Below are 54,018 nucleotides of genomic sequence, written 5' to 3' on the forward strand. Positions count from 1 at the left end.
TTACAGAACACCCTTGACAAAACGAACCATTTGGGTTAGTCGCTCCACCATCCTCTCGCCCGATCAGCCTGGGGATGCAGGACCGGCCCGGAGCAGAGCTCGCTCCGCATCCGGGCCGTGACAGGTCGGCGCGAAGTCATCCGGTTTCAGAAGCGGATGTACAACGCTTCTCGCCGGCATGTGCTGGACGAACCCGCCGGCAGGCGGAGGCGACGTGCGGTTTTGAAGGAAAGACAGGGCCGATCCACTGCGGGAAGTCAGAGTCCCACATCCCAGGTAGCCCCGACCGGACAAACCATGCTTCGTTTCCAATCGCCGGGGCCATCCCCTGCAAGGATGGCAGCAGCCAATCGCAGGACCGCATCCCCTGGCCTGGTGACAGCAGGCTAAGCATGTCGGTTCGGTCGGCCCCAGCCATGCCCGCACGACTATCTTTACGTTACCCAACGTCCGGGTGCCCTTTTGGCAGGACGCGCCGACCTTCACCTGTCCTGATTCTACGCCACGAATCCGCCCCCACTCCGTCGCCCCAGCGAAGGCTGGGGCCTATTTCTGCCGTGGCAAACGGCACCGTGGAGACGAGAGACATAGGCCCCAGCCTTCGCTGGGGCGACGGAGAAGAGGGAAGTGCTCCTCTCCCCGCTTCGCCCCCCCGTGACGTCCCCCCGAAACGGCGATAGGCTCCGCACCAACAGATACGGAGCAATCAAAATGGCGGATTGGATGCGGCGCAAGCCGATGGGGCGGCTGGCGGCGCAGGCGGAGGGGGGCGGGCTCGTCAAGAGCCTGTCCTGGCCGCATCTCGTGGCACTTGGCGTCGGCGCGATCGTCGGCACCGGCATCCTGACCCTGATCGGCGTCGGCGTCGATCGCGCGGGGCCGGCGGTGCTGCTGTCCTTCGCGATCGCCGGCGCGATCTGCGCGTGCGCGGCGCTGGCTTACGCAGAATTGTCGACGATGATGCCCGCGGCGGGCAGCGCCTACACCTACAATTATGTCGTGCTGGGGGAGATTTTCGCCTGGGTGGTCGGGTGGAGCCTGATCCTCGAATATTCGCTGGTCGTCTCGACCGTCGCAGTCGGATGGTCGGGCTATGCCGCGCCCTTGCTCGCGGGCGTCGGCTTTCCAGCGGAGCTGGCGAAGGGGCCGGAACTGGGCGGCCTCATCAACCTGCCCGCTATCTTCATCATCGCCGTCGTCGCCGGCCTGCTGATGTTCGGCACGCGCGAGAGCGCACGGCTCAACAGCCTGCTGGTGATCATCAAGATCGTGACCCTGATCCTGTTCGTCGCCGTCACCCTGCCCTATTTCCAGCCCGACAATCTCCATCCCTTCATGCCCTTCGGCTTCGCCAAGCTGGCCGGCCCGGACGGGATCGAACGCGGCGTAATGGCCGCCGCCGCGATCATCTTCTTCGCCTTTTACGGCTTCGATGCGATCTCGACCGCGGCCGAGGAGACCAAGCGGCCCGAGCGCGATCTGGCGATCGGGATCGTCGGTTCGCTGGTGATCTGCACGCTCATCTATATCGGCGTCGCCGCCGCCGCGGTGGGCGCGATCCCCTTCACCCGCTTCGCCGACAGCCCCGAGCCGCTGGCGCTGATCCTGCGCGAAATAGGGCGCCCCGGCGTCGCGCAGATCGTCGCGGCGGCCGCCGTGATCGCGCTGCCGACGGTGCTGCTCGCCTTCCTCTACGGGCAGAGCCGCATCTTCCTGGTGATGGCGCGCGACGGCTTCCTCCCGCCCAAGCTCGCCGCCGTTTCGAAGCGCGGCACGCCCGCGCGCATTACCGCGCTGACCGCCGTGCTGGTCGCGATCCTGGCGGGCGTGCTGCCGATCGATCAGATCGCCGCGCTCGCCAATGCGGGCACGCTGATCGCCTTCATGTCGGTGGGCGCGTGCCTGCTGGTGCTGCGCAAGCGCTCGCCCGATCTTCCGCGCCCATTCCGCACGCCGCTGGCGTGGCTGGTCGGAATCGGCGCGGTCGCGGGGTGTCTCTATCTGTTCGTCAGCCTGCCCAGCCGCACCCTGCTCTATTGCCTGATCTGGAACGTGATCGGGCTGGCGGTCTATTTCGGTTATGGCCGGCGGCGCGCGCTGCTGGGTTCCAACTAAACCCCGGGCGTAACGAGAGGATCGAAAGCGATCGCATGCGGGTTCAGGCGGCTCCACAACAGGAGGACGCCCCCCGATGCCGATGGTCAAAGCCCGCGATGGAATGCCGATCCACGTCAAGGATATGGGCACCGGCCCCGCCGTGATCCTGATCCACGGCTGGCCGCTGACCGGCGACATGTGGGAATATCAGACGCTGGCGCTGATCGAGGCGGGCTATCGCGTCATCACCTATGATCGGCGCGGCTTCGGCCATTCGGCGCACCCGGCGCGCGGCTATGACTATGACACGTTCGCCGACGATCTGGCCGACATCATCGCCGATCTGGAGCTGAACGACGTTTCGCTGGTCGGCTTCTCGATGGGCGGCGGCGAGGTGGCGCGTTACCTGTCGCGGCATGGCGCATCCAAGGTGAAGCGCGCCGCGCTGGTCGCGTCGGTCGTGCCCTTCATGCTTAAGGCGGACGACAATCCCGACGGCGTGCAGCAGGATGCGTTCGACGATATCAAATCGGAAATCCGCAAGGACCGCTTCGGCTTCCTGCAGACCTTTGCCAAGACCTTCTACGGGGTCGGCCTCGTCTCCAAGCCGGTGTCGAGCGCGCTGATGGACTGGACCTTCCAGCTTGCGGTGATGGCAAGCCCCAAAGCGACGCTCGATTGTGTCGATGCGTTCGGGACGACCGATTTCCGGCCCGATCTCAGCGCCTTCACCGTGCCGACGCTGATCATCCACGGCACCGCCGACAAGACCGTGCCGATCGACGCGACCGGCCGCGCGGCGGCGGCGGGGATTACGGGCGCGACCCTGATCGAATATGACGGCGAACCCCACGGCCTGTTCGCGACCGCGCCCGAGCGGTTGAACGCGGATCTGCTGGCGTTTCTGGCGACGTAAAGATCCTCCCCGGCACGGGGAGGTGGCAGCGAAGCTGACGGAGGGGGCAAGAGGCGGGGCGGATCGCCTTGTAACCAGCCCCCTCCACCGCTTCGCGGTCCCCCTCCCCGTGCCGGGGAGGATTTGGAGGTCACCAAACCGCGTTGGCGTGCGCCAGAACCAGCGCGACAAGCTGCGACTGGCGTTCGACATCTGCCTTGGCGAAGATCGAGCGGAGGTGGACGCGCGCCGTCCCCTCCGAAATCGACATCGCGACCGCAGCCTCCTTGATGCTCATCCCGCCGGCGAGCGCGCTGACGAGTTCGGCCTCGCGCGCGGTGAAGCCGAAGACGTCGATCAGGAAGGCGGGCGGGACGACGCGCTGGATACCGCCCTTCAGCAGCACGATGATCGCCGCAGCATGATCCTCGTCGACCAGCACCTCGCGATCGACCGCGCGAAGCTGCAAGCTCCAGAAGCCGCCATCGGCGCGGCCGCGCGCGATCAGCGTGCGCTGGCGCGGTTCCTCCCCGGCTAACAACGCCTCGCACGCGCGCTCGAACCGGCGCTCGCTGTCGCGGTCGACGCAGTGGAGCGTTTCGTGCGCCACGAACAGCCCGTCGCGGCCGTCGACGATCGCCTGCGCGAACTGGTTGGCGAGGAGGACGTGGCGCTCGCGGTTCAGCACGATCGATCCGATCGCAAGGCTGCGCGTCACTTCGTCATGCACGTCGCGCTGATAGCCGGTGAGGACGCTGCCCGCGTAGGAGCGCAATGCGACGCGCATCCGGGGCTCAAGCGTTTCGAACAATTCGCGCTGTGCCGCGCCGAAACGCCCCTCCCCCTCGACGCGGGCGCAGCGCAGAAAGACGCGCAGCCCGGACTTCGGATCGACGATGTTGATCGCGAGCAAATCGATCAGCCCGAGCTTCTGCAGGTGATCGCGATAATAAGGATGTCGCTCCAATTCCTTGCCCGGCAGCAGTTCGGACAGGATCACCGCCTTGCGATCGGGCAAGGTGCGGAACGGATCGGTATCGCGATCGACCCGCTCGAAACTGTCCATGCCCGAGGGGTGGACCTTCGAATTGAGCATGATCCCGCGCCGCCGCTCGTTCGGGAAACGCAGGTGGAGCGTGGCGTAGCTCGACGCGGTCGCCTCGGCGAGCAGCTTGAGGAAGCGATCCCAGGGCGGATCCTCCATGCTGCCGGCATAGATAGCGTCAATCAGGGTTGCGAGATCGGGCGACATGGCACGCGCCCTATCCCAAAAGGAGTAGGCACGGCAACGCCCGATCCACTTCAAATATGGTAGCCCGAGGCAAAGCGGGCACGGTAGGAAGAATCGACGCGCAGTGGGCTCGCAGAGGCCCAGGGATATTAGGCCAGAGGAGCGGACATGTTCACGAAGCTCGACGACTATAAGAACAAGTATAAGAACATCACGTTCGAGCGCCGCGACGGCATCCTCCAGATGACCTTCACCACCGACGGCGGCCCGCTCAAGTGGAGCGCGATGCCCGACGGCCCGCAGCATGAGGCGGGCGCCGCCTTCTTCGACGTCGGCCATGATCCCGAGAACAAGATCGTGATCCTGACCAGCGGCGGCGATCGCTGGTGCACCGATTACGACCTGGACAATTACCCCGATCAGGAGGGCGTGACCCCGCTGTGGTGGGACTATCTGTACCGCGCCGAGCGTGACCTGTTCACCCAGCTGCTCGACATTCCGGTGCCGGTGATCGGCATCGTCAATGGCCCCGCCACCTATCATGCCGAAATCCCGTTGCTGTCGGATGTTGTGCTGGCGGCCGACGACGCCTTCTTCCGCGACGATTCGCACGTTGCGGTCGGCGTGGTCGCGGGCGACGGCATTCAGGTGCTGTGGCAGATGCTGGTCGGCATCAACCGCGCGCGGGCGATGCAATATCTCCACCAGTCGATCAGCGTCGATGACGCGCTGGTCCAGGGCTTCGTCGCCGAAAAGCATCCGCGCGAAAAGCTGCTGGCGCGCGCCTATGAGGTCGCGGAGAACCTGATCAAGACCTGCTCGCCCGTCACCCTGCGCAACACGCGGCTGACGATGACGCAGTATATCAAGACGCGCCTCTTCAACGAACACGCGGGCAGCTATGCGCTGGAAGGCCTGGCGCAGGTGATGCGCCCGCAGTTGCAGAGCGCGCCCGATGTCGAGGTCTGGCATTCGCGCCACCCGAACAAGGGCAGCATCAAGATCGGCCACGACTGAGGCTTACGAGTTAAAAAGATGATCCGCGTTACCTATATCGAAGCCGACGGCACCGAGCGCACCGGCGAGGGCAAGCCCAATTTCTCGGTGATGGAGGTCGCCCAGTCGGCGGGCGTCGAAGGCATCATCGCCGAATGCGGCGGCGCCTGTTCGTGCGCGACATGCCATGTGCTGGTCGATCCGGCGTGGATGGACGCGGTGGGAGCCGCGACCGAGGTGGAGACCGAGCTGCTCGAGTTCAGCGAATATGTCGCGCCGAACAGCCGCCTCTCCTGCCAGATTTCGCTGACTCAGGCGCTCGACGGGCTCGTCGTCCGCGTGCCGCCCAAGCAGGGATGATGTCGAAACTGAGGAAAAATCGTCGCGATTGAGAATTATCAAAGCGCGTTATAACTTTCCAGGGAATGCCATTAGCCGGCGCGGAATGCGCCTTTGAAATCTGCGGGGATTGTTATGAAGGACGTGTCGATCAAATTGCCCGAGCCCGTCCGGCCCGATTTCGTGCCGGCCGACGCCTATGTCTATCCAAGCTATGTCCAGCTGGAGGAAGAGAAGCTCTGGCCCAAGACGTGGCTGCTCGCCGCGCGCGAGGAGGAGATGCCGCGCCCCGGCGACTTCGTCACCTTCGACATCGGCAAGGAATCGATCCTGCTGGTCCGCCAGGCCGACAAGAGCATCAAGGCGTTCTACAACGTCTGCCAGCATCGCGGCCGTCGCCTGAAGGACACGCATTGCGGGCGCACCGGCAAGATCCTGCGCTGCAACTTCCACGGCTGGCGCTACAATATCGACGGCTCGCTGGAGAGCATCCTGAACCGCGAGGACTGGGACGGTTGCGAGACCTTCTCGGACGATCAGGTCAATCTGAAGGAAGTGAAGCTCGACACCTGGGCCGGCTGGGTCTGGGTTTCGATGGACCCGGATATCGAGCCGCTCGATGAGTATCTGAAGCCGGTCAAGGAACTGCTCGATCCGTTCGAGATGGAGAAGCAGCGCTTCCGCTCCTACACCTCGATCGTGGTGCCGTGTAACTGGAAGGTCGTCGTCGACGCGTTCAACGAAGCCTATCATTCGGCCGCGACGCATCCGTCGGTGTTCAAGCATGGCTGGCCAGGCTCGACCACCAAGGGGCTGGGCAAGCACGGCGCCTTCTATCAGCCGAACGAACCGGCGGTCGACAAGAGCGAGAAGGTTCTCCCGAACGTCGTCGAAGCGAGCGTGAAGGAGCGGATCCAGTACAAGACCCAGCGTCTGTGGGATTATGCGGGCAGCATGATCACGCCGATGCTGCTGGAGGCGACCAAGCGGCTCGACGAGTTGCCCGAGGATGCCGATGACATGGCCGTGCTGATCAAGCTGGGCGAGGCGCATAAGGAGGAACTGGCGAAGAAGGGCATCGAATGGCCCGCGGGCCTGACCCCCGAATTCTTCATGTCGCACGCGCCGACCGACATCCATATCTTCCCGAACACCACTTTGGTGCCGGGTGCGGATGCGACCCTGTGGCACCGGATGCGCCCGAACGGCGACGATCCCGCATCGTGCCTGTGGGACTTCTGGTCGCTCGAACGCTTCGCCGAGGGTGAGGCCCCGGAGGTCGCGCGCGACTTCTATCCGTCGCCCAAGGAGTTCGAAGGCAAGAACCCGTTCCTTGAAGAGGATTTCGGCAACATGGAAGCGACCCAGAAGGGCATGCTCTCCCGCGGCTTCCACGGCGGCCGCACCAATCCGGTGCAGGAAGCCTCGGTCTCCAACTTCCACCGCGTCCTCTACGAATATTACAGCGCGCCCGACGAGGCGTGATCGTCTGACGATTGCGGTTGAATGAGGAGGGCGGTCCCGATGGGGCCGCCCTTCCCTGTTTCCGGAAAGCCGCGTCATGGCGTTTCGACAGAGCGCCACCGCCCGTTACACACCGCTCCAACAATGAAAGGGATGGTGATGCTGGAAGGACGGACCGCGATCGTGACCGGTAGCGGACAGGGCGTGGGGCGCGGGATCGCGCTGGCGCTGGCCAAGGCGGGCGCGAAGATCGCGCTGGCGGGGCGGACGGTCGAGAAGCTCGATGCGGTAGCGCGCGAGATTGCGGCGGCGGGCGGCGAGGCGCGCGCCTTTGCGTGCAACGTGAAGGATGCGGCCTCGATCGAAGCGCTCGTCGCCGATGTGGTCGCGGCGTTCGGCGGGGTCGATATCCTCGTCAACAATGCGCAGGAGGTCGCGCTCGGCACGATCCTGTCGGTGTCGGACACCGATTTCGAGGCGAGCTTCGATTCCGGGCCGCTCGCGGCGCTACGGCTGATGCGGCTGTGCCATCCGCATCTGAAGGCATCGGGCCGAGGCGTCGTGATCAACCTCACCACATCGGCGACGCGGCGTTGGGACATGGCGGGCTTCGGCCACTACGGCGCGGTGAAACGCGCGACCGAGTCCCTGACCCGCGCGGCGGCGGCCGAATGGGGCGAGGACAATATCCGTGTGCTGGCGGTGGCGCCGCATGCGGACTCGCCGGGCCTCAAATGGTGGATCGAACACAATCCCGAGGAAGCCGCCGCCTTCTTCAAGACGATCCCCCTGCGCCGCATCGGCCGCTGCGAGGAGGATATCGGCGCGGCGGTCGCCGCCCTGTGCGGGCCGGCGTTCGGCTATGTGACCGGCGCGGTGATCCCGCTGGATGGCGGTCAGGCGAACTTCGCCTGATAACCACCGATCCTCCCCAGCATGGGGAGGGGGACCGCGAAGCGGTGGAGGGGGTAGGAGGCTGGCCTAGCGCTTGCGGCTCGCCCCCTCCACCATCCTTCGGATGGTCCCCCTCCCCGTTCCGGGGAGGATTTCGTATCAGCGCGGCTCGGGCAGCGGATCGGTGTAGGTGGGGTCGGCGCTTTCGCCCCAGCCGGCGGCGATGCGGGCGGCGAAGTGGTCCGACATGCCCTTATATTCGGGGTGGGTGAAGACGTAGAAGCGGTTCTCCTCGACCGCCTTCAGCACCGCCTGCGCAACCTTGTACGGGCTCATCGCGGCTTCCATGAACTCGGCATAGCCGTCCTTGAAGCCGTCGGGCGTCACGTCGTCGCCATAGGTCGCGACCTGGAGCGCGGACTTGCGGACGTCGGTGGCGACGGTGCCCGGCGCGAGCATCGAGACGCCGATGTTCGGAAACTCGTCCATCAGCTCGAGGCGCAGTTGCTCGGTCAGGCCCACCGCGCCGAACTTGGTCGCGACATAGGCCGGCGGCAGGCCCGCATATTGCGGCATGATCCCGGCCATCGAGGTGGTGTTGACGACATGCGCCTCGCCACCGCGTTTCTTGAAGCGGGGAACGAAGGTCTGGATGCCGTAGAAGGGGCCGGAGAAGTTGACGCGGGTCAGCAATTCCCATTCGGCGGGCATCATCTCGTCGAGCGGCTTCACGCCCACAACCGCCTGCGCGCCCGAGGTGCCGGCATTGTTGCACAGGACCGAGATCGGGCCGATCGCCGCTTCGGCCGCATCCGCCGCCGCCTTCCAGCTTTCGGGATTGCCGACGTCGAGCTGGACGGCGACCGCATCCCCGCCCGCAGCGCGGATCTTCGCGGCGGCTTCCTCGGCCGCTTCGACGCGGATGTCGGCGATGGCGACCTTGGCGCCCTTTTCGCTGAACGACTGCGCCAGGCCGAAGCCGATGCCGCTGGCCGCACCGGTGATGAACACGCCTTTGCCCTTGAAGTCCTTCATCGTCGCTCTCCCGTGTCCTGTCGTTATGCGATGGTCGCCTTGCCGCCGGTCAGCACGATCTGGTCGCGCTCCACCACGCGGCAGCGGAAGGCGATCTCGCCATCGCCCAGCTTCCAATATTCGGTGCGGATCGTTTCGCCCGGATAGACCACGCTGGCGAAGCGCGCGCCGACGCGCTTGAGCCGGGTCTGATCGCCATCGGCGAGCCCGGCGACGAGGCCCCGCGCGGCGATCGCCCAGTTGCACAGGCCCATCAGGATCGGCTTGGGGAAGCCCGCCTTGGCGGCGACCTTGGGCACCGAATGGAGCGGGTTGGTGTCCCCCGAGAGGCGATAGATCAACGCCTGTTCGTCGCGGGTGGCGAGATCATAATAGCCGTCCGGATCGCGATCGGGGGCGGCAGCCGCCTTGGGCGCGCCCTCCATCGATCCGCCAAAGCCGCCATTGCCGCGCAGCATATAGACCGATCGATTGACCGCGACCGCCTCATCATCGGCGAACACGGTGCGGCTCACCTGCATGATCGCGCCGCCCTCGGCCCCGCGATCCCAGATGCCGTCGACCTTGTTGGTCGAAGTGAAGGTGGCACTGGCCGGCATCGGGCGCAGCAGCTCGATCGCCTCTTCGCCATGCAGGATCTTGTTATAGGCGATGCCGTAGCGCGGATCGGCATACATGCCCGCCGAGATCGCGACGACCGCGCCCATCGTGGGGAAGCTGGCGATCTTGTCTTCCAGCACGAAGCGAAGCTGTTCGGGATCGTCGATCGCCGAAATGCCGAAGCCGACACCCAGATTGTAGATGATCGTGTCCTTGACCGACCAGTCCTGCCGCCCCTTGCCTTCATAGGCCATCAGCAGGTCATAGTTCAGCTTCGGGCTGTCCGCCTCGCTCACGCACTTCCTCCCCATCCGTTCGTTGGCCGAACGATCCTGCCGGTCATTGCCCGGCGGGCGCAAGGGCGGCTTCCTCAAATGGGGTAGGCTTAGCTGGCGGACTACGCGCCCTCCGTCACCCCGGACTTGATCCGGGGTCCAGCTACCTTCTCCAACGCTGGAAGAGACAGAAGAAGCTGGACCCCGGATCAAGTCCGGGGTGACGATGTGCGCTTGATGCACTTTTGCGATCGAAACGCGCCTCCAAAAATCATTGGCGTCATGGACCGATCGGTTCGATAGTCACTTCCATCAACGCCTCCACGGCAGAAAGGAGAGCGCATGTTGGAGAGTTTGCCTCTTGAGAGGATCGACGTTGCGGGCGTGAATGCCGAGCGCGTGAAGATGGGGAGCGGGCGGCCGCTGCTTTATCTGCACGATGGCGGCGGGATCGAGTTCGGCGCGGGGTTTATCGAGCGACTGGCACAAGGGCATGAGGTCCACGCGCTGTCGCATCCGGGGTTCGGCGGCAGCGACCTGCCCGGCCATTTCGACAGCGTCGACGATCTCGCCTTCTTCTACCTCGATTATATCGAGCAGGAGGGGCTGGAGGACGTCATCCTCGTCGGCGCGCAGTTTGGCGGGTGGATCGCGGCCGAGATCGCGACGATGGGATCGGCGCGGATCGGTCAGGTGGTGCTGATCGACGCTTATGGCATCAAGGTCGGTTCGCGCGACAAGCAGGACGTGGCCGACATCTTCTACCTGCTGCCCGAAGTGATCGCGGAGATGGGCTGGCACAAGCCGCGGCCCGGCACCAAGGCGCCAACGATCGAGGGCGCGCGGCGGATTGCGCGCAACCGCGAGAGCCATTCGCTCTACGGCTGGTCGCCCTTGCTCCACAATCCGAAGCTGGTTCACCGGCTCCACCGCATCAAAGCGCCGACTCTGGTGCTGTGGGGCGAGAGCGATCGGCTGGCGCCGGTCGAATATGGCCGCGCCTATGCCGAGCGGATTCGGGGCGCGCGGTTCGAGCTTATCAAGGAGGCGGGCGCCCTCCCCCATGTCGAGCAGACCGAGGCGACCGCGCGCGCGATCGAAGCGTTTCTGACGCCCGTCGCCGCCTGAGGAGAGAAGACATGCGCTTCTGGCACTTCACCGAGCAGAGCTATCACCCCGCCTGGGACAAGACGACCGATCCGCTTCGCATCGTGCCGCCGAGTTCGATGATGGACCGTGAGGTGGTGGCCGACCTGTTCCACCGCTATCTCGACGAATATCGGCTGGCGGACGAACTCGGTTTCGACATCATGGTCAACGAGCATCATGCGTCGATGACGTGCATGTCCTCCGTCCCTGCCATCCCGATGGCGGTGCTGGCGCGCGAGACGAAGAAGGCGCGGCTGCTGTGCCTGGGCGTGCCGATGGCGAACCGGATGGATCCGCTGCGCGTCGCCGAGGAGCTGGCGATGATCGACATGATCTCACGCGGGCGGCTGGAGTTCGGTTTCGTCAAGGGATCGGGCTGGGAACTCTATATCTCCAATTCGAACCCCGCGCGGATGATGGAGCGTTTCTGGGAAGCGCACGACCTGATCCTGAAGGCGTGGGCAACGCGCGACGGCCCCTTCAGCTGGGAGGGGAAGCATTTCCACTATCGCACCGTCAACGTGATCCCCGGCATCTGGCAGCACCCGCACCCGCCGATGTGGATGCCGGGCAGCAGCGCGATGTCGGCGAAGATCGTCGCGCAGAAGGGCTATACGCTCGCATCGTTCCTGTGCGGACATCAGGCGAAGGCGACCTTCGCGGGCTATCGCAAGGTCTATGAGGAGACGTGGGGGCGCGAATGCCCGCTCGATCGGCTGGCCTATCTGGGCATGGCGGTGACGGCGGACAATCAGGCCGAGGCGGAGCGGCGCGCGCACGCGCTCTATGCTTATTGGTCGACGGTGCCGCGTTCGCCGGCGGGGACGTTCAACCCGGCGGGCTATGCGCCGGTCGAGGCGAATGCGCAGGCCTATCTGGCGGGGCCGGCGAAGCAGATGTCGATGGGGCTGATGCCCGACGGCAAGCCGCTGCCCGCCAAGCCGACGCTGGACGAACTAGCCGAAGCGGGCCTTCTGTTCTGGGGCAAGCCCGATCAGGTGGTGCGCCAGATCCAGCGTTTCGCCGATCAGGTCGGCGGCCTCGGACACTTCCTGATGATGGGCCAGGGCGCCTATCTGGATCACAAGGAGACGGCGGACAGCCTGAAGCTGCTGGCGAAGGAGGTCTATCCCGCGTTCAAGGACAGCGCGCCCAGCCCGGAGCCGATCGCGGCGGAGTAAGTTCTAGCCCCCTCCCTGCCTAGGGAGGGGGTTGGGGGTGGGTGCGAGCGACGCAGTCGCGAGCATCCCCGCTCGTCCCGTAAAGCTTCATCTCGGGCTTCGAGCCCTCGACTTCGCCACCCACCCCCTGCCCCTCCCTTGGCAGGGAGGGGAGATAGGTTGGGACTACCCCAGAACTGGTAGGTCGACCCGAGCGGTTCGGTTATTTCCTCCCCTCGCAAAGCGAGACGTCGCGCGGATGCGCGGCCGCCCAGGAGGAGCCTGACCCATGTTGTCGCCATTCGCGAACCACGCCGAAAAGCTGAAAGCCGACTTCCTGCCCCGGAAGCACAAGCTGTTCATCAACAACCAGTGGGTCGATCCCGTCGATGGCGGCACGCTCGACGTCTATAACCCGTCGACCAAGCAGAAGCTGGCCACGGTCGCGGCGGGCAATGCCAAGGATATCGATCTGGCGGTGAAGGCCGCGGAGAAGGCGTTTCACGGCCCGTGGAGCAAGTTCACCGCCGCGCAGCGCACCGCGATCATGCATAAGCTCGCCGATCTCATGGAAGCCAATATCGACGAGCTGTCGACGCTGGAGGTCATGGACGCGGGCAACCCGATCATGCACGTCCGCCACGGCGATATCGCGATGGCCGTCGCTTATCTGCGTTATTATGCGGGCTGGACCGACAAGCTGTTCGGGCAGGTGCCGATGTCGAACAGCGGCCCGGAAATGCTGTCTTATTCGACGCGTCAGCCCGTCGGCGTCGCGGCAGCGATCACGCCGTGGAACGCGCCGATGATCCTGTCGATGTTCAAGATCGCGCCGACGCTCGCATCGGGCTGCACCTTCGTCCACAAGCCCGCCGAACTGGCGCCGATGACCGCGCTGCGCTTCTGCGAACTGGTGCTGGAAGCGGGCATTCCCGAAGGCGTGTTCAACGTCGTGACCGGCACCGGGCCTGAGGCCGGCGCGCCGCTCGCCTCGCACCCCGGCGTCGCCAAGGTCGGCTTCACCGGATCGACCGCGACAGGCGCCGAAATCCTGCGCCTCGCCGCCCCCACCTTCAAGCGCGTGACGCTGGAGCTGGGCGGCAAGTCGCCGGTGTTCATGTTCCCCGATTGCGACGTCGAAGCCGCGATCGCGGGCATTTCGAACGGCATCTTCTACAAGACCGGCCAGTTCTGCGCCGCAGGCACGCGCCTCTACATCCACGACAAGATCTACGACAAGGTCGTCGCGGGGTTCGAAAAGCATGCCAAGGCCGCCAAGGTCGGTCAGCCGCTCGAAACCGACACGACGATGGGACCGATCATCTCGCAGAAGCAGCTCGATCGCGTCACCAACTACCTGCAGATCGGCCGCGACGAAGGTGGTGAGATCGTGACCGGCGGCAACCTGATCCCCGGCGACGGCTATTTCATCGAGCCGACCCTGATCGCGAACGTCGACCAGACCAAGACGCTGGTGAAGGAAGAGATTTTCGGCCCGGTGCTGGTCGCTCAGCGCTTCACCGACGCGCACGATCTCGACACGCTCGCCGCGTGGGGCAACGACACGCAATACGGCCTCGCCGCACGCATCTGGACCACCAACCTGCGCAACGCGCATGGGCTGGCGGCGCGCCTCGACGCGGGCACGATCACGATCAACAACGGCTTCCTGGGCGACCTCGACTTCGGCGGCTTCAAGAGCTCGGGCCTCGGCCGCGAACTCGGCCAGTACGGCATCGAGAGCTATCTGGAGCACAAGAGCATCGCGGTGGGGTTCTAACCGTAAATCCTCCCCGGCACGGGGAGGTGGCGCCGAAGGCGACGGAGGGGGCTGGTCTCGGGCGATACCGCCAGCCTTCTGCCCCCTCCACCATCCTGCGGATGGTCCCCCTCCCCGTTCCGGGGAGGATCAAAACAAAAGGGGCGCCGGATCATCTCCGGCGCCCCTCTTCGTTTCAGGCGTTGGTCGCGATCAGACGACGCCGTAGGCGAGCATCGCGTCGGCGACCTTCTTGAAGCCGGCGATGTTGGCGCCCTTCACATAATCGATATGGCCGCCCGACTGGGTGCCATATTCGACGCAGCGCGAATGGATGCCCTGCATGATGTCGACCAGGAGGCGCTGAAGCTCCTCTTCCTTCCACGAAATGCGCGCCGAGTTCTGGCTCATTTCGAGGCCCGAGACGGCGACGCCGCCCGCGTTTGCAGCCTTGCCGGGGGCGTAGAGGATCTTGGCGTCCTTGAAGACATGAACGCCTTCCAGTGTGGTCGGCATGTTGGCGCCTTCGGACACCGCCATGCAGCCATTCTTGACGAGCAGGCGGGCTTCATCACCGTTCAGCTCGTTCTGGGTCGCGCAGGGCACCGCCACGTCGCAGGTGACGCCCCACGGACGCGCACCGCCGCCGTGGAACTCCGAACCCTTGAACTCCTTGACGTATTCGGAGATGCGGCCGCGCTTCTTGTTCTTCAGATCCTTGACCCAGTTCACCTTCTCCTGGCTGATGCCTTCCGGATCGTAGATGAAACCTTCGGAGTCCGAGAGCGTCAGCACCTTGCCGCCGAGCTGGTTGATCTTTTCGGCCGCATGGGTCGCGACGTTGCCCGAGCCGGAGATGACCGCAGTCTTGCCGACAAGATCCTGACCCTTGGTCTTGAGCATCTCCAGCAGGAAATAGACCGCGCCATAACCGGTCGCCTCGGTGCGGATCAGCGAGCCGCCATATTCGAGGCCCTTGCCGGTGAGAACGCCGGTAAACTCGTTGGTCAGGCGCTTATACTGGCCGAACATATAGCCGATCTCGCGACCGCCCACGCCGATGTCACCCGCGGGGACGTCCACGTCGGCGCCAATGTGGCGATAGAGCTCGTTCATGAAGCTCTGGCAGAAGCGCATCACTTCGTTCGCGCTCTTGCCCTTCGGATTGAAGTTCGAGCCGCCCTTGCCGCCGCCCATCGGGAGGCCGGTAAGCGCGTTCTTGAACGTCTGTTCGAACGCCAGGAACTTCAGCACGCTTTCGGTCACCGACGGGTGGAAGCGGATGCCGCCCTTGTAAGGCCCGATCGAGTTGTTGTTCTGGACGCGCCAACCGCGCTGGACGCGGATGTTGCCGTTATCGTCCTCCCAACAGACGCGGAAGCTGATCACGCGATCCGGCTCCGCGATGCGGCGCAGGATTTGATATTTGTGATATTCTTCCTTGTCGGCGATGAAATCGTAAATGTCTTCGGCGACTTCCTGCACCGCCTGAACGAACTCCGGCTGACCCGGATTGCGCTTCTTCACGCCGTCGATGAAGGTCGGCAAGTCGACATGATCGGAAACGGCCATTCTGGCACTCCCCCTGCTGGAAACGGCCAAGTCCATTGCCCGCGGACGAGGCTCAGGATGCAGGCATCCCGCGAAATTGTTACGACGGCAAGGGGGTAAGCGACTTACGGACCAAATAATTACGGCCGCGATGCAATAGACGCGTCTGGATCACGCCAGGGTGGGATAAGCGAAGCCGACCAGCAGGATGAAGATGATCAGCGCCAGCAGCATGAGCCAGTGCCACAATGTCTTGGCGTAGCGGATGAGCAGGACGATCCACGCCTGCGTTTCCTGCAGAGCGCGCGACCGCCGACGCCGGCGACGTCTCCTGATCTTTGGCGGTTGCTCCATCGGGTTCGACATCCAGTCCCTAAGACCAAGGCAACCATGAAAATACGGTAAAGCCAAGGGAATTTCAGCTTTGGGACGATCGAGTCCTAACGAAGGACGCGCGAGCCATCCTCCCCCACAAAGGGGAGGCATGCCGGAAATGACGAAGGGGCGGATACGGGCTTCATCACCCCGTATCCGCCCCTTATTTACGTCGCAGCCCCGCGCGGGGCGCGTTCAGGCTTATTTGCCGTCGAGGATCGCCGCGATCTGCGCGGTGACGGCATCCATCGCCGCCATGCCGTCGACGCGCTTCACCAGGCCGCGCGCTTCATAGATCGGCAGGATCGGCGCGGTCTTGGCGCGATATTCGGCCATGCGGGTGCGCACGGTTTCCTCATTATCGTCCGGACGGCGCTTAAACTCGGTCGACTGGCAGACGTCGCAGACGCCCTCGACCTTCGGCTGCTTGAACGTGTCGTGATAGCCCGCGCCGCACTTGGCGCAGGTGAAGCGGCCGGTGATACGCTCGACCAGCGCATCCTCGTTCACTTCGAGTTCGATCACATGATCGAGCGAACGGCCGCGGCTCTTGAGGATCTCGTCGAGCGAGAGCGCCTGCGCCTCGGTGCGCGGATAGCCGTCGAAAATCGCGCCGGCATCCTTGGCCATCGAATCGAGCTTCTCGCCGATCAGGCCGGAGACGATCTCGTCCGAGACGAGCTGGCCCGCCTCCATCACCGCCTTGGCCTGCAGCCCGATCGGGGTCTCGGCCTTTACGGCCGCGCGGAGCATATCACCGGTCGAAAGCTGGACCATGCCCCGCTCCGCCACCAGTTTTTCAGCCTGCGTCCCCTTACCGGCCCCAGGAGGCCCCAGCAGGATTATATTCAACGCCGCACTCCCCCCTTGAGCTTCGCCTTCTTGATCAGGTCACCATATTGATGCGCGAGCAGGTGACTCTGAATCTGCGTGACGGTGTCGATCGTGACGTTCACGACGATCAACAGGCTGGTGCCCCCCAGATAGAAGGGAATACCCGCCTGCGCGACCAGATATTCCGGCACCAGACAGATGAAGGTCAGATAGGCCGCACCCAGCACCGTGATGCGGGTCAGCACGTAATCGAGATAATCGGCGGTCGTCTTGCCCGGACGGATGCCGGGGATGAAGCCGCCATAACGCTTCAGATTGTCCGCGGTCTCTTCCGGATTGAAGACGACGGCGGTGTAGAAGAAGCAGAAGAAGATGATGCCGAACGCATAGAGCGCCATGTAGAGCGGCGTGCCGTGCTGCAGATACTGGTTGATGGTGATCACGAAATCACCCCAGGCGCTCTCACCCGCCACGCGCTGCCCGGCGAACTGGCTGATCGTCAGCGGCATCAGCAGCAGCGACGAGGCGAAGATCGGCGGGATCACGTTGGCGGTGTTGATCTTCAGCGGCAGGAAGCTCTTGTCCCCCTGCATCATGCCCTTGGCGGTCTGACGCTTGGGATACTGGATCAGCACCTTGCGCTGCGCACGCTCCATGAACACGATCAGCGCGACGAGGCCGATCACGCCGATGATCACGCCACCGATCAGGATCGGCGACATCGAACCGGTGCGGCCGCCTTCGAACACGTTGGCCAGCGCGGTCGGCAGCTGCGAGACGATACCCGCCATGATGATCAGCGAGATGCCGTTGCCGATGCCACGGCTCGTGATCTGCTCACCCAGCCACATCAGGAACATCGTGCCGCCGATCAGCGAGATCACGGTGGTGACGCGGAACAGGTACGGATTGACGATCACCGCGTCGAGGCCGGCGCTGGCGCCCCAGGTCTCAAGGCCAACGGCGATGAAATAGCCCTGGATCGCAGTCAGCAACACCGTGCCGTAGCGCGTGTACTGATTGAGCTTCTTGCGGCCGCTTTCGCCTTCCTTCTTGATCGCGGCGAGCTGCGGCGACAGCGAGGTCGCCAGCTGCACGATGATCGAGGCGGTGATGTACGGCATCACGCCCAGCGCGATCAGCGACATCCGGGTGAGTGCACCGCCCGAGAAGGTGTTGAAGAAATCGAGCACGCCGCCCTTCGTCGTGTCGAACAGCGTCTGCAGCGCGCGCGGATCGAGACCCGGCAGCGGAACATGGCTGAGCAGACGGAAGACGATGAGAGCGCCCAGCGTGAACCACAGGCGCTTCTTGAGCTCGGTAGCCTTCGCAAATTGCGACAGGCTCAGATTGGCGGCCATCTGTTCGGCAGCGGATGCCATGATGTGTCTGGACCCCGAAAAGAAAGAGGGCGGAGGAGCCATGTCTGGCCCGCCCCGCCGCTCCATATAGTGCGTGCTTCAGGCTTGTCAGCCCGAAAGCGACAGGACGTCAGATCAGGCCTTGCCAGCCTTCTTGGCTTCCTTGTCGGCCGCGCGCTGCTTCTGCACCACGCGGTGCTTGGCGGCGGCCTTCTCGGCGGCGGGAACCACCTCGATCACGTCGACCGAACCACCGGCCTTTTCGATCGCGGCCTTGGCACCGGCCGAGACGCCGGCGACCTTGAACGACAGCTTCGCGGTCAGCTCACCCTTGCCCAGGATGCGCACGCCGTCCTTGCCGCCACGGGCGACGCCAGCGGCCTTGAGCGCGGCATGATCGATCACGCCCTTGGCTTCCAGCTTGCCGGCATCGACCAGCTTCTGGATCGCGCCCAGGTTCACTTCAGCGAAGTCCTTGGCGAAGATATTGTTGAAGCCGCGCTTCGGGATGCGCATGTGCAGCGGCATCTGACCGCCTTCGAAGCCGTTGATCGAGACGCCCGAGCGGCTCGTCTGGCCCTTCTGACCGCGACCGGCCGTCTTGCCCACGCCCGAACCGATACCACGGCCGACACGGACGCGGCCCTTGCGGGCGCCGGGATTGTCACGAAGATCGTTGAGTTTCATGTGTGTGCACTCGCTTTCGCTATGTTCGCGCGTTATTGGAAGCGGCGGCCCATAACGGCTGATACAGGCTTTGTCACGCCGGAATCGCCAGATTAGCGTGCGACGACCTCGCTCCAGCGGCCATCACGCCAGATATACGCGCGCGTGAAGCGCGGCAGATCCGGGCCGAACCGGACCGCGCTGAGGTGAACGAAACCGCAGCCACCGCCCGGAGTCCGCTCTGCGACCGGGCGAAAAGCGGCGAAATCGGTCTGCTCGCTTATCCCGCGATCGAACAACAGATTCGTATAGGCGCGCACCGGGCCCGCCATCGCGATCATGGCGCAGGGCAGCTCCGCGCGCGCACCAACGGCATTGGCAAAGCGCCGGTTTGCGGCGTCGACGGCCGCCCAACCGCGCTGCGCATCGAGCAGCCGCTGATAGGTCCAGACATTTTGCGCGAACGCCACCGCGAGCAGCGCCCATGCGATCCAGATGCGCCGACCCAGCAGCGTCATCACATAAGCAAGCAGGATCGCCAGTGGCAGAATGAACTTCAGCCGATCATAGCTGAAACGGATCGCGTGCTGGATCACCACGAGGTTTTCGAGCAGCGGAAAGGCCGCCAGGAACAGGATAGGCACGCCGACGCGAAGGGCCGGTTCGGGGAGGCTATGGCGCCGCCGCCAGACGAACATGGCGGCCGCAGCACCGATCGGCAGCAGCAGGCCGTAGGAGGTCGCATAGCCGCTCACCAACCTCAGCGGGTTGGCACGCACCACCGATCGCGTCACCCCCTGCTTGGCAAGCGCCCGGAGCGTATCGAACAGGCCGGTGTATGCGACATAATGGGCGATCATCAGCGTGATGCCGAGCGCGGCGGCAACTGCGATAAACAGCGCGGGCCGCCGATAGGATGGCGCGCGATGCGCCTTCCACGCGAAGAAGACCACGATGCCCGCACTGAACACCGCATTGGTCCATTCGAACCATGCGCCGACGCAGCATAATCCCGCCAGCACTCCAAGCGGCACAGCGCAGCCGCGCGCTTCCCGCTGCACGATTTCAAGCAGGCAGATGAGACCGAGGATCAGGACGAGCTGATAAAGCTGCTGGGTCCAGTAGATCGGCCCGTAAGAGAGCATCGCCTCACAGGCGAGGATCTGAAGCAGGGCGCCGGCCGCCGCAGCGGGCCATATGCGATCCTCCGGTACATCGACCGCGCGCAGCAGGTGCACGAGCAGGACCAGCAGCGCGATCACTACGGCGGCGTGGAGCAGGATCGTGAATTGGAACAACGCCCACCGGCTCGGCGACTGCCCGGTCAGTTGGAAATAGGCATGCGGCGCCAGGAAGCCCGCGATCGGGAAGGAGGTGTAGATGTAATGGCCCGACGCGATCGGCAGCGTACCGCCCCAGCGCAGATATTTGTCCTGCGGCTTGCCCAGGGTGATCGTGGGCAGAAAATGATGTTCGGAGGCCGGGCTTTCAGCGAGCGCCCTGTCCGTCAAAAGAACGTGATAGGTCGCTTCGAGATTGGGCGCGCCTTCATCGATCGACGGCAGCTTTGCCACCGTGGCCAGAATGAAGATCACCGCGACCAGCGCAATGCTCACGATCCGCGTCATGTCGTCCCCCCAGGCGAACGACGCGAATCAATTACGCAGATTTTCGGGAATTACTCCGCCCGGCGCGGGATACTGGTCCGAAGCCGACCAATCTGCGCGGGAGCACCAAAAGCAAAGGCCCGCCTGCGTCACCGCAAGCGGGCCTGAACTGTTGCATCGACGCCGACGATGTCGGCGTCAGGCAAGATCGAGGATCAGTCCTCGACCTTCACCATGTGCTGCACCTTCTTGATCATGCCGCGGACTTCGGGGGTGTCCTGAAGCTCGCGGGTGCGGTGCATCTTGTTGAGGCCGAGGCCGATCAGCGTCGCGCGCTGATCGGGGGTGCGGCGGATCGGCGAACCGATCTGGGTGACCTTGACGGTAGCCATGTTCGATTACTCCGCGATCGCGGCCGCTTCGGCCTCGGCAACCTGGCCCGAAGCACCGCCACGACCCAGCAGGTCGGCGATCTTCTTGCCACGGCGCTGCGACACCGACTTCGGCGAAGTCTGATCCTTGAGCGCCTCGAAGGTCGCACGGATCATGTTGTAGGGGTTCGAGGTGCCGACCGACTTGGTCACCACGTCGTGAACACCCAGGCTTTCGAAGATAGCGCGCATCGGACCGCCGGCGATGATGCCGGTGCCCGGAGGCGCGGTGCGGACGCTGACGCGGCCGGCGCCGAAATGACCCTTGCCGTCGTGATGGAGGGTGCGGCCCTCCTTCAGCGGAACGCGGATCATCGCCTTCTTCGCAGCGGCGGTCGCCTTCGAGATGGCTTCCGGCACTTCGCGAGCCTTGCCGTGGCCGAAGCCCGAGCGGCCCTTGCCATCGCCGACCACGACGAGCGCGGCGAAGCCGAAGCGCTTACCGCCCTTCACGGTCTTCGAGACGCGGTTGATGTGGACGAGCTTCTCGATCAGCTCCTCGCCCTGCTCTTCCGCATTCTTGTTGCGGTCGTCGCGACGGCCACGATTGCCGTCACGGCCACGGCCGCCACGATCGTTGTTGCCGCCACGGCCACGGCCGCCACGTGCGCCACGGCGCTCGCCCTGGCCTTCGGCCCCGGCTTCGACCGGCGCGCCGGTCTGGATTTCGGTTTCGTCAGCCATTTAGAACTCCAATCCGCCTTCGCGGGCCGCATCGGCCAGCGCCTTGACGCGACCGTGGAACAGGAAACCGCCGCGATCGAACACCACCTGGGTGACGCCCGCCGCCTTGGCGCGCTCGGCAACCGCCTTGCCAACCGAAGCAGCCGCTTCGGTGGTGGCGCCGGTCGCTTCGCGCAGATCCTTGTCGAGCGTCGAAGCGGCCGCGAGGGTACGGCCCTGCGCGTCGTCGATCACCTGGGCGTAGATGTGGCGGCCCGAGCGATGGATCGACAGGCGCGGACGCATGCCACCACGAGCGCGGAGCGCGGTGCGAACGCGCCGACGGCGGCGTTCGAAGAGAGAGAGACCCTTGGCCATTACTTCTTCTTCCCTTCCTTACGGAAGATGAACTCGCCCTGGTACTTGATGCCCTTGCCCTTATAGGGCTCCGGCTTGCGCCAACGGCGGATTTCCGCGGCCACCTGGCCGACCTGCTGCTTGTCGATGCCCGTGATCTGGACGGTCGTCTGATCCGGCGTCGCGATCGTGATCCCTTCGGGGATCGCGAAGTCGACGTCGTGGCTGTAGCCGAGCTGCAGCTTCAGATTCTTGCCCTGGACGTTGGCGCGATAGCCGACGCCGGTGATCTGGAGGGTCTTCGAATAACCCTCGGTCACACCCGTGATCAGGTTCTGGACCAGCGTGCGCTGCATGCCCCAGAACGAGCGCGAACGCTTCGTCTCGTTGGCCGGCTGCACCGAGATGCTGCCATCTTCGAGCGCATAGGTGACTTCATCAGCCAGACCCATGCTGAGCGTGCCCTTCGGCCCCTTGACCGAAAGCGTCTTGCCTTCGATCGAGGCGGTGACGCCGGCCGGAACCGGAACAGGGCGCTTACCAATGCGGCTCATCAGAAGACCTCCGCGAGAACCTCGCCGCCGACATTCTGCTCACGCGCTTCCGCGTCGGACAGAACACCCTTAGGCGTCGAGACGATGGTGATGCCGAGGCCGTTGCGCACGCGCGGAAGCTCCTTGGAGCCCGAATAGATGCGGCGGCCGGGCTTCGAGACGCGGGCGACATGCTGGATCGCCGGCTGGCCCTCGAAATATTTCAGCTCGATGCGCAGGCCGTCATGGCCGGCGACAGTCTCTGCGCTGTAGCCACGGATGTAGCCTTCACGCTGGAGAACGTCGAGCACGCGGGCGCGCAGCTTGGACGCGGGGGAAACCACGCTGTCCTTGCGGGCGCGCTGCCCGTTGCGGATGCGGGTGAGCAGATCACCCAAAGGATCGGTCAGAGCCATCTGTTCTTTTCCTTACCAGCTCGACTTGGTGACGCCGGGGATCAGGCCCTTGTTGGCCAGATCGCGCAGCTGAACACGGCACAGCCGGAACTTGCGGTAATAAGCGCGGGGACGGCCCGTCACTTCGCAACGGTTACGCACGCGGGTCGGGTTCGCATTACGCGGCAGCTCGGCCATCTTGAGGCGAGCGATCAGACGCTCGGTCTCGTCCGCGTTCTTGTCGTTCGCGATCGCCTTGAGCTTCGCATATTTGGGCGCGTAAGCCGCGACCATCTTCTTGCGCTTCTCGTTCTTGTTGATCGAACTCAGTTTCGCCATGACTTAAGTTCTTCCTTATCCAGCAGACCGCTTACGCGGCCTGCTTCTGGTCCTGGTTGGTCGGGAACGGGAAGCCGAAGAGGCGCAGCAGTTCGCGCGCTTCTTCATCCGTGTTCGCCGAGGTCGCGATGATCACGTCCATGCCGCGGATCTTGTCGACCTTGTCGTAGCTGATTTCCGGGAAGATCAGCTGTTCCTTGAGGCCGGTCGCATAATTGCCACGGCCGTCGAACGACTTGTCCGAAAGGCCGCGGAAGTCGCGGACGCGCGGGAGCGCGATCGTGACGAAGCGATCGAGGAATTCGTACATGCGCTCACGACGAAGGGTGACCTTCGCGCCGATCGGCATGCCTTCACGCAGCTTGAACTGCGCGATCGACTTCTTCGCCTTGGTGATCACCGACTTCTGGCCGGCGATCAGCGTCATCTCGTTCGCGGCCTGCTCGACCCGCTTCTTGTCCTGCGTCGCTTCACCAACGCCCATGTTGAGGACGATCTTGGTGATCTTCGGGACCTGCATCGGGTTCGTGTAGCCGAACTTTTCCGTCATCGCCTTGACGATCTTCTCGTCATAGAGCTTGCGGAAGCGCGGAGTGTAGGCATCAGCCATTGATCGTCTCCCCGGTCTTGACGGCCACGCGGACCTTCTTGCCGTCCTTGACCTCGAAGCGGACGCGGGTCGGCTTGCCGTCGGCAGTCGCGATCGCGACCTTCGAAACGTGCAGCGGCGCCTCGACGCGCTCCAGCCCGCCCTGCGGGTTGGCCTGGCTCGGCTTGCGGTGACGGGTCGAGACGTTGATGCCCGACACGATCACCTTGGCTTCCTTCGGGAACGACTTGGTGACCTCACCGGTCTTGCCCTTGTCCTTACCCGACAGGACGACGACCTTGTCGCCCTTCTTGATCTTCAGCGCGCTCATCACAGCACCTCGGGGGCGAGCGAAATGATCTTCATGTGGTTCTTGGCGCGGAGCTCGCGAACCACCGGACCGAAGATGCGCGTGCCGATCGGCTCGCCCGAGTTCTTGTTGATCAGAACCGCGGCGTTGCCGTCGAAACGGATCGTCGATCCGTCGGCGCGATGGATGTCCTTGGCAGTGCGGACGATGACGGCGCGATGCACGTCACCCTTCTTCACCTTGCCGCGCGGAGCCGCTTCCTTGATCGAGACGACGATGATGTCGCCCACGGTCGCGAAACGGCGCTTCGACCCGCCCAGCACCTTGATGCACTGCACCCTCTTTGCGCCGCTGTTGTCAGCAACGTCGAGGTTCGTCTGCATCTGGATCATGTGTCAGACCCTTCCGTTAATCAGGCGTGGTTCGGCGTCGCGTGGGTATCAACCCGCTCGATCACCTTCCACGTCTTGAGCTTCGAAATCGGGGCGGTCTCTTCGATCCGCACCGTCTCGCCCTCGTGAAACTCATTCGCTTCGTCGTGGGCGTGATACTTCTTCGACCGCTTGATGATCTTGCCGTAGAGGCCGTGCTTCACACGACGCTCCACCTTGACCACCACGGTCTTGTCGGTCTTCTCGGAGACAACCACTCCGGTCAGCACGCGCTTCGGCATGGTTGGGCTCCTTACTTCGCAGCCGCAGCGGTGCGCTGCGTCTGCAGGGTCTTGATCTGCGCGATCGTGCGGCGAACTTCGCGCACACGGCTCGGCTTCTCGAGCTGGCTGGTCGCCGCCTGGAAGCGCAGGTTGAACTGCTCACGCTTCAGGTTGCCCAGCTCCTGCGAGAGCTGGTCGTCGGTGAGACCGGTGAGATCGGCAATCTTCGCCATCTTACGCTTCCTCGTAAATCGACTCGCCGAAGCGAGCGACGACCTTGGTCTTGATCGGCAGCTTTTCCATCGCGCGCTCGAAAGCGACGCGGGCGAGCGGGCCGGGAACACCGTCGAGCTCGAACAGGATACGGCCGGGCTTGACGCGGGCCGCCCAGAATTCCGGCGAACCCTTACCCGAGCCCATGCGGACTTCGGCGGGCTTCGACGAAACCGGAACGTCCGGGAACACGCGGATCCACAAACGCCCCTGGCGCTTGATGTGACGCGTGATCGCGCGGCGGGCCGCTTCGATCTGGCGGGCGGTGATCCGCTCCGGCTCGAGAGCCTTGAGGCCGAACGCGCCGAAGTTCAGCGTCGCGCCGCCGGGCGCGTTGCCATGAATGCGGCCCTTGTGGGCCTTACGGAATTTTGTGCGCTTTGGTTGCAGCATTATCTATCGCCTTCTGACACCGATGTCCGGTCGATCAGGCGACGCTGACAAGGGGAAACCCCTTATCGCGCCGGCCGGACCCCCGACGTCTGAGCTTCCATCATCAGCCGGTCCTGAGCCATCGGATCATGGCCCAGGATCTCACCCTTGAAGATCCAGACCTTGATGCCGCACACGCCATAGGCGGTGTGAGCTTCGGCTTCGGCATAGTCGACGTTCGCGCGCAGCGTGTGCAGCGGCACGCGACCTTCGCGATACCACTCGGTGCGGGCGATTTCCGCGCCGCCCAGACGGCCGGCGCAGGTGATGCGGATACCTTCGGCACCGAGACGCAGCGCCGACTGCACCGCACGCTTCATGGCGCGGCGGAAGGCGATACGACGCTCGAGCTGATCGGCGACACCCTGGGCGACGAGCTTCGAGTCGATTTCCGGCTTGCGGATTTCGACGATGTTGAGGCTCACCTCCGACGAGGTCATCTTGCCGAGCGCACGGCGCAGCTTTTCGATGTCCGCGCCCTTCTTGCCGATGATGACACCGGGACGGGCGGCATAGATCGAGATGCGGCACAGCTTGGCCGGACGCTCGATCACGACCTTCGAGATCGCGGCCTGCGGGATCGCCTTCATGATGTGCTTGCGGATCTTCAGATCCTCAAGCAGCAGGCGGCCGTAGTCGGCGCCGTCGGCGTACCAGCGGCTGTCCCAGGTGCGGTTGATCTGCAACCGCATACCGATCGGGTTGGACTTCTGACCCATATTATTCGGCCTCTTCCTGCTCACGCACGACCACGCGGATGCGCGAGAACGGCTTGATGATGCGGGTCGACTTGCCGCGACCGCGGGTGGCGAAACGCTTCATGACGATCGACTTGCCGACCGAAGCTTCCTTCACCACGAGCGCGTCGACGTCGAGGTTGTGGTTGTTCTCGGCGTTCGCAATGGCGCTCGCGAGCACCTTGCGGACGTCGACCGCCATCGCCTTCTTCGAGAAGGTGAGGATGTTGAGCGCGTCGCCGGCCTTCTTGCCGCGGATCAGGCCCGCAACAAGATTGAGCTTCTGCGCGCTGCCGCGGACGGTGGTGGCGACCGCAAGGGCCTCCTTCTCATCGACCCGGCGCGGAGCTGCGGGCTTCGACATCAGCGCTTACCCTTCTTGTCGGCGGCGTGGCCGGGGAAGTAGCGCGTCGGCGCGAACTCACCCAGCTTGTGACCGACCATGTCCTCGTTGACCGACACCGGCACGAACTTGCGGCCGTTGTAGACGTTGAACGTGAGTCCAACGAACTGCGGGAGAATGGTGGAACGGCGCGACCAGGTCTTGATCGGAGCGCGCGCGCCACTGTCCTGAGCGCCTTCCGCCTTCCGAAGAAGGTGCAGATCGACGAACGGACCTTTCCAGACGGAACGGGCCATGATTACCTCTTCTTCTTCGCGTGACGCGAGCGAATGATGAACTTGTCGGTCGACTTGTTGGAACGCGTGCGCGCACCCTTCGTCGGCTTGCCCCACGGGGTGACCGGATGACGGCCGCCCGAGGTGCGGCCTTCACCACCGCCGTGCGGGTGGTCGACCGGGTTCTTGGCGACGCCGCGGGTCAGCGGACGCTTGCCGAGCCAGCGATTGCGGCCGGCCTTCGCCAGGTTCTGGTTGGCGTTGTCCGGGTTCGAAACCGCGCCGACCGTGCACATGCAATCCGAACGGATATAGCGCTGCTCGCCCGAGTTCAGGCGAACCATCACCATACCCTTGTCGCGACCGACGATCTGCACATAGGTGCCCGCCGCACGTGCGATCTGACCGCCCTTGCCGGGCTTCATTTCGACGTTGTGGACGATCGTGCCGACCGGAGCCTGGCCGATTTCCATCGCGTTGCCCGGCTTGGTGTCGGTCTTCTTGGCCGCAATGACCGTGTCGCCGACCGCCAGACGCTGCGGTGCGAGGATGTAGGCGAGTTCGCCGTCCTCATACTTCACCAGCGCGATGAAGCCCGAGCGGTTGGGATCGTACTCAAGACGCTCGACCGTCGCGGGCTGATCCCACTTGCGGCGCTTGAAGTCGACGATGCGATACTTCTGCTTGTGGCCGCCCGCGATGCCGCGCGCAGTCGCGTGGCCCTGGTTGTTGCGGCCGCCCGACTTCGTCTTGCCTTCGGTCAGCGCCTTGACGGGGCGCCCCTTGAACAGGCCCGACTTGTCGACGAGGATCAGGCCACGGCGGGCCGGGCTCGTCGGGTTATAATGCTTGAGTGCCATCTCAGCGCACGCCTTCCGTCACGTCGATCGACTGACCTTCGGCCAGCGTCACGATCGCCTTCTTCACGTCCGAGCGCTTGTAGGCTTCGCCCTTCCAGCGCTTGGTCTTGCCCTTCGAGACGATCGTGTTGACGCCCTTGACGGTCACGCCCCACAGAGCCTCGACAGCCGCCTTGATCTCGGGCTTGGTAGCCGAGCCAGCGACCTGGAACACGATCGCATTATGCTCGGAGAGCAGCGTCGTCTTCTCGGTGATGTGGGGCTTGAGCACCACGTCATAGTGGCGGATGTCCACCACGGCTTCCTGCTTCTTAGCCATTGAAGCGCGCCTCCAGCTTCTCGACCGCGGCGCGGGTCAGCACCAGAGTCTCATGCTTCAGAATGTCATAGACGTTGGCACCGATCGCCGGCAGCACGTTGAGCTTCGGAATGTTCGAAGACGCCAGCGCGAAACCGTTGTCGACCATGTCGCCATCGATGACGAGCGTGGTGTTGCCGAAGCCCAGCTTGCCGATCTGGCCGACCAGGATCTTGGTCTTGGCATCGGCCATCGCCAGCGTGTCGAGCACGACCAGCTTGCCGTCCTTCGCCTTCGACGAAAGCGCCATCTTCAGGCCGAGCGCGCGAACCTTCTTGTTCAGCGACGGATTGAAGTCACGGACGCGAGGACCATGAGCCTTACCACCGCCGATGAAGTTCGGGGCGCGGCGATCGCCGTGACGAGCCGTACCGCCGCCCTTCTGGTTGCCGAACTTCTTGCCGGTGCGGGCAACGTCCGAACGCTCACGCGCACCGCGGGCGGTGCCGCGACGCTTTTCGAGCTGCCAGGTGACGACGCGATGCAGGATGTCGGCGCGCGGCTCGACGGCGAAGATCTCGTCGTTGAGCTCGATGTCGCCCGACGCCTTGGCGTCGAGGGTCTGAACCTTGACCTTCATGATCAGCCCTCCCGGCCTTCGGTCGCTTCCGGAGCCACAGCCTCTTCGGCGGGCGTGTCAGCGACGTTGTTGCTGTTGGCGGCAGCCTTCAGGCCGGCCGGATACGGCGCATCCTTGGGGGCCGGAACCTTCACCGAGTCCTTGACGAGCAGCCACGTGCCCTTCGAACCGGGGACCGAACCCTTGACGAACAGCAGGCCACGCTCGGCGTCCGTCTGGACGATCTCGAGGCTCTGCTGGGTGCGCTGACGGTCGCCCATGTGGCCGGCCATCTTCTTGTTCTTGAACACGCGGCCCGGATCCTGACGGTTACCGGTCGAACCGAGCGAACGGTGCGAGACCGAGACGCCGTGGGTCGCGCGCAGACCGCCGAAGCCCCAACGCTTCATACCGCCCGCAAAGCCCTTGCCCTGCGTGTGGCCCGAAACGTCGACCAGCTGGCCGGCGACGAAATGCTCGGCCGACAGTTCGGCGCCGACGTCGAGGAGGTTATCCTCGGTCACGCGGAACTCGACCAGGACAGCCTTGGGCTCGACTTCGGCCTTGCCGAAGTGGCCGCGCTGCGGCTTGGCGACATTCTTCGCCTTGGCGGTGCCGGCGCCGAGCTGAACCGCGACATAACCGTCGCTGTCCGCTTCCTTGCGAGCCACCACCTGCACGTTGTCCAGCTGCAGAACGGTCACCGGCACGTGCCGGCCATCGTCCTGAAACAGGCGGGTCATACCCATCTTCTTCGCGATCACGCCTGTGCGCATGATCTGCTCCTTCCCAAACAGAGGCTCGCGTTAGCGGCGAGCGTGCCAACGAAAAAGGCTCCGGTTAACCGAAGCCTCCAGCCCATAATCAGACAGCCCCCGCCCGGGCTCGGTTTCCACATACCGGATGATCCGGGATGCGAAGGCGGGGACTCGGACACCGGCAGTTGCCGGTCGGTATCCCTGTCTTTTCGCTATCGGCCTCAATCCATCAGGAGAGGCAAATAACCCCGCAAAGTCGATTCGACCCTGCGGGAGCCGGCGCTTTACGCCAGTTTGATCTCGACATCAACACCTGCTGCGAGATCGAGCTTCATGAGAGCGTCGACGGTCTGCGGGGTGGGCTGAACGATGTCCAGCAGGCGCTTATAGGTGCGCACCTCGAACTGCTCGCGCGACTTCTTGTCGATGTGAGGGCCACGGTTGACCGTGAACTTCTCGATGCGCGTCGGCAGCGGAATAGGGCCACGGATGAGAGCGCCGGTGCGGCGCGCGGTGTCGGCGATGTCGCCGGTCGCCTGATCGAGCACACGGTGATCGAACGCCTTCAGGCGAATGCGGATGTTCTGCGTTTCCATGGTCCTACCGATTCAAAGAGCCGCGGGTGGATGACCACCCCTTACATAAATAGCAAACCGGCCGACTCCCGAGGGAGCCGGCCGGCTCGTAAGGCTTGCGCCTATATTACTTCGAGATCGCGCTGACAACCCCGGCGCCGACGGTGCGGCCGCCTTCACGGATCGAGAAGCGGAGACCTTCTTCCATCGCGATCGGAGCGATCAGCTTGACGCCGAGCTTCACGTTGTCGCCGGGCATGACCATCTCGGTGCCCTCGGGCAGCTCGACGGTGCCGGTGACGTCCGTGGTGCGGAAGTAGAACTGCGGACGATAGTTCGCAAAGAACGGCGTATGACGGCCACCCTCTTCCTTCGACAGGACGTACACTTCCGACGAGAAGTCGGTGTGCGGCTTGATCGAACCCGGCTTGCAGAGAACCTGACCACGCTCGACTTCTTCACGGCCGACGCCGCGGATCAGCGCGCCGATGTTGTCGCCAGCCTGACCCGAGTCGAGCAGCTTGCGGAACATTTCAACGCCCGTGACGGTGGTCTTGCGGGTGTCCTTGAGGCCGACGATCTCGACTTCCTCACCAACCTTCACGATGCCGGTTTCGACACGGCCGGTGACGACGGTGCCGCGACCCGAGATCGAGAACACGTCTTCGATCGGCATCAGGAACGGACGATCGAGCGGACGCTCCGGCTGCGGGATATATTCGTCCACAGCGGCCATCAGCTTGAGAACGGCGTTCTTGCCGATCTCGTCGTTCGAACCGTCGAGAGCCTTCACGGCCGAACCCTGGATGACGGGGATGTCATCGCCCGGGAAGTCGTACGACGACAGCAGCTCGCGGATTTCCAGTTCGACGAGCTCGAGGATCTCGGCGTCGTCGACGAGGTCGACCTTGTTCATGAACACGACCAGAGCCGGCACGCCGACCTGACGGGCGAGGAGGATGTGCTCGCGGGTCTGCGGCATCGGGCCGTCGGTGGCCGACACGACCAGGATGCCGCCGTCCATCTGCGCGGCGCCGGTGATCATGTTCTTCACATAGTCGGCGTGGCCGGGGCAGTCGACGTGCGCATAGTGGCGCTTCTCGGTCTCATACTCGACGTGCGCGGTCGAGATGGTGATGCCGCGCTCGCGCTCTTCCGGAGCCTTGTCGATGTTGGCGTAGTCGACGAACGTCGCGCCGCCGGTCTCGGCCAGAACCTTCGTGATGGCGGCGGTGAGCGACGTCTTGCCGTGGTCGACGTGGCCGATGGTGCCGATGTTGCAGTGCGGCTTCGTCCGCTCAAACTTAGCTTTCGCCATTTTTCCTACCTTCTTTCGCGAATCGTTTCCCGGACGGTCCGCCGGATGCGGACGCGCCCATAACTACAATTTTGTGATTATGCCAGCTTTGCCTTGACCTCGTCGGCCACGTTCGGCGGCACTTCGTCATAATGCGAGAACTGCATCGAGTACTGCGCACGCCCCTGCGTGAACGAACGCAGCTGGTTGACGTAGCCGAACATGTTCGCGAGCGGGACCATCGCCTCGACCACCTGGGCATTGCCCCGCGTGTCGGTGCCCTGGATCTGCCCACGACGGCTGTTCATGTCGCCGATCACGTCGCCGAGATAATCCTCAGGCGTGACCACCTCGACCTTCATCACCGGCTCGAGCAGCTTGATGCCCGACTTCTGAGCGCCTTCGCGCATCGCCGCACGGCCCGTGATTTCGAATGCGAGAGCCGACGAGTCGACGTCGTGATACGCGCCGTCGTACAGGTTGATCTCGAAATCGATGATCGGGAAGCCGACCAGCGCGCCCGAAGCCGCCGTCTCGCGCATGCCCTTTTCGATCGCGGGGATATATTCCTTCGGAATGTTACCGCCCTTGACCTCATCCTTGAAGATGATGCCCGAACCGCGCTCACCCGGGGTAAGCTTCAGCTTGACGCGACCGAACTGACCGGTGCCGCCCGACTGCTTCTTGTGGGTGTAGTCGATGTCCACCGGCTTCGCGAGATATTCGCGATACGCCACCTGCGGCGCGCCGACATTCGCTTCGACCTTGAACTCGCGCTTCATGCGATCGACGATGATTTCGAGGTGGAGTTCGCCCATCCCCTTGATGATCGTCTGGCCGCTCTCGCTGTCCGAAGCCACGCGGAACGACGGGTCTTCGCGAGCGAGACGGTTGAGCGCGACGCCCATCTTTTCCTGGTCGGCCTTGGTCTTCGGCTCCACCGAAAGCTCGATAACGGGCTCGGGGAACTCCATGCGCTCCAGGATGATCGGGGCGTTCGACGCGCACAGCGTGTCGCCGGTCGTCGTGTCCTTCAGGCCCGCCAGAGCGACGATGTCGCCCGCATAAGCGATCTGGATGTCTTCACGCTCGTTCGCATGCATCAGCAGCATACGACCGACCTTTTCCTTCTTGTCCTTCACCGAGTTCAGGACCTGCGACGCGGTTTCGAGCTTGCCCGAATAGATGCGCGCGAAGGTGAGCGTGCCGACGAACGGATCGTTCATGATCTTGAACGCCAGCGCCGAGAAGGGCGCCTCGTCCGACGACGGACGATCGGCCTCGTCGCCGTTCGGCAGGATGCCCTTGATGGCGGGAACGTCGAGCGGGCTCGGCAGATAATCGACAACGGCGTCGAGCAGCGGCTGAACGCCCTTGTTCTTGAAGGCCGAACCGCAGACGATCGGAACGAACGCCATCGTCAGCGTACCCTTGCGGATCAGCTTCTTGAGGTCGGCCGTGCTCGGCTCGTTGCCCTCGAGATAGGCTTCCATGAGATCGTCGTCGAGTTCGACGGCCATCTCGATCAGCTCGCTGCGATACTTGGCGGCCTTTTCCTTCAGGTCATCGGGGATGTCCTGATATTCGAACTTCGCGCCCAGGCTCTCTTCGAGCCAGATGATCGCGCGGTTCTCGACCAGATCGACCAGGCCCTTGAAGCCGCCTTCGATGCCGATCGGGAGATACAGCACGGCCGGCTTCGCGCCGAGGCGATCGATGATCGAGTTGACGCAGTAGTAGAAGTCAGCGCCGGTGCGATCGAGCTTGTTGACGAAGCACATGCGCGGCACGCCGTACTTGTCGGCCTGACGCCACACGGTTTCCGACTGCGGCTCAACGCCCGCAACGCCGTCGAAGCACGCAACCGCACCGTCGAGCACGCGCAGCGAACGCTCGACTTCGATCGTGAAGTCGACGTGGCCGGGGGTGTCGATGATGTTGATCAGGTGCTCGGGGCCCTTGCCGTCCTCGGCCTTCCACTTGCAGGTGGTGGCAGCCGACGTGATCGTGATCCCGCGCTCCTGCTCCTGCTCCATCCAGTCCATCGTCGCGGTGCCTTCATGCACTTCGCCGATCTTGTAGGACTTGCCGGTGTAATAGAGGATACGCTCGGTCGTCGTCGTCTTGCCGGCGTCGATGTGCGCCATGATGCCGATATTGCGATAACGCTCGAGCGGATGGCTGCGGGCCATGATTGCTTCCTTGCGGTTATGGAGAGCCGGACGATCCGACACCCCACGATATAGGACGGTTTGTTACCGGTAAAAGACTTACCGGCCCCGTCGTTGCCGACGGAGCCGATCAGTCTGCTTTTACCAGCGGTAGTGCGAGAAGGCGCGGTTCGCTTCCGCCATGCGGTGCGTGTCTTCGCGCTTCTTGACCGCGTTGCCGCGATTGTTCGCGGCGTCGAGCAGTTCGCCCGACAGACGCGCCGACATCGTGGTCTCGCTGCGCGCACGCGCGGCCGAGATCAGCCAGCGGATCGCCAGCGCCTGCGAACGGTCAGGACGGACTTCGACCGGGACCTGGTAGGTCGCACCGCCGACGCGGCGGCTGCGGACTTCGATGCCCGGACGGATGTTGTTGAGAGCGTCATGGAACACGCCGATCGGATCGCGCTTCGCGCGGGTCTCGACGGTTTCGAGCGCGGAATAGACGATGCCTTCGGCGATCGACTTCTTCCCGTCGAGCATGACGGAGTTCATGAACTTGGAAAGGATGACATCTCCGAACTTGGGGTCCGGCAGGATCTCACGCTTTTCTGGACGACGACGACGAGCCATTTCAAACTACCTCTTACTTAGGACGCTTGGCGCCGTACTTCGAACGGCTCTGCTTGCGATCCTTGACACCCTGCGTATCGAGCACGCCGCGAAGGACGTGATAGCGCACGCCCGGAAGGTCGCGCACACGGCCGCCGCGGATCAGGACCACCGAGTGCTCCTGAAGGTTGTGGCCTTCGCCGGGGATGTAGCTGATGACTTCGCGGCTGTTGGTCAGACGGACCTTGGCCACCTTACGAAGCGCCGAGTTCGGCTTCTTCGGGGTCGTCGTGTAGACGCGGGTGCAAACACCACGCTTCTGCGGATTCTTTTCCATCGCAGGGACCTTCGACTTGGCCTTCTGCGGTTCGCGACCCTTGCGGATCAGCTGGTTGATCGTTGGCATGAAGCCCTTCACCTCTTTCAGAGTGTTACTTTACCAATGCCCAACTTGCCTCCCGTCGATCAGGCCGATGGCCGGAAACGACGAAAATGCACGAAAGCCCCGGCGACCTTGCGATCTCCCGAACCTTCCCACGCATCAGCAATGTTCAAGCTCAGCCCTGAACACGGCGAACCGGCCCAGAGCAGGGCGCGCCTATAGGTGAGGAGTCGCGACGGGTCAACCGAGTCGCCCGCGGGCGGAACGGGGATACGGGCCGGGCCGTTCTAAGACGATGTTACGCCCCCTCTCCTTCCTCGCCCTCGCCGCCGTCGCGACCTCCGCATCGGCCGCGAGCTTCGATTGCGCCCGCGCACGCTCGCCCGATGAAAAGGCGGTCTGCGCCAGCCGTGCGCTCAACGACGCCGACGTGAAGATGGCAACGCTCTACGCGCTCGACCTGCGCTTCGTGCCGATGGGCGGACGCGATCATCTGCACGACGAACAGCGGGCTTTCCTTACCGCGCGCAAGGCCTGCACCACGGACCGAGCATGCCTCGGCCGGCTCTACACCCGACGGATCGCGACGCTGCAGGCGATCATCGACACCCGCGTTTATCCGCACGGGCCGTTCTAGATCAGTCGGTTTCGTCCCGGATCCAGCCGAGATAGTCGGCCGATCCGGTGCTGACCGGCACGACAACGACCTCGGGCACTTCATAGCTGTGGAGAGCGCGGATGCGCGCCTCGACTGCCGGCGCCAAGCCCGAGCGGGTCTTGATGTGGAGCAGCACCTCCGCCGCGCGTTCGACCGCGCCGTGCCAGCGGTAGATGCTCGTCACCGGCTGCATCTGCACGCACGCGGCCAGGCGTTCGGCGACAAGCGCCTCGGCGATGCGTTCCGCCTCGCCCGCCGAGCCGCAGCTCGTGAAGATGATGACCGCCTGCGTCAATCAGTGTCAGCCATAATGTGGCTCACGATCTCGCCGCCCTTGATCACCGCGACCGGATGTTCGAGCAGGCGCACGTCCTTCGACGGATCGCCCGCGACCGCGACGATATCGCCATAGTGGCCAGGCTCGAGCGAACCGACGTCGCCGGGCTTGCCGAGCGCCTTTGCTGCCTCGCTGGTCGCGGCGCGGATCGCCTCGGTCGGGGTCATGCCCCATTCGACCATCTTGGCGAACTGGAGCGCATTCTGCCCCGCCGGGAAGACCCCGGCATTGTCGGTGCCGAACACCATCTTCACGCCCGCCTTCCACGCATCGCGGAAGGTCTCGCGCTGCTTGCGGCCGATCGCGCGCTCCTTGTCGAGCGACGCCTTGGACAGGCCGTTCTTCTCGCCTTCCGACAGGATGTAGTCGTCGTCGTATATATCCATCGAGAACCAGGCGCCCGATGCCTTGGCCAACTTGAAGCTCTCCGCATCGGCCAGGCTGGCATGTTCGATCGTGTCCGCGCCCGCGCGCAGGGCATCGTTGATGCCGCTGGTTCCGTGCGCGTGAACCGCGACCTTCATGCCCAGTGCGTGCGCGGCCTCGACCAGCGCCTTCATCTCGTCGAGCGTATATTGCTGCGCGCCGACCGCATCGGTGCGCGAAAGGACGCCGCCGGTGCCGCAGAACTTGATCACCTCCGCGCCATATTTGCGCATCCAGCGGACCTTGGCGCGCAGAGCCTCGGCGCCGTCGGCGACCGCCGGATTGTCGATCTTCGAAAAGCTTTCGGGCAGGCCTTCGGTCCCGTCGCAATGGCCGCCGGTCGCGCCGATCGCATAGCCCGAAGGAACGATGCGCGGGCCGGTTATATAGCCGTCGTCGATCCCCTGCTTGAGGCCCACATCGGCGAAGTCGGCGCTGCCGACGTTGCGAACCGTGGTGAAGCCCGCCTGCAGGATCTTCTGCACGTTGTGGACACCCACCGTCATCCAAAAGGCGTCGCTATGTTCCAGCGCCGATTGCATGTCGATCGTCGGATCGCCGGTGACGTGGACGTGCATGTCGATCAGGCCGGGCAGGATCGTCACGTCGCCCAGATCGATCCGCGTCGCGCCTTCGGGGATCGCGATGCGCATATTGTTGCCGGTCGCCAATGCCACCACGCGGCCATCGGTGATGACCACGATCGGTGCGTCGAGCGTCTTGCCGCTGGCAGGGTCGAACAGATGGGCAGCGGTAACGACGGACGACGCGGCGAAAGCCGGCATAGCAAAGGCACAGGCCGCAACGGCGGCCAGCAGGCGAAAGCGCATGAAATCCCCTTTTTGTTGGGGACAGCAGATCATCAGGCGTGACGCCAAGTCAACCCTTGGACGGGGTCAGCCCTTCGGCTTCGGCACCGGTCTGGCCTGCGGCTTTATGTAGATCGCGCGGATCGCGGGCCAGCGGGCGCGCAGTTCGGCCTCCGCCTCGGCGATCATCGCCTCGATCCGGCCGACCGGCACATGATCCTCGAAATCGACCGAGAGGCCGAGGAAGATATTGTCGGGGCCGATATGGATCGTCGTCACCTCGTTGACGCCGGTGACTTCGGGGCGCCCGGCGATCGCCTGCGCGACCGCCGCGACCATATCCGGATCGGCCGTCTCACCGATCAGCAGATCCTTCGACTCCCGCGCCAGCACGAAAGCGACCGTAGCCAGCGCCATGCCGATCACCACCGATGCGACACCGTCATAGCGCGCGTCGCCCGTCACCAGACTGGCGGTGATGCCCAGCCCCGCGACCACGAGGCCGAACATCGCAGCCGAATCCTCGAACAAGACGATAAAGCTGGGCGGGTCCTTCGATCGGACGACCGCCTGCCACCATCCCTGTTCGCCCCGCGCGCGATCGAACTCGCGCATCGCGATCCACCAGCTTCCGCCTTCGAGCAGGATCGAGAAAGCGAGCACCACATAGTTGACCGCCGGCGAACGGATCGGCTCCGGCTTCAGGATATGGAGCACGCCTTCGTAGATCGACAGGCCCGCGCCCGTCGCGAAGATCAGGATCGCGACGACGAAGCTCCAGAAATAAAGCTCGCGCCCATAGCCGAGCGGATGGAGATCGTCGGGCGGGCGCAGCGACCTTTTCTGCCCGTAGAGCAGCAATATCTGGTTAAGGCTGTCGACGACCGAGTGAAAACCTTCGGTCAGCATCGCCGACGATCCGGTGATCGACGCCGCCACGAACTTCGCGACAGCGATGCCGAGATTGGCGCTGAGCGCCGCATAGAGGGTCAGCTTGCTACCGTGGGGTGCGTCGCCGCTCATGCACATCCTCTCGCCATCGCGCGGCCCCTTTTAGCGGCGGAGCGGCCGCGCGGAAGCGGCCGGCGAAAAGTTTTCGACGGCGCTGCTTTTCAATTGCGCAGGCGCAAAAATGTTCCTAAGCAGCCATCATCTATATTTGCGCACTGATTTGGATCAGTTGGCGCATATGCACGTTATCGGCGGACCGGTTCAGGAGGTTCGCCATGTTTCGTGTTGCTTTCCGAAATAGCGCATCGCCCGCGACGTCCCCCACAAATGCGTGGGCCGAGCGCCGCAAGCGCCAGATGCGCACCACCCGCCTTATCGCCGCCCTGCCCGTCGTCGCGCTGGTCGCGGTACTGCGCGGCAACGCCCCCGCGCAGGCCGAGGCTCGCCCCTCCCCCGACGCGATCGAGATGGCGCAGCCTGCGGCCGTCGAAGGCCGCTGGTCGGTGAGCGACGCGAAGGATCTGCTCAAGGCGATCGAGGCGTCGGCCGCCGAGGGGCTCGACCCCGCCGACTATTCGGTCGACGCGCTGCGCAGCGCGATCGCGACCGGGCAGAAGGGCGACGCGCTCGATCAGCTCGCCAATGGCGCCGCCATCCGCCTCGCGCACGATTATGCCGACGGGCGGATCGACGACAAGGCGGCGTTCGATTGGCATATCGCGCCGCAAATGGACCTGAACGCGCTGACGATCGGGCTCAACGAAGCGCTCGAAAAGGGCAAGGTCGACAAGTGGCTCAAGGAGCTGCTGCCCGATAACCACCAATATCGCGCGCTCAAGGCCGCTTATGCCGAGACCGATCCGGCCGACAGCGCGACGCGCGCGCAGCTGGCCGCGAACATGGAACGCTGGCGCTGGATGCCGCGCGACCTGGGCGATCGCTATATCTACGTCAACGTACCGACCTATCAGCTCCAGGTGATGGAGGATGGGCGCGAGGCGGCGACCTATAATGTCGTGGTCGGCGCACCCAAGACGCCGACGCCGCAGCTGCTGCTCCACGCGTCGTCGGTTGTTGCCAATCCCAGCTGGACGGTGCCGCAGAGCATCATCGACAAGGGCGAGATCGGCCGCGGCGTCGCCGCCTATCGCCGCCCCGACGGCAGCATCGGCTATCGCCAGCCGCCCGGCCCGCGCAACGCGCTGGGCCAGATCAAGATCGACATGCCCAATCCTTATGCGATCTACCTGCACGACACGCCGACCAAATCCGCGTTCGAGCGCGACAAGCGCGCGCTGAGCCACGGCTGTATCCGCGTGCAGAATATCAGCGAACTGGCGTCATCGCTGGAAGGCGGTACCGGCCAGCTCGACGAGGCGCTGGCACAGCCCAAGACCAAGGTGCTGCAGCTGCAGAAGTCGATGCCGGTCTATATCGTCTATTTCACCGCGCAGGCCGATGCGAGCGGCACGATCCGCTATCTCGACGACCCTTATGGTCGCGACACGAAGCTCAGCGCGCGGCTCAACCCGCACATGCAGATGGCGTCGAATTGACCCGGTATCCCGCCCTTCCCTCTTAATTGACGGAAGGGCGGGAAATTCGACCAAAGCCTAAAAGCGCCGACGAACCGTGTGATGTTTGAGGCGAAAGCCCCGAAATCCGGGGAACAAACGTCCACTCGTTGATCGAAATCGTTAACCATCCCTGATAAAACGTCTTCATTAGTAAGCGTAATCAGAGCGGGTGGGTTTCTTGACCGATTTGATCGACACGCCGGTTAGCCGGCGCGGACTGCTGAGTGCTGGCATGAGCGCCGGGCTCGTCGGGGGAATGGCGATGATGGGGACGGGCGAAGCCGTCGCCGGCATCATCGGCAGGCCGACGCTGCGCCCCGAAGTGCGCACCCGGGCGCTGGCCGCGATGAGCCGCCACATCGGCAAGATCAAGTGCCGCGACGTTATCGGCATCTGCGATTTCGACGAAGCATCGTCGACCCCGCGCTTCCACCTCCTCGACGTCACGTCCGGCAAGCTCGAAAGCCTGCTGGTCGCGCATGGCCGCGGATCGGACCCGGCGCACACCGGCTGGCTCAAGCAATTTTCGAATGCACCGGGATCGGCCGCCTCGTCGCAGGGCGCCTTCGTCACCGCGGAAGAATATTCGGGCAATCACGGCCGTTCGCGCCGGATCGACGGCCTCGATCCGACCAACAGCAACGCTCGCGCCCGCGCCGTCGTGATCCACGGCGCCTGGTATGCCGAAAAGCAGATGATCGCGCAGCACGGCAAACTGGGCCGTTCGGAAGGCTGCTTCGCCTTCGGCGCTAGCGACCTCAGCTATGTCATGCAGCGCCTTGGCCCCGGCCGGCTGATCTATGCCGACAAGGTCGACCGTGCCTGAAATGAGTCCAGCCGTTTGATCCGGGGCAAGACAGCGGCTGTTGCGCGTGCAGAAAAGCGCGTAGATTCAATCGCATCTGGTCGATAACAAAGGGGACTGGATGTGGCGAACCGGCTCACGACATCCTGCGCACTGGCCCTGACTTTCGCGGCCGCGCTGCTTCCGACGACATTCGCCGTGGTGGCGACACCCGCCGGCGCGGCAAGCCCGCTCGGCCCCGCGCGCTTCGCGACGGTGCTGATGGACGCCGACAGCGGTGAGGTTCTTTACGAAGAACAGCCGACCGCGATCCGCCACCCCGCATCGATCACCAAGGTGATGACGCTCTATCTCGCGTTCAACGCGCTCGACGCGGGCACGCTGAAAATGGACGATCGCGTTCCGATTTCGTGGCACGCCGCCAGCCAGGCGCCGTCGAAGCTCGGCCTGCGCGCCGGCCAGACGATCAGCGTTTCGGACGCGATCGGCGTGGTCGCGGTCAAATCCGCCAACGATATCGCCGTCGCGCTGGCCGAAAAGATCGGCGGCAGCGAGAGCAATTTCGCGCGGATGATGAACCAGCAGGCGCGCGCTCTGGGCATGCGCCAAACCAATTTCGTGAACGCCAGCGGCCTGCCCGATCCGGCGCATTTCACATCGGCGCGCGACATCGCGACGCTTTCGGCCGCGCTGCTGCGCAACCACCGCCAATATTACGGCAATTTCAGCGCGCTCAGCTACAGCTACGGCAAGCTGCGCATGGCGAACCACAACCATCTGCTCGGCAATTATGTCGGGCTGGACGGGATCAAGACGGGCTTCACCGTCGACAGCGGCTTCACGCTGACGGCTTCGGCCGAACGCGGCGGGCACCGGCTGATCGCGGTGGTGCTGGGTGCGCCGACCGGCTGGTCGCGCGATCGCGACATCACCCGCCTGCTCGACAGCGGGTTCACCGCGCTACAGATCCGCGCGCAGGGCGGACAGCCCGACATGACCGCCCTGCTCGCCTCGTCGGGCTTCGCGCTCAACCGGTCCGAACGGCCGATCCCGGCGATGATGCTCAATCCCGTCCAGCAGGGCGATGCGGATTAACGCCACCTGACAACCGCGTTCAGCGCGGATTCGAGCGACTCACGCCATTCTCCACCCTGCCCGAGTCACCGGGTGGAGAAAGGATGTTCGACATGAAGATCGCTCATATGCTCACCGCCGTCGGCATCGCCATCGCGTCGCTCGGCGTCACCGCGACCCCGGCCCAGGCGCATGACGGCTGGCACGATGTTCGCCACGATCGCGACTGGCGCGATAATCGCCGCTGGGACAATCGCCGCGACTGGCGCAACGACCGCCGCTGGCATGACAATCGCCGCTGGCGCGACGGCCGTGGCTGGTACGGCAACCACCGCAACCGCTGCTGGACCGAATGGCGCCGTGGCCATCGCGTCCGCGTCTGCCGCTAAGCCATAATTCGTCATCCCGGCGGAGGCCGGGATCTCAGGAGTTCTTTGCGACCAACTTCGCCCATATCTCCTGAGACCCCGGCCTCCGCCGGGGCGACGGCTATTTTCACGCGCATGGCCTTCGCTTAAACGCGCGGCCATGCGCGTGCTTCTGACAGGATCGAGCGGCTGGCTGGGCCGCTATCTCGCCCCGCTGCTCCGACAGGCGGGGCATGACTGTATCGGGCTGGATGTCGTCGCAGGCGTCGATACCGACATCGTCGGCACCGTCGTCGATCGCGCCTTGATCGACCGCATCTTCGCCGATCGCGGGATCGAGGCGGTCATTCACGGCGGCGCGCTGCACAAGCCCGATATCGCGCGCTATTCCGCGCAAGCCTTCATCGACACCAACGTCACCGGCACGCTCAACCTGCTCGAAGCTGCAGCGCAGGCGGGGCATGATCGCTTCGTCTTCACGTCCACCACATCGCTGATGATCAGCCAGGCGATCCGCGACGAGGATGGCGACCGCGCCGTATGGCTGACCGAGGAGACCGGCCCGCTCGCCCCGCGCAACATCTACGGCGTCACCAAGCTGGCGGCCGAAGGGCTGTGCCGGCTCTACAGCGCCGATCACGGCCTGAACGCGATCGTCCTGCGCACCGGGCGCTTCTTCCCCGAGGAGGACGATACGCATCGCGCGCTTTCCGGCGAGAATATGAAGGCGAACGAATTTCTGAACCGGCGCCTGACCGTGGAGGATGCCGCCGCCGCGCACCTCGCCGCGCTCGAACGCGCGCCGGAGGTCGGCCACGACATCTTCATCGTCTCGGCCGCGACGCCGTTCGGCCCGCATGAGGCGGCCGAGTTGAAGGCCGACGCGCCGACGGTGATCGCGCGCCACTTCCCCGATGCGACGGCGCTCTATGCGGCGCGCGACTGGTCGCTGCCGCGAAGCATCGGGCGCGTCTATGACGCCGGGCATATGGAGCGCCGGCTGGGCTATCGCTGCGCGACCGATTTCGCCGCAGTGCTCGCGGCGATGCGCGACGGCACCGAAATGCCCTTCGCACACGACGCCGATTATGTGTCGCCGATGATCAGCCGAGCGAGTTGAGGACAACCGCCTCGACGAGGCGCTCAGGCGTCGGAAGCAGCTTGCCCAGACCGGGCGCCGGTTCCTCCTCCTGAACCGCGACATCGTCATCGAGGGTCGCGCGGTGCCATTGCAGCAATGCGAAGCAACCGATCCAGAACAGCGAGGCGAGCAACAGCCCCGGCACCATCTTCCTGATACTCAAAACGCTTCCTTAGACCCCGAGTGGAGCGACCCCATCGGAGAGGGCGACCAGCGGGCCGCCAAGACAATCGCGCTTCGCCGAACGCACGACGGCGTTCGACGAAGCGCATGGATCAGATATGCAGCGGGCGCCCATAGGCCGACAGCACCGCTTCATGCATCGTCTCGCTGATCGTCGGGTGCGGGAAGATCGTGCCCATCAGCTCGGCCTCGGTGGTCTCGAGCGTCTTGCCGATCACATAGCCCTGGATCAGTTCGGTCACTTCGGCGCCGACCATGTGCGCGCCCAGCAGCTCGCCGGTCTTGGCGTCGAACACCGTCTTGATGAAGCCTTCCGGCTCGCCCAGCGCGATCGCCTTGCCATTGCCGATGAAGGGGAATTTGCCGACCTTCAGCTCGTAGCCCGCTTCCTTGGCCTTCGCCTCGGTCAGGCCCACGCTGGCAATCTGCGGGTGGCAATAGGTGCAGCCCGGAATGTTGTTGCGATCCATCGCGTGGGGATGCTGGCCGGCCAGATGCTCGACCGCGATCACCGCCTCGTGCATCGCCTTGTGCGCCAGCCACGGGCCCGCGACCACGTCGCCGATCGCATAGATGCCCGGCACGTTGGTGCGGCCATATTCGTCGGTCTTGATGTGGTAACGCTGATCGGGTTCGACGCCGACCGTCTCCAGCCCGATATTCTCGACATTCGGCACGATGCCGACCGCGACGATGACGTGGCTAAACTCTTCGGTCGTGACCTTGCCGTCGGGATCCTTGATCTCGGCCTTGATGCCCTTGGCAGTCTTTTCGATCTTCTGGACGCCGGTCTTGGTGCGGATCTTCATGCCCTGCTTGGTCAGCGCCTTGGTCATGAAGGCGCTCACTTCCTCATCCTCCACCGGCACGATCCGGTCGAGCATTTCAACGATGGTCACCTCGGCGCCCATATCGTTGTAGAAGCTGGCGAACTCGACCCCGATCGCGCCCGAACCGATGACGAGCAGCTTGGTCGGCATCTCCTTGGGCGTCATCGCGTGGCGATAGGTCCAGATCCTGTCGCCGTCCGCCTTGGCGAAGGGCAGTTCGCGGGCGCGGGCGCCGGTGGCGATGATGATGTTCTTCGCGCTGATCTCGGTCGTCGCGCCGTCCTTGGTCACCGCGATCTTGTCCTTGGCGACCAGCTTGCCGTCACCGAAATGGACTGTGATCTTGTGCTTCTTCATCAGGCCGGTAACGCCCTGATTGAGCTGTTTGGCGACGCCGCGCGAGCGCGCGATCACCTTCGCCAGATCGAAATCGGGCTTGCCCGCCGACAGGCCGAAGCTGTCGGCATGCTTCATATAATGATAGATTTCGGACGACCGCAGCAGCGCCTTGGTGGGGATGCAGCCCCAGTTGAGGCAGATGCCGCCGAGCAGTTCGCGCTCGACGATCGCGGTCTTGAGGCCAAGCTGCGCGGCGCGGATCGCGGCCACATAGCCGCCGGGGCCGGAGCCGAGAACGATCAGATCATAGCTGTCAGCCACTGGGTCAGACTCCCTTGGGTGTATTCGATAGGTCTTGTTCGATGACGCGGGGCCGCCCGTCGTCACCGATCGCGACGAAAGTGAAGACGGCGTGGGTGACCTTGTCGGTCTCCTCGCCATTGCGGATGCGGCGCCAAGCGGCGACCTCGATCTTCATCGACGTGCGCCCGACATGGATCATATCGGCATAGACCGAAACGACCTCACCGATCTTAACCGGCCGGTGAAAGGTCATCCCGTCGACTGCGATCGTGACCGCGCGTCCACGCGAATAGCGGGCCGCAACGACGCCGGCCGCCTGGTCCATCAGGCCAAGCAGCCAGCCGCCGAAGATATCGCCATACGCATTGGTATCCGCCGGCATCGCGACCACGCGGATCGCGGGTTCGCCGGTGGGTGGAAGCTCGCCGCCACTCATAATCCCTCTCCCTGCAGGGGAGAGGGAGGGAGCCGCGTAGCGGCGGAAGGGTGAGGGCACGAGGAGACTTGGCGAAGCGCGAGAGCGGAACGTGCCCTCACCGCTCCCACCGCTACGCGGCGGGCCCCTCCCCTCTCCCCTGCAGGGAGAGGGTGTGCGATCACGCCAGCATCCCCAGCGGGTTTTCGACGAGGCGCTTGAACGCGGCCATCAACTCGGCACCGACAGCACCGTCGATCGCGCGGTGATCGAAGCTGCCGGTCACCGTCATGATCGTCGCCACGGTCAGTTCGTCGCCCACGACATGCGGACGCTTCTCGCCCGAACCGACAGCCATGATCATCGCCTGCGGCGGGTTGATCACCGCGGTGAAGTGCTTGATGCCGAACATGCCCATGTTCGAGATCGAGGCGGTGCCGCCCTGATATTCGTTCGGGGCAAGCTTGCCGTCCTTCGCGCGGGCGGCGAGATCCTTCGCCTCGGTCGCGATCGCCGACAGGCTCTTGGTGTCGGCGCCGGTGACGATCGGGGTGATCAGGCCACCCGGGATCGCGACCGCGATCGAGATGTCGGCGCGCTTATATTTGATCAGCGTGTCGCCCGCGAAGCTGACGTTGCAGTCGGGCACTTCCATCAGCGCGATCGCCAGCGCCTTGATCAGCATGTCGTTGACCGACAGCTTCACGCCGCGCGATTCGAGCGATTTGTTGAGTTCGCCGCGCAGCTTGAGCAGCGGATCGAGGACGATATCGACCGTCAGGTAGATATGTGGGCTCTGCTGCATCGATTCGGTCAGGCGGCGCGCGATCGTCTTGCGCATGCCCGACAGCTTGATCTCTTCGTGCGGGATATCCGGATTGCCGGCGCCCGATGCGGCCGGAGCCGGAGCAGACTTGGCGGCAGGAGCCGCAACAGCCTCGGCGGCCTTAGGCGCTTCGGCGGGCTTGGCGACGCCCTTAGGCGCGCCGTCGAGATCGGCCTTCACGATGCGGCCGTTCGGGCCGGAGCCGCTGACCTGCGCGAGATCGATCCCGGCATCGGCTGCGAGGCGGCGGGCGAGCGGGCTGGCCTTCACGCGATCGCCAGAAGAAGCGGCGGGCGCCGGAGCCGGCTTGGCTTCGGCCTTGGGTTCCTCAGCCTTCGGCGCTTCCGCCTTGGGAGCCTCTTCCTTCGGAGCCTCTTCCTTCTTCGGCTCGGCCTTGGGTGCTGGGGCATCGCCCTCATCCTCACCCTTGATGATCGCGATCACCGCACCGACCTTCACGCCCTCGGTGCCTTCGGCGACGACGATCTGGGCGACCGTACCTTCATCGACGGCCTCGAACTCCATCGTGGCCTTGTCGGTCTCGATTTCGGCCAGGAGGTCGCCCGACTTGACGACGTCCCCCTCCTTCACGAGCCATTTGGACAGGGTGCCTTCCTCCATCGTGGGGGAAAGCGCGGGCATTTTCAGTTCGATCGGCATGAATGGACCTCGGCGTAGGGGACGCTCAGGAATGCGGGCTTCATTTCCGTGCTGGCCCACGGAAGGTCAAGTGCTCGACTTGCACATCCGTCATGTTTGCGCCAGCCTTGATGCGAAAATTCGCGAGAGGGCAGCGGGGCAATGCGGACATATCTGGTCGTCATCGACGACAGCGACGAGGCGCGCGTAGCCTTGCGATTCGCCGCGCGACGCGCCGCCAAGACGGCGGGTGCGGTGGAGATTCTTGCGCTCGTCGACCAGCCCGAATTCGTTCAGTGGGGTGCCGTCCAGCAGGCGATGGAGGAGGAAGCGCGGCTTCGCGCCGAGGCTCTGGTCGCGCAGGCGGCAGGCGCGCTGATCGAGGAAACCGGCCTGCGCCCGTCGATCACGGTGCGGCAGGGCGACGGGGTCGCGGTGGTCCGCGCGCTGCTGGAGGAACGGCCCGGCGTAGCAGCTCTGGTGCTGGGCGCGGCGGCTTCCGGATCGCCCGGCAAGCTGATCGCCCATTTTGCGGGCGCCGATGCGGGCAAGCTCCCCTGCCCCTTGATGATCATTCCGGGCTCGCTATCCGACGAAGCCCTCGACCACCTCAGCTGAGGTTTCCCCATCGCCGTTCGTGTCGAGCGACGTCGAGACACGTTGGCTGGGCGTGCGTGAACGTGTCTCGACTTCGCTCGACACGAACGGCAGTTTGGTGTCGCCCCTTTCATCGATGAGTTTCCACATGACGAAGATCGCTTTGGCCCTCGCCCTCCTCGCCACAGCTGCGCCTGCACTGGCCGCGCCCGAGGCGGCGAGCCCGAAGGAATTGCACGCGACGGTCGAAAAGCTGGTGAGCTTCGGCACGCGTCATACCCTGTCGACCACCACCGATCCCAAGCGCGGCATCGGTGCGGCGCGGACATGGGCGGCGAAGCGCTTCGGCGAGATTTCGAAGGCGTGCGGCGGATGCCTGACGGTCGAGCAGGTTGCCGACAAGTTCACCGGCCCGCGCGCGCCAAACGGCGTGGTCGTCGCCAATGTGCTCGCGATCCAGAAGGGATCGGAGGAGCCAAACCGGGTGATCATGATCGCCGGGCACATCGACAGCCGCGTCACCGACGTGATGAACTTCACGTCCGACGCGCCGGGCGCGAATGACGATGGTTCGGGCAGCGCGCTGGTGGTCGAGGCCGCACGCATATTGAGCAAGACGAAGCACAAGGCGACGATCGTCTATGCTTTGCTGTCGGGCGAGGAACAGGGGCTGTGGGGCGGCCAGTTGCTCGCGCGCACCGCGAAGGATCGCGGCTGGCAGGTGACCGCGATGCTCAACAACGACATCGTCGGCAACACCCACGGCACCGCCGGCACCCATATCGACGACAAGGTCCGCGTGTTCAGCGAGGGCATGCGATCGTCCGAAGATGCCGAGGCGGCCAAGCTGCGGCGCGGGATCGGCGGCGAGGATGACGGGCCGTCTCGCGCTCTCGCCAAATATGTCGACGGGGTCGCGACCCGGATCAAGGGGCTGGAGGTTCTCGCGATCCGCCGCCCCGATCGTTTCCAGCGCGGGGGCGACCACAGCCCGTCGCTCGACCTCGGCTATCCCGCGATCCGCTTTTCCGAAGCGACCGAAAATTATGATCGCGAGCATCAGGATCTGCGGACCGAGAATGGCCGCGTCTATGGCGACACGATCGACGCGATGGACTTTCCCTATCTGGCGCGCGTGACCGACATCAACGTCGCGACGATCGCCGCTCTCGCCAACGCGCCGGCCGCGCCGACCAATGCGACGATCACGGGCGCGCTGTCGAACGATACGACGGTGCGGTGGGATGCCGCCCCCGGTGCGGCGGGCTATCGCGTCTATTGGCGCCGCGCCGACGGGATGGATTGGACCGACCATCGCGACGTGAAGGGCGCGACCGAACTGTTCCTGAAGGACGTCAATATCGACGACACCTTCTTCGGCGTCTCGGCCTTCGCCGCCGATGGCAGCGAGAGCCTGATCAGCTTCTGCGCGGGCCAGCCCAGGAAGAATTAGAGCGACCGCTATAAAAACCACTCGTCATTGCGACCCCGGACTTGGTCCGGGGGAAGCAATGACGAATAGAGGCGAGGTTACAGCGCAGCCGCGCCGTCGACGATGACGATCTGTCCGCTGACGTAGGACGCCTGGTTCGACGCGAGATAGGCGAACAGATCCCCCGCCTCCTCCGGCGCCGCGGGGCGGCCCGAGCGCAGCCAGCCGGCAACCCGGTTCAGCAGGTTGCACATCATCTGTTCGGGCGTGGTGACATCGAGGCCAGCGCCCGGATCGGGCGGCATCATCGCCATGAACTGCTCCATCGTCGCGGGGATCACCACGCTGATGCCCACGCCGTTGCAGCGGATATTGTACGGCGCCTCTTCCGCCGCGATTTGGCGGATCAGCGCCTCGACCGCGCCCTTCGAGAAGGGCGAGATGCCGTCGAAATCGATGACGCGCTTGTTGGCGAAGGTGGTGCACAGCACGAAGCTACCCCCGCCCGCCTTGCGATAATGCGGCACGACGCGCTGGACGACGCGGAAGAAGGCGAGGCCGTCGCCCTTGAAGAAGGTTTCGACCTCCTCAGTCGTGAAGTCGGCGATGCGATTGAACGGCACCGGAGCGCCCGCCGGGATCAGGACACTGTGAAGGCGGCCTGCCTGTTCCTGCGCGAAGGCGATCGTCGCGTCGATCGACGCATCGCTTTCCATATCCATCTGCCGCGCCCAGACCTTCAGCCCTTCGGCGCGCAGTTCGGCCTCGAGCGCGTCGGCGGCCTCCTTGTTGCTGCGATAGGTGAAGATGGTCGGCACGTCGGTCTGCGCCATGCGCCGCACGACGCCCTGCCCGACACGCCCCGTGCCGCCGCAGACGAGCGCGCAGCCTTCGGGATACGTCAATGTAATCGCCATTCGCCTCTCCTCATGTCGGGTCGGCTGTCCCCGCCGATCCCCTGGACGCGATGGACGTTACATCCTGTCGCAGATTTGGAAAGCGCGGCGGCCGATTTCTCCGCCGCTCCGGATCACTCCGCCTTTGCCAGCATCGGGCGCATCGCCGGATCGATCGACGTCCGGATCGCCCCGATCACGCCGCCGTCGACCCGCAGGTCGCAACCGGTGATGAAGCTCGCGCCTTCGCTGCACAGGAACCACGCGGCCTCGGCAATGTCGGCCACGGTGCCCCAGCGTCCAGCAGGCGTCATCGCAAGCATTCCCGCCGCACTTGGGTCTTGAACCTCGCGAAGCCCCATCGGGGTGTGGATCAGCCCCGGCGAGATCGAAACGATTCGCGCGCCCTTCGCCGCCCATCGGCCGGCGCGGCGCTCAGCCATGTCGATCACGCGGCGTTTCGACACGCCATAGGCCATTGCCGACGCCCCGAAATCGCTCGTCCCCGGCGCGGCGATCTTCGGGCGCAGCCGATCGATCAGCGCGGGGTCGACCGGATCGGACAGCAAAGTATCGATCTCGATATTCGGCCCCATCAGATGGCCCGCGACCGACGCGATCAGCACCGTGACCGATCCGGGCGCCAGCGCGGGTTCGATCGCGCGGAGCAGCTTTTCGGTCGCGACCAGATTGACCCGGATGATGCGATCCCAGTCGGCAAGCTGCGGCGACAGGCCGGCGGCATGCAGCAGCGCGCCAAGCCCGCCCTCCCCGCCCAGCCCGGCGACGAGTTCGGCCAGCAATGTATCCTCCGCCAGATCGCCGGGCAGCGAGGCCGCGACGGTATAGCCTTCGCCACGCAGTTCCTCGGTCAGCATGCGCAGCTTGTCGGCGGCGACATCAGTAAGCACCAGATCCATCGTCGCGCCGAAGCGCCGCGCCAACGCGCGGCCCATGCCGCCGCTCGCCCCGGTGACGACCGCCTTGCGCCGAACTGGATTACCCACGCATCTTCTCCCCCTATCTCTATGCGGCACTACCACATTTGTGCGCCTCGGTAGCGCGGGACATCGTGTAACGGCAACGTTGAACAGGGCGGCATCGCGATGTTAGCCCCGCACCAACGAAGATAGGGGTGGATATGAGCTTCGAAGGCAAGGTCGCGATCGTCACCGGCGTGAAACCCGGCAATATCGGCCAGGCGATCGCCGATGCGCTTGTCGCCAAGGGCGCGAAGATCGTCGTCGGCGCGACGAAGGACGAGAGCGGCAAGGCCGCCGTCGCGGCGATCGAGGCGGCGGGTGGTGAGGCGACCTATGGCATCGTCGACATCGCCTCGCTCGAAAGCTGCACCGCGCTGGCGACGCTTGCGGCCGAACGCTTCGGGCGGATCGACTATCTGGTCAACAATGCGGCTCTGTTCGGCGGCATGTCGATGCAGTCGCTGCTCGATATCGACTGGGACGAGCTCAAGCGGCTGATGGACATCAACCTGCTCGGCAGCCTCGCGATGACGCGCGCGGCGGTCCCCTACATGGAAAAGGTTGGCGGCGGCGCGATCGTGAACGTCAGTTCGTCGGCCGCATGGATGGCGGGCGGGCATTACAGCGCCGCGAAGCTCGGCCTCAATTCGATCGCGCTGTCGCTGTCGAAGCAGCTCGGCCCGCGCAACATCCGGATCAACACGCTCGCCCCCGGCATGACCGACACGCCCGCCTTCCGCGGCCAGACGCCGCAGGAATATGTCGACATGCTGGTCGGCAACCAGGCGGTAAAGCGCATCGGCACACCCGAGGATCAGGCGAAGGCGGTGCTGTTCCTGCTGTCCGACGACGCATCCTTCATCACCGGATCGGTGATGTCGTGCGACGGCGGGCTGACGGCGCGGGTTTAGACAAATCCTCCGCGGAACGGAGCGCGAGGTTCAACATGCCCCCGGCATGTTGAAGGATCGTCCGGGGGACGATCCGACCTCGCACTGTGGCGCCGAAGGCGACGGAGGGGGCTGGCCACTGGCGATGCCGCCCAGCCTCTCGCCCCCTCCACCGGCTTCGCCGGTCCCCCTCCCCGTTCCGGGGAGGATCAAGAAGTTACCGCGTCAGGTGGCTCGCCAACAGCCAGGCAAGGCCGTTGATGTTCGGTTCGGGCGCGGTGCGGGCCTCGGGATAGAGTTCGAGGGTGATGACGGTCGCCATCCGCTCCATCGCCACCATCAGCCCGGCCGCAATGTCATAGCTTTCGGCGACGACCTTTCCGTCGACCACCGCATCGGGAATCTTGCGGGTGAAGGGCTCGGCAAGCCGCGCCGCCGATTCCAGCCGCATCTGCACGAAGCGATCGTCGCCTTCATCGGCCAGCCGGTTGCGCGCGCGCAGCAAGGTGGCGTTGTCGCGCCAGTAGGCGAAGAAGGCCCGAACATAAGCGCGGGCATGATCGAGCCGCTCGGTCTCCGGCCAATCCGCCGTCAGCAGCGCGACGACCGGATCGAAGCGTTCGTTGAGCGTTTCCATCGCCGCGAAGATCGCTTCGCCGACATCGGTAAAATAGAGATAGAAGGTCGGCGGCGAGATGCCCGCCTCCCGCGCGATCGCGGCGACGGGGGGGGCGATACCGCGCGATTCCTTGAGCAGCGCCTCGGTTGCTTCGATCACGCGCTGGCGCGTTCCGTGGCCCTTGCGACCCAGCGCCTGGCCCGATTTGTTTACGGCATCGGCCGACTTCATCACATTCCTCGAATCGATTGCTGCGGCCCCTATAGCGCCGGAATCTTATAACGGTCTGCCATTTTCCGGTTAGGAATCATTGCTCGCTCGCCTCTTGGCCCGCAGACCCGAAATGGTTTAGCGATCGCAGCAATGGACCTTTACCTGCCCATTGCCGGCCTGTCGGTGAACATGCTGGTCATCGTCGGCCTCGGCGGGATCGTCGGGCTGCTGTCGGGCATGTTCGGCGTGGGCGGCGGTTTCCTGACGACGCCGCTGCTGATCTTCTACGGCATCCCGCCCGCCGTCGCGGTCGCATCGTCGGCGACGCAGATCACCGGCGCCAGCGTCTCCGGTGTGATCGCGCACGGCAAGCGCGACGGGGTCGATTATCATATGGGCTGGGTGCTGGTGGCGGGCGGCGCGATCGGATCGCTTGCCGGCGGCTGGCTGTTCCGCCTGCTCCAGCAGTTGGGCCAGATCGATACGGTGGTCGGCCTGCTCTACGTCGTCCTGCTGGGCAGCATCGGCATCATGATGGCGCGCGAATCGATCGGCCTGCTCGTCCGCCAGTGGCGCGGCGCGGCGCCGAAGCCAGCTTCACGACGCCACCATCCGCTGATCGCGATCCTGCCGCTGCGGTGGCGCTTCTATAAATCGGGCCTCTACATCTCCCCGCTCGCGCCAGCTCTGCTCGGCTTCGCGACGGGCATGATGACGGTGCTCATGGGGGTCGGCGGCGGCTTCATTCTCGTTCCCGCGATGATCTACCTGCTTGGCATGTCGACCCGCGTGGTCGTCGGCACCTCCTTGTTCCAAATATTGTTCGTGACAGCCGCGACCACGATGGTCCACGCGCTGACGACCCATGCGGTCGATATGGTGCTCGCCGCCCTGCTGCTGATCGGCAGTGTGACGGGGGCGCAGATCGGCGCGCGCTTCGCGCAGCTGATCAAGCCAGAATATCTGCGCCTCGCGCTCGCCTTCATCGTGCTGGTGGTGGCGATCCGCATGGGGCTGGGCCTCGGCTGGCGCCCGGCCGAAATCTATTCGATCGAGCCGCTGGCATGAAGCGGCGCTGGCTCCTCCCACTGCTGACGATCGCGCCGATGCTGATGGGCGCGGAGCAACCCAAGCTGGTGCCCGACGTGTCGCAGCGGCAGATCGACATCATCTACAGCTTCACCGGCGCCGAATTGCTACTGTTCGGCGCGATCCTCTATCCGGGCGGCCGCGCGCCGACCAAGCCGCCCGAAATTGCGGTCGTCATCAAAGGGCCACCCGAGCCGGTGCTGGTGCGCGAAAAGGCGCGGATCGCCGGCATCTGGATCAACGCCGACAGCGCCGCCTATCGATCGGTCCCGTCCTTCTACGCGCTGGCATCGTCCAAGCCGATCGGATCGATCGTCCAGCCGCGCACCGCCGTGATCTACGAACTCGGCATCGACAATCTCCAGCTCTCCCCCTCCAGCGGCGGCGATCCGGCGGAGGCGCGGCGGTTCGAGGAGGGCGTCGTCGATCTCAAGCGGCGCGGCGGCTATTATTCGGAATCGGCGCATGGCGTGGAGATCAGCGAGGGCGTTCTCTATCGCGCGCGCATCGCGATTCCCGCGCGCGTGCCGGTGGGGCGCTACACCGCCGAAACCTACCTGATCCAGGACGGGCGCGTGATCGCGGCGGCGACGCGCGACATCGACATCGCCAAATCGGGCTTCGAAGCGTTCGTCGCACGCTGGGCCGAAAAGCACGCCATCATTTACGGCCTTGTCGCGATCGCACTGTCGCTCGCGCTCGGCTGGGCGGCGGGGCAGATTTCGGACAGGCTGAAACGCTGAATTAACGCCTGCGCGTTTAAGCCGATGCGATGAACGATTTCGTCTCGCAGTCAGCTTTCACCCCGTCCACCGACAGCATCGCCATCGGCACGATCGAGGCCGTGTCCGGATCGGGCGCGACCGCGCGGATTGATGCGAGCGCCGTGGCGGCCGCCGGCCAGCATCCCGACGCCGTGACCGCGATGGCGGGCGAGGTCGGATCGCTGATCCGCATCGCGGTGGGTGCGCAAATCGTCGTCGCGGCGATCCAGGGCCTGCGCGCGGCGGACGGCGGGATCATCGCCGACATCGACTTTCTGGGCGAAAGCAAAGTCACGCCCGATGGCGGCATCGCCGGCTTCCGTCGCGGAGTCACCCGCTTCCCCCTGCCCGGCTGCGTCGTATCGCCGGTTTCGACCGCGGACATGGGCGCGATCTTCGGGACGGTGGGCGTGCCCGACATCCGCGTCGGCACCGTTTACCCGACCGACGCCGTCCCTGCCGCGCTGCAGATCGATGCGCTGCTGGGCAAGCATTTCGCGCTGCTGGGATCGACCGGCACCGGCAAATCGACCGCGACCGCTTTGATCCTCCACCGCATCTGCCAGATGGCGCCCGCCGGCCATATCGTGATGATCGATCCGCACGGCGAATATGGCGCGGCCTTCGGGGATGTCGGCGCGACCTTCGACGTTTCGAACCTCGCCATGCCTTATTGGCTGATG

The 54,018-nt window shown here is 64.6% G+C and carries 64 protein-coding genes (1 of these 64 only partly in view); 21 read left to right on the top strand and 43 right to left on the bottom strand.

Annotated elements, in window-relative coordinates; translation table 11 throughout:
- The first annotated feature begins 711 nt into the window (after window positions 1-711).
- Both EOD43_RS21295 and EOD43_RS21300 read left to right on the top strand, forming a co-directional pair.
- Entirely contained in the window at window positions 712-2,115 is a 1,404-nt protein-coding gene (locus EOD43_RS21295; RefSeq protein WP_127746216.1) for an amino acid permease, read from the top strand.
- A gap of 76 nt (window positions 2,116-2,191) precedes the next feature.
- Window positions 2,192-3,013, top strand: coding sequence for an alpha/beta fold hydrolase (locus tag EOD43_RS21300; RefSeq protein ID WP_127746218.1), 822 nt, complete (start codon window positions 2,192-2,194; stop codon window positions 3,011-3,013).
- A gap of 130 nt (window positions 3,014-3,143) precedes the next feature.
- Here EOD43_RS21300 and EOD43_RS21305 read toward each other — a convergent pair whose 3' ends face one another.
- On the bottom strand, window positions 3,144-4,244 hold the full coding sequence (locus EOD43_RS21305) for a helix-turn-helix transcriptional regulator (protein ID WP_164857386.1): 1,101 nt from the start codon (window positions 4,242-4,244) through the stop codon (window positions 3,144-3,146).
- 147 nt (window positions 4,245-4,391) lie between these two features.
- Between EOD43_RS21305 and EOD43_RS21310 the strand changes: the two genes are divergently transcribed.
- From EOD43_RS21310 to EOD43_RS21325, 4 genes are all read left to right on the top strand, one after another.
- Window positions 4,392-5,240: an enoyl-CoA hydratase/isomerase family protein gene (locus tag EOD43_RS21310; RefSeq protein WP_127746222.1), complete on the top strand. Its 849-nt coding sequence runs from the start codon at window positions 4,392-4,394 to the stop codon at window positions 5,238-5,240.
- A gap of 18 nt (window positions 5,241-5,258) precedes the next feature.
- A complete protein-coding gene (locus tag EOD43_RS21315; RefSeq protein WP_127746224.1) occupies window positions 5,259-5,579 on the top strand; it encodes a 2Fe-2S iron-sulfur cluster-binding protein in 321 nt (106 codons plus the stop codon).
- Window positions 5,580-5,693: 114 nt separating this feature from the next.
- Window positions 5,694-7,043 (top strand): aromatic ring-hydroxylating oxygenase subunit alpha, encoded by a 1,350-nt coding sequence (locus EOD43_RS21320; RefSeq protein WP_127746225.1) that lies wholly within the window; start codon window positions 5,694-5,696, stop codon window positions 7,041-7,043.
- 138 nt (window positions 7,044-7,181) lie between these two features.
- Entirely contained in the window at window positions 7,182-7,937 is a 756-nt protein-coding gene (locus EOD43_RS21325; protein ID WP_338069022.1) for an SDR family NAD(P)-dependent oxidoreductase, read from the top strand.
- Between the two features lie 138 nt (window positions 7,938-8,075).
- Here EOD43_RS21325 and EOD43_RS21330 read toward each other — a convergent pair whose 3' ends face one another.
- Window positions 8,076-8,951 carry an SDR family oxidoreductase gene (locus EOD43_RS21330; RefSeq protein ID WP_127746227.1) on the bottom strand — a complete coding sequence of 292 codons (876 nt, stop codon included), beginning with the start codon at window positions 8,949-8,951 and terminating at the stop codon, window positions 8,076-8,078.
- Between the two features lie 23 nt (window positions 8,952-8,974).
- Window positions 8,975-9,847, bottom strand: a complete 873-nt coding sequence (locus tag EOD43_RS21335; protein ID WP_240653446.1) for a MaoC/PaaZ C-terminal domain-containing protein — start codon at window positions 9,845-9,847, stop codon at window positions 8,975-8,977.
- 321 nt (window positions 9,848-10,168) lie between these two features.
- Between EOD43_RS21335 and EOD43_RS21340 the strand changes: the two genes are divergently transcribed.
- The 3 genes from EOD43_RS21340 (at window position 10,169) to EOD43_RS21350 (ending at window position 13,915) form a co-directional block, all read left to right on the top strand.
- The gene (locus tag EOD43_RS21340; protein WP_127746229.1) at window positions 10,169-10,954 is read left to right on the top strand and encodes an alpha/beta fold hydrolase; all 786 of its coding nucleotides are present in this window, start codon (window positions 10,169-10,171) and stop codon (window positions 10,952-10,954) included.
- An 11-nt stretch (window positions 10,955-10,965) separates the two neighbouring features.
- Window positions 10,966-12,156, top strand: coding sequence for an LLM class flavin-dependent oxidoreductase (locus EOD43_RS21345; RefSeq protein ID WP_127746231.1), 1,191 nt, complete (start codon window positions 10,966-10,968; stop codon window positions 12,154-12,156).
- Window positions 12,157-12,424: 268 nt separating this feature from the next.
- The gene (locus tag EOD43_RS21350) at window positions 12,425-13,915 is read left to right on the top strand and encodes an aldehyde dehydrogenase family protein (RefSeq protein WP_127746233.1); all 1,491 of its coding nucleotides are present in this window, start codon (window positions 12,425-12,427) and stop codon (window positions 13,913-13,915) included.
- Window positions 13,916-14,107: 192 nt separating this feature from the next.
- Here EOD43_RS21350 and gdhA read toward each other — a convergent pair whose 3' ends face one another.
- From gdhA to rpsL, 30 genes are all read right to left on the bottom strand, one after another.
- Window positions 14,108-15,466, bottom strand: coding sequence for an NADP-specific glutamate dehydrogenase (gene gdhA, locus EOD43_RS21355; protein ID WP_127746237.1), 1,359 nt, complete (start codon window positions 15,464-15,466; stop codon window positions 14,108-14,110).
- 150 nt (window positions 15,467-15,616) lie between these two features.
- The gene (locus EOD43_RS21360; RefSeq protein ID WP_127746239.1) at window positions 15,617-15,799 is read right to left on the bottom strand and encodes a hypothetical protein; all 183 of its coding nucleotides are present in this window, start codon (window positions 15,797-15,799) and stop codon (window positions 15,617-15,619) included.
- 222 nt (window positions 15,800-16,021) lie between these two features.
- Complete coding sequence (locus tag EOD43_RS21365; protein ID WP_127746241.1) at window positions 16,022-16,672, bottom strand: adenylate kinase; 651 nt, start codon at window positions 16,670-16,672, stop codon at window positions 16,022-16,024.
- Window positions 16,669-18,036 carry a preprotein translocase subunit SecY gene (secY, locus tag EOD43_RS21370; protein ID WP_127746244.1) on the bottom strand — a complete coding sequence of 456 codons (1,368 nt, stop codon included), beginning with the start codon at window positions 18,034-18,036 and terminating at the stop codon, window positions 16,669-16,671. The genes EOD43_RS21365 and secY overlap by 4 nt, the downstream gene beginning before the upstream one ends.
- Window positions 18,037-18,150: 114 nt before the next feature.
- The gene (rplO, locus tag EOD43_RS21375) at window positions 18,151-18,702 is read right to left on the bottom strand and encodes a 50S ribosomal protein L15 (RefSeq protein ID WP_127746245.1); all 552 of its coding nucleotides are present in this window, start codon (window positions 18,700-18,702) and stop codon (window positions 18,151-18,153) included.
- Window positions 18,703-18,794: 92 nt separating this feature from the next.
- Entirely contained in the window at window positions 18,795-20,309 is a 1,515-nt protein-coding gene (locus tag EOD43_RS21380; RefSeq protein ID WP_127746247.1) for a hypothetical protein, read from the bottom strand.
- A 194-nt stretch (window positions 20,310-20,503) separates the two neighbouring features.
- Window positions 20,504-20,680 (bottom strand): 50S ribosomal protein L30, encoded by a 177-nt coding sequence (rpmD, locus tag EOD43_RS21385; protein WP_127746249.1) that lies wholly within the window; start codon window positions 20,678-20,680, stop codon window positions 20,504-20,506.
- A gap of 6 nt (window positions 20,681-20,686) precedes the next feature.
- The gene (gene rpsE, locus EOD43_RS21390; RefSeq protein ID WP_127746253.1) at window positions 20,687-21,403 is read right to left on the bottom strand and encodes a 30S ribosomal protein S5; all 717 of its coding nucleotides are present in this window, start codon (window positions 21,401-21,403) and stop codon (window positions 20,687-20,689) included.
- Complete coding sequence (rplR, locus tag EOD43_RS21395) at window positions 21,404-21,760, bottom strand: 50S ribosomal protein L18 (protein ID WP_127746255.1); 357 nt, start codon at window positions 21,758-21,760, stop codon at window positions 21,404-21,406.
- Window positions 21,760-22,293 carry a 50S ribosomal protein L6 gene (rplF, locus tag EOD43_RS21400; RefSeq protein ID WP_127746257.1) on the bottom strand — a complete coding sequence of 178 codons (534 nt, stop codon included), beginning with the start codon at window positions 22,291-22,293 and terminating at the stop codon, window positions 21,760-21,762. The genes rplR and rplF overlap by 1 nt, the downstream gene beginning before the upstream one ends.
- On the bottom strand, window positions 22,293-22,688 hold the full coding sequence (gene rpsH, locus EOD43_RS21405; protein WP_127746260.1) for a 30S ribosomal protein S8: 396 nt from the start codon (window positions 22,686-22,688) through the stop codon (window positions 22,293-22,295). Before rpsH ends, rplF begins: the two co-directional genes overlap by 1 nt.
- A gap of 12 nt (window positions 22,689-22,700) precedes the next feature.
- Window positions 22,701-23,006: a 30S ribosomal protein S14 gene (gene rpsN, locus EOD43_RS21410; RefSeq protein ID WP_127746263.1), complete on the bottom strand. Its 306-nt coding sequence runs from the start codon at window positions 23,004-23,006 to the stop codon at window positions 22,701-22,703.
- Window positions 23,007-23,037: 31 nt separating this feature from the next.
- Window positions 23,038-23,616, bottom strand: coding sequence for a 50S ribosomal protein L5 (gene rplE / locus EOD43_RS21415; RefSeq protein ID WP_127746265.1), 579 nt, complete (start codon window positions 23,614-23,616; stop codon window positions 23,038-23,040).
- The gene (gene rplX, locus EOD43_RS21420) at window positions 23,609-23,926 is read right to left on the bottom strand and encodes a 50S ribosomal protein L24 (RefSeq protein WP_127746268.1); all 318 of its coding nucleotides are present in this window, start codon (window positions 23,924-23,926) and stop codon (window positions 23,609-23,611) included. The genes rplE and rplX overlap by 8 nt, the downstream gene beginning before the upstream one ends.
- Window positions 23,926-24,297 carry a 50S ribosomal protein L14 gene (gene rplN / locus EOD43_RS21425; RefSeq protein WP_127746271.1) on the bottom strand — a complete coding sequence of 124 codons (372 nt, stop codon included), beginning with the start codon at window positions 24,295-24,297 and terminating at the stop codon, window positions 23,926-23,928. Before rplN ends, rplX begins: the two co-directional genes overlap by 1 nt.
- Before the next feature lie 20 nt (window positions 24,298-24,317).
- Window positions 24,318-24,578 carry a 30S ribosomal protein S17 gene (rpsQ, locus tag EOD43_RS21430; protein ID WP_127746273.1) on the bottom strand — a complete coding sequence of 87 codons (261 nt, stop codon included), beginning with the start codon at window positions 24,576-24,578 and terminating at the stop codon, window positions 24,318-24,320.
- 11 nt (window positions 24,579-24,589) lie between these two features.
- Window positions 24,590-24,793 (bottom strand): 50S ribosomal protein L29, encoded by a 204-nt coding sequence (rpmC, locus tag EOD43_RS21435; RefSeq protein ID WP_127746275.1) that lies wholly within the window; start codon window positions 24,791-24,793, stop codon window positions 24,590-24,592.
- A gap of 1 nt (window position 24,794) precedes the next feature.
- Window positions 24,795-25,226, bottom strand: coding sequence for a 50S ribosomal protein L16 (gene rplP / locus EOD43_RS21440; RefSeq protein ID WP_127746278.1), 432 nt, complete (start codon window positions 25,224-25,226; stop codon window positions 24,795-24,797).
- Window positions 25,227-25,288: 62 nt separating this feature from the next.
- The gene (rpsC, locus tag EOD43_RS21445) at window positions 25,289-25,984 is read right to left on the bottom strand and encodes a 30S ribosomal protein S3 (protein ID WP_127746280.1); all 696 of its coding nucleotides are present in this window, start codon (window positions 25,982-25,984) and stop codon (window positions 25,289-25,291) included.
- A gap of 1 nt (window position 25,985) precedes the next feature.
- A complete protein-coding gene (rplV, locus tag EOD43_RS21450) occupies window positions 25,986-26,366 on the bottom strand; it encodes a 50S ribosomal protein L22 (RefSeq protein WP_127746283.1) in 381 nt (126 codons plus the stop codon).
- Entirely contained in the window at window positions 26,366-26,641 is a 276-nt protein-coding gene (rpsS, locus tag EOD43_RS21455) for a 30S ribosomal protein S19 (protein ID WP_127746285.1), read from the bottom strand. Before rpsS ends, rplV begins: the two co-directional genes overlap by 1 nt.
- Before the next feature lie 2 nt (window positions 26,642-26,643).
- Window positions 26,644-27,480 carry a 50S ribosomal protein L2 gene (gene rplB / locus EOD43_RS21460; protein ID WP_127746287.1) on the bottom strand — a complete coding sequence of 279 codons (837 nt, stop codon included), beginning with the start codon at window positions 27,478-27,480 and terminating at the stop codon, window positions 26,644-26,646.
- A 1-nt stretch (window position 27,481) separates the two neighbouring features.
- Window positions 27,482-27,799, bottom strand: coding sequence for a 50S ribosomal protein L23 (locus EOD43_RS21465; RefSeq protein ID WP_127746290.1), 318 nt, complete (start codon window positions 27,797-27,799; stop codon window positions 27,482-27,484).
- Entirely contained in the window at window positions 27,792-28,418 is a 627-nt protein-coding gene (gene rplD / locus EOD43_RS21470) for a 50S ribosomal protein L4 (RefSeq protein ID WP_127746292.1), read from the bottom strand. Before rplD ends, EOD43_RS21465 begins: the two co-directional genes overlap by 8 nt.
- Window positions 28,419-28,420: 2 nt before the next feature.
- Entirely contained in the window at window positions 28,421-29,173 is a 753-nt protein-coding gene (gene rplC, locus EOD43_RS21475; RefSeq protein WP_127746295.1) for a 50S ribosomal protein L3, read from the bottom strand.
- Between the two features lie 266 nt (window positions 29,174-29,439).
- Window positions 29,440-29,751 carry a 30S ribosomal protein S10 gene (rpsJ, locus tag EOD43_RS21480; protein ID WP_011952197.1) on the bottom strand — a complete coding sequence of 104 codons (312 nt, stop codon included), beginning with the start codon at window positions 29,749-29,751 and terminating at the stop codon, window positions 29,440-29,442.
- 106 nt (window positions 29,752-29,857) lie between these two features.
- On the bottom strand, window positions 29,858-31,048 hold the full coding sequence (tuf, locus tag EOD43_RS21485) for an elongation factor Tu (protein ID WP_127746298.1): 1,191 nt from the start codon (window positions 31,046-31,048) through the stop codon (window positions 29,858-29,860).
- A 77-nt stretch (window positions 31,049-31,125) separates the two neighbouring features.
- Window positions 31,126-33,219 (bottom strand): elongation factor G, encoded by a 2,094-nt coding sequence (gene fusA, locus EOD43_RS21490; protein ID WP_127746301.1) that lies wholly within the window; start codon window positions 33,217-33,219, stop codon window positions 31,126-31,128.
- A gap of 120 nt (window positions 33,220-33,339) precedes the next feature.
- On the bottom strand, window positions 33,340-33,810 hold the full coding sequence (gene rpsG / locus EOD43_RS21495) for a 30S ribosomal protein S7 (protein WP_127746304.1): 471 nt from the start codon (window positions 33,808-33,810) through the stop codon (window positions 33,340-33,342).
- 13 nt (window positions 33,811-33,823) lie between these two features.
- Window positions 33,824-34,195, bottom strand: coding sequence for a 30S ribosomal protein S12 (rpsL, locus tag EOD43_RS21500; protein ID WP_011952201.1), 372 nt, complete (start codon window positions 34,193-34,195; stop codon window positions 33,824-33,826).
- Between the two features lie 271 nt (window positions 34,196-34,466).
- Between rpsL and EOD43_RS21505 the strand changes: the two genes are divergently transcribed.
- Window positions 34,467-34,808, top strand: coding sequence for a lysozyme inhibitor LprI family protein (locus tag EOD43_RS21505; RefSeq protein WP_127746307.1), 342 nt, complete (start codon window positions 34,467-34,469; stop codon window positions 34,806-34,808).
- Between the two features lies 1 nt (window position 34,809).
- On the opposite strand, the gene cutA is transcribed toward EOD43_RS21505, so the two are convergent.
- The 3 genes from cutA to EOD43_RS21520 all read right to left on the bottom strand — a co-directional run bounded on the left by cutA (window position 34,810) and on the right by EOD43_RS21520 (window position 37,424).
- A complete protein-coding gene (gene cutA / locus EOD43_RS21510; protein ID WP_127746310.1) occupies window positions 34,810-35,124 on the bottom strand; it encodes a divalent-cation tolerance protein CutA in 315 nt (104 codons plus the stop codon).
- Window positions 35,121-36,422: a Xaa-Pro dipeptidase gene (locus tag EOD43_RS21515; RefSeq protein WP_127746314.1), complete on the bottom strand. Its 1,302-nt coding sequence runs from the start codon at window positions 36,420-36,422 to the stop codon at window positions 35,121-35,123. Before EOD43_RS21515 ends, cutA begins: the two co-directional genes overlap by 4 nt.
- Window positions 36,423-36,488: 66 nt before the next feature.
- Window positions 36,489-37,424 carry a cation diffusion facilitator family transporter gene (locus tag EOD43_RS21520; protein WP_127746317.1) on the bottom strand — a complete coding sequence of 312 codons (936 nt, stop codon included), beginning with the start codon at window positions 37,422-37,424 and terminating at the stop codon, window positions 36,489-36,491.
- Window positions 37,425-37,627: 203 nt separating this feature from the next.
- On the opposite strand from EOD43_RS21520, the gene EOD43_RS21525 reads away from it, so the two are divergent.
- The 5 genes from EOD43_RS21525 to EOD43_RS21545 all read left to right on the top strand — a co-directional run bounded on the left by EOD43_RS21525 (window position 37,628) and on the right by EOD43_RS21545 (window position 42,296).
- A complete protein-coding gene (locus EOD43_RS21525; RefSeq protein WP_127746320.1) occupies window positions 37,628-38,908 on the top strand; it encodes a L,D-transpeptidase family protein in 1,281 nt (426 codons plus the stop codon).
- Window positions 38,909-39,098: 190 nt separating this feature from the next.
- Window positions 39,099-39,755 carry a murein L,D-transpeptidase catalytic domain family protein gene (locus EOD43_RS21530; RefSeq protein ID WP_240653451.1) on the top strand — a complete coding sequence of 219 codons (657 nt, stop codon included), beginning with the start codon at window positions 39,099-39,101 and terminating at the stop codon, window positions 39,753-39,755.
- A gap of 102 nt (window positions 39,756-39,857) precedes the next feature.
- Window positions 39,858-40,829 (top strand): D-alanyl-D-alanine carboxypeptidase family protein, encoded by a 972-nt coding sequence (locus tag EOD43_RS21535; RefSeq protein ID WP_240653453.1) that lies wholly within the window; start codon window positions 39,858-39,860, stop codon window positions 40,827-40,829.
- A gap of 92 nt (window positions 40,830-40,921) precedes the next feature.
- Entirely contained in the window at window positions 40,922-41,197 is a 276-nt protein-coding gene (locus EOD43_RS21540) for a hypothetical protein (protein ID WP_127746327.1), read from the top strand.
- A 139-nt stretch (window positions 41,198-41,336) separates the two neighbouring features.
- Window positions 41,337-42,296 carry an NAD-dependent epimerase/dehydratase family protein gene (locus EOD43_RS21545; RefSeq protein ID WP_127746330.1) on the top strand — a complete coding sequence of 320 codons (960 nt, stop codon included), beginning with the start codon at window positions 41,337-41,339 and terminating at the stop codon, window positions 42,294-42,296.
- Here EOD43_RS21545 and EOD43_RS21550 read toward each other — a convergent pair.
- From EOD43_RS21550 to EOD43_RS21565, 4 genes are all read right to left on the bottom strand, one after another.
- On the bottom strand, window positions 42,280-42,480 hold the full coding sequence (locus tag EOD43_RS21550) for a hypothetical protein (protein WP_127746332.1): 201 nt from the start codon (window positions 42,478-42,480) through the stop codon (window positions 42,280-42,282). The genes EOD43_RS21545 and EOD43_RS21550 overlap by 17 nt on opposite strands.
- Window positions 42,481-42,592: 112 nt before the next feature.
- Window positions 42,593-43,990: a dihydrolipoyl dehydrogenase gene (gene lpdA / locus EOD43_RS21555; RefSeq protein ID WP_127746334.1), complete on the bottom strand. Its 1,398-nt coding sequence runs from the start codon at window positions 43,988-43,990 to the stop codon at window positions 42,593-42,595.
- Window positions 43,991-43,994: 4 nt separating this feature from the next.
- Window positions 43,995-44,408, bottom strand: a complete 414-nt coding sequence (locus EOD43_RS21560) for an acyl-CoA thioesterase (protein ID WP_127746337.1) — start codon at window positions 44,406-44,408, stop codon at window positions 43,995-43,997.
- 160 nt (window positions 44,409-44,568) lie between these two features.
- A complete protein-coding gene (locus EOD43_RS21565) occupies window positions 44,569-45,873 on the bottom strand; it encodes a pyruvate dehydrogenase complex dihydrolipoamide acetyltransferase (protein WP_127746339.1) in 1,305 nt (434 codons plus the stop codon).
- Window positions 45,874-46,014: 141 nt separating this feature from the next.
- Here EOD43_RS21565 and EOD43_RS21570 point away from each other — a divergent pair, with 141 nt between their 5' ends.
- Together EOD43_RS21570 and EOD43_RS21575 are read left to right on the top strand one after the other, a co-directional pair.
- Window positions 46,015-46,470 (top strand): universal stress protein, encoded by a 456-nt coding sequence (locus EOD43_RS21570; RefSeq protein ID WP_127746342.1) that lies wholly within the window; start codon window positions 46,015-46,017, stop codon window positions 46,468-46,470.
- Window positions 46,471-46,597: 127 nt separating this feature from the next.
- Entirely contained in the window at window positions 46,598-47,902 is a 1,305-nt protein-coding gene (locus EOD43_RS21575; protein WP_127746344.1) for a M28 family peptidase, read from the top strand.
- A 77-nt stretch (window positions 47,903-47,979) separates the two neighbouring features.
- Here the strand turns inward: EOD43_RS21575 and EOD43_RS21580 are convergent, their stop codons facing one another.
- Window positions 47,980-48,798: an SDR family NAD(P)-dependent oxidoreductase gene (locus EOD43_RS21580; protein ID WP_127746347.1), complete on the bottom strand. Its 819-nt coding sequence runs from the start codon at window positions 48,796-48,798 to the stop codon at window positions 47,980-47,982.
- Between the two features lie 113 nt (window positions 48,799-48,911).
- Window positions 48,912-49,784: an SDR family oxidoreductase gene (locus EOD43_RS21585; RefSeq protein WP_127746349.1), complete on the bottom strand. Its 873-nt coding sequence runs from the start codon at window positions 49,782-49,784 to the stop codon at window positions 48,912-48,914.
- Between the two features lie 134 nt (window positions 49,785-49,918).
- Between EOD43_RS21585 and EOD43_RS21590 the strand changes: the two genes are divergently transcribed.
- On the top strand, window positions 49,919-50,671 hold the full coding sequence (locus EOD43_RS21590) for an SDR family oxidoreductase (RefSeq protein WP_127746352.1): 753 nt from the start codon (window positions 49,919-49,921) through the stop codon (window positions 50,669-50,671).
- A gap of 196 nt (window positions 50,672-50,867) precedes the next feature.
- Here EOD43_RS21590 and EOD43_RS21595 read toward each other — a convergent pair whose 3' ends face one another.
- Window positions 50,868-51,500 (bottom strand): TetR/AcrR family transcriptional regulator, encoded by a 633-nt coding sequence (locus EOD43_RS21595; protein ID WP_127746355.1) that lies wholly within the window; start codon window positions 51,498-51,500, stop codon window positions 50,868-50,870.
- A 132-nt stretch (window positions 51,501-51,632) separates the two neighbouring features.
- Between EOD43_RS21595 and EOD43_RS21600 the strand changes: the two genes are divergently transcribed.
- The 3 genes in view from EOD43_RS21600 to EOD43_RS21610 are tightly spaced (at most 29 nt apart) and all read left to right on the top strand, a layout consistent with a single transcriptional unit that may run on beyond the window.
- The gene (locus tag EOD43_RS21600) at window positions 51,633-52,550 is read left to right on the top strand and encodes a sulfite exporter TauE/SafE family protein (protein ID WP_127746357.1); all 918 of its coding nucleotides are present in this window, start codon (window positions 51,633-51,635) and stop codon (window positions 52,548-52,550) included.
- Window positions 52,547-53,314 (top strand): TIGR02186 family protein, encoded by a 768-nt coding sequence (locus tag EOD43_RS21605; protein WP_127746360.1) that lies wholly within the window; start codon window positions 52,547-52,549, stop codon window positions 53,312-53,314. The genes EOD43_RS21600 and EOD43_RS21605 overlap by 4 nt, the downstream gene beginning before the upstream one ends.
- A gap of 29 nt (window positions 53,315-53,343) precedes the next feature.
- Window positions 53,344-54,018, top strand: partial view of an ATP-binding protein gene (locus EOD43_RS21610; protein WP_127746363.1) — the start only. 954 nt of this gene lie beyond the right edge of the window; 675 of the gene's 1,629 nt are visible here — the first part of the coding sequence; its start codon is at window positions 53,344-53,346; its stop codon lies off the right edge, out of view.

Source organism: Sphingomonas crocodyli (assembly GCF_004005865.1).
Taxonomy (GTDB): Bacteria; Pseudomonadota; Alphaproteobacteria; order Sphingomonadales; family Sphingomonadaceae; genus Rhizorhabdus; species Rhizorhabdus crocodyli.

What these genes read in the sequence shown, in the direction of transcription:
- EOD43_RS21575 (WP_127746344.1), top strand. Translation starts at nt 46,598, where the DNA reads ATGACGAAGATCGCTTTGGCCCTCGCCCTCCTCGCCACAGCTGCGCCT.
- rpsH (WP_127746260.1), bottom strand. Translation starts at nt 22,688, where the DNA reads ATGGCTCTGACCGATCCTTTGGGTGATCTGCTCACCCGCATCCGCAAC.
- EOD43_RS21320 (WP_127746225.1), top strand. Translation starts at nt 5,694, where the DNA reads ATGAAGGACGTGTCGATCAAATTGCCCGAGCCCGTCCGGCCCGATTTC.
- rpsL (WP_011952201.1), bottom strand. Translation starts at nt 34,195, where the DNA reads ATGCCAACGATCAACCAGCTGATCCGCAAGGGTCGCGAACCGCAGAAG.
- rplN (WP_127746271.1), bottom strand. Translation starts at nt 24,297, where the DNA reads ATGATCCAGATGCAGACGAACCTCGACGTTGCTGACAACAGCGGCGCA.
- EOD43_RS21565 (WP_127746339.1), bottom strand. Translation starts at nt 45,873, where the DNA reads ATGCCGATCGAACTGAAAATGCCCGCGCTTTCCCCCACGATGGAGGAA.
- EOD43_RS21590 (WP_127746352.1), top strand. Translation starts at nt 49,919, where the DNA reads ATGAGCTTCGAAGGCAAGGTCGCGATCGTCACCGGCGTGAAACCCGGC.
- rplE (WP_127746265.1), bottom strand. Translation starts at nt 23,616, where the DNA reads ATGGCTGATGCCTACACTCCGCGCTTCCGCAAGCTCTATGACGAGAAG.
- EOD43_RS21310 (WP_127746222.1), top strand. Translation starts at nt 4,392, where the DNA reads ATGTTCACGAAGCTCGACGACTATAAGAACAAGTATAAGAACATCACG.
- EOD43_RS21580 (WP_127746347.1), bottom strand. Translation starts at nt 48,798, where the DNA reads ATGGCGATTACATTGACGTATCCCGAAGGCTGCGCGCTCGTCTGCGGC.
- EOD43_RS21380 (WP_127746247.1), bottom strand. Translation starts at nt 20,309, where the DNA reads ATGACGCGGATCGTGAGCATTGCGCTGGTCGCGGTGATCTTCATTCTG.
- rpsN (WP_127746263.1), bottom strand. Translation starts at nt 23,006, where the DNA reads ATGGCGAAACTGAGTTCGATCAACAAGAACGAGAAGCGCAAGAAGATG.
- EOD43_RS21600 (WP_127746357.1), top strand. Translation starts at nt 51,633, where the DNA reads ATGGACCTTTACCTGCCCATTGCCGGCCTGTCGGTGAACATGCTGGTC.
- fusA (WP_127746301.1), bottom strand. Translation starts at nt 33,219, where the DNA reads ATGGCCCGCAGCCATCCGCTCGAGCGTTATCGCAATATCGGCATCATG.
- EOD43_RS21315 (WP_127746224.1), top strand. Translation starts at nt 5,259, where the DNA reads ATGATCCGCGTTACCTATATCGAAGCCGACGGCACCGAGCGCACCGGC.
- EOD43_RS21360 (WP_127746239.1), bottom strand. Translation starts at nt 15,799, where the DNA reads ATGGAGCAACCGCCAAAGATCAGGAGACGTCGCCGGCGTCGGCGGTCG.
- EOD43_RS21330 (WP_127746227.1), bottom strand. Translation starts at nt 8,951, where the DNA reads ATGAAGGACTTCAAGGGCAAAGGCGTGTTCATCACCGGTGCGGCCAGC.
- rplB (WP_127746287.1), bottom strand. Translation starts at nt 27,480, where the DNA reads ATGGCACTCAAGCATTATAACCCGACGAGCCCGGCCCGCCGTGGCCTG.
- secY (WP_127746244.1), bottom strand. Translation starts at nt 18,036, where the DNA reads ATGGCATCCGCTGCCGAACAGATGGCCGCCAATCTGAGCCTGTCGCAA.
- rplD (WP_127746292.1), bottom strand. Translation starts at nt 28,418, where the DNA reads ATGAAGGTCAAGGTTCAGACCCTCGACGCCAAGGCGTCGGGCGACATC.
- EOD43_RS21325 (WP_338069022.1), top strand. Translation starts at nt 7,182, where the DNA reads ATGCTGGAAGGACGGACCGCGATCGTGACCGGTAGCGGACAGGGCGTG.
- rpsE (WP_127746253.1), bottom strand. Translation starts at nt 21,403, where the DNA reads ATGGCTGACGAAACCGAAATCCAGACCGGCGCGCCGGTCGAAGCCGGG.
- rplO (WP_127746245.1), bottom strand. Translation starts at nt 18,702, where the DNA reads ATGAAACTCAACGATCTTCGTGACAATCCCGGCGCCCGCAAGGGCCGC.
- EOD43_RS21560 (WP_127746337.1), bottom strand. Translation starts at nt 44,408, where the DNA reads ATGAGTGGCGGCGAGCTTCCACCCACCGGCGAACCCGCGATCCGCGTG.
- EOD43_RS21515 (WP_127746314.1), bottom strand. Translation starts at nt 36,422, where the DNA reads ATGCGCTTTCGCCTGCTGGCCGCCGTTGCGGCCTGTGCCTTTGCTATG.
- rplP (WP_127746278.1), bottom strand. Translation starts at nt 25,226, where the DNA reads ATGCTGCAACCAAAGCGCACAAAATTCCGTAAGGCCCACAAGGGCCGC.
- EOD43_RS21520 (WP_127746317.1), bottom strand. Translation starts at nt 37,424, where the DNA reads ATGAGCGGCGACGCACCCCACGGTAGCAAGCTGACCCTCTATGCGGCG.
- EOD43_RS21345 (WP_127746231.1), top strand. Translation starts at nt 10,966, where the DNA reads ATGCGCTTCTGGCACTTCACCGAGCAGAGCTATCACCCCGCCTGGGAC.
- rplR (WP_127746255.1), bottom strand. Translation starts at nt 21,760, where the DNA reads ATGGCCAAGGGTCTCTCTCTCTTCGAACGCCGCCGTCGGCGCGTTCGC.
- gdhA (WP_127746237.1), bottom strand. Translation starts at nt 15,466, where the DNA reads ATGGCCGTTTCCGATCATGTCGACTTGCCGACCTTCATCGACGGCGTG.
- rplV (WP_127746283.1), bottom strand. Translation starts at nt 26,366, where the DNA reads ATGTCGAAGCCCGCAGCTCCGCGCCGGGTCGATGAGAAGGAGGCCCTT.
- rpmC (WP_127746275.1), bottom strand. Translation starts at nt 24,793, where the DNA reads ATGGCGAAGATTGCCGATCTCACCGGTCTCACCGACGACCAGCTCTCG.
- rpsQ (WP_127746273.1), bottom strand. Translation starts at nt 24,578, where the DNA reads ATGCCGAAGCGCGTGCTGACCGGAGTGGTTGTCTCCGAGAAGACCGAC.
- rplF (WP_127746257.1), bottom strand. Translation starts at nt 22,293, where the DNA reads ATGAGCCGCATTGGTAAGCGCCCTGTTCCGGTTCCGGCCGGCGTCACC.
- EOD43_RS21570 (WP_127746342.1), top strand. Translation starts at nt 46,015, where the DNA reads ATGCGGACATATCTGGTCGTCATCGACGACAGCGACGAGGCGCGCGTA.
- EOD43_RS21505 (WP_127746307.1), top strand. Translation starts at nt 34,467, where the DNA reads ATGTTACGCCCCCTCTCCTTCCTCGCCCTCGCCGCCGTCGCGACCTCC.
- rpsJ (WP_011952197.1), bottom strand. Translation starts at nt 29,751, where the DNA reads ATGGAAACGCAGAACATCCGCATTCGCCTGAAGGCGTTCGATCACCGT.
- tuf (WP_127746298.1), bottom strand. Translation starts at nt 31,048, where the DNA reads ATGGCGAAAGCTAAGTTTGAGCGGACGAAGCCGCACTGCAACATCGGC.
- EOD43_RS21295 (WP_127746216.1), top strand. Translation starts at nt 712, where the DNA reads ATGGCGGATTGGATGCGGCGCAAGCCGATGGGGCGGCTGGCGGCGCAG.
- rpmD (WP_127746249.1), bottom strand. Translation starts at nt 20,680, where the DNA reads ATGGCTACCGTCAAGGTCACCCAGATCGGTTCGCCGATCCGCCGCACC.
- rpsC (WP_127746280.1), bottom strand. Translation starts at nt 25,984, where the DNA reads ATGGGTCAGAAGTCCAACCCGATCGGTATGCGGTTGCAGATCAACCGC.
- EOD43_RS21305 (WP_164857386.1), bottom strand. Translation starts at nt 4,244, where the DNA reads ATGTCGCCCGATCTCGCAACCCTGATTGACGCTATCTATGCCGGCAGC.
- EOD43_RS21465 (WP_127746290.1), bottom strand. Translation starts at nt 27,799, where the DNA reads ATGGCTAAGAAGCAGGAAGCCGTGGTGGACATCCGCCACTATGACGTG.
- rpsG (WP_127746304.1), bottom strand. Translation starts at nt 33,810, where the DNA reads ATGGCTCGTCGTCGTCGTCCAGAAAAGCGTGAGATCCTGCCGGACCCC.
- EOD43_RS21545 (WP_127746330.1), top strand. Translation starts at nt 41,337, where the DNA reads ATGCGCGTGCTTCTGACAGGATCGAGCGGCTGGCTGGGCCGCTATCTC.
- EOD43_RS21605 (WP_127746360.1), top strand. Translation starts at nt 52,547, where the DNA reads ATGAAGCGGCGCTGGCTCCTCCCACTGCTGACGATCGCGCCGATGCTG.
- EOD43_RS21540 (WP_127746327.1), top strand. Translation starts at nt 40,922, where the DNA reads ATGAAGATCGCTCATATGCTCACCGCCGTCGGCATCGCCATCGCGTCG.
- rpsS (WP_127746285.1), bottom strand. Translation starts at nt 26,641, where the DNA reads ATGGCCCGTTCCGTCTGGAAAGGTCCGTTCGTCGATCTGCACCTTCTT.
- EOD43_RS21300 (WP_127746218.1), top strand. Translation starts at nt 2,192, where the DNA reads ATGCCGATGGTCAAAGCCCGCGATGGAATGCCGATCCACGTCAAGGAT.
- EOD43_RS21525 (WP_127746320.1), top strand. Translation starts at nt 37,628, where the DNA reads ATGTTTCGTGTTGCTTTCCGAAATAGCGCATCGCCCGCGACGTCCCCC.
- EOD43_RS21350 (WP_127746233.1), top strand. Translation starts at nt 12,425, where the DNA reads ATGTTGTCGCCATTCGCGAACCACGCCGAAAAGCTGAAAGCCGACTTC.
- EOD43_RS21340 (WP_127746229.1), top strand. Translation starts at nt 10,169, where the DNA reads ATGTTGGAGAGTTTGCCTCTTGAGAGGATCGACGTTGCGGGCGTGAAT.
- EOD43_RS21595 (WP_127746355.1), bottom strand. Translation starts at nt 51,500, where the DNA reads ATGAAGTCGGCCGATGCCGTAAACAAATCGGGCCAGGCGCTGGGTCGC.
- rplC (WP_127746295.1), bottom strand. Translation starts at nt 29,173, where the DNA reads ATGCGCACAGGCGTGATCGCGAAGAAGATGGGTATGACCCGCCTGTTT.
- rplX (WP_127746268.1), bottom strand. Translation starts at nt 23,926, where the DNA reads ATGAGCGCGCTGAAGATCAAGAAGGGCGACAAGGTCGTCGTCCTGTCG.